General features: G+C 67.0%; 54 protein-coding genes and 1 pseudogene (1 of these 55 cut by a window edge). 33 read left to right on the top strand and 22 right to left on the bottom strand.

Annotated features, from left to right (window positions below):
- A protein-coding gene (locus NBRGI_RS39340) for an FAD/NAD(P)-binding protein (RefSeq protein ID WP_200882286.1) crosses the window boundary here: on the top strand, positions 1-1,411 show its 3' portion. 416 nt of this gene lie to the left of the window's left edge; 1,411 of the gene's 1,827 nt are visible here — the last part of the coding sequence; the start codon falls outside the window, past its left edge; its stop codon occupies positions 1,409-1,411.
- A gap of 76 nt (positions 1,412-1,487) precedes the next feature.
- On the opposite strand, the gene NBRGI_RS39335 is transcribed toward NBRGI_RS39340, so the two are convergent.
- Complete coding sequence (locus NBRGI_RS39335; RefSeq protein ID WP_051728385.1) at positions 1,488-3,833, bottom strand: transketolase-like TK C-terminal-containing protein; 2,346 nt, start codon at positions 3,831-3,833, stop codon at positions 1,488-1,490.
- 248 nt (positions 3,834-4,081) lie between these two features.
- Positions 4,082-4,924 carry an SDR family NAD(P)-dependent oxidoreductase gene (locus NBRGI_RS39325; RefSeq protein WP_029902837.1) on the bottom strand — a complete coding sequence of 281 codons (843 nt, stop codon included), beginning with the start codon at positions 4,922-4,924 and terminating at the stop codon, positions 4,082-4,084.
- A gap of 120 nt (positions 4,925-5,044) precedes the next feature.
- Here NBRGI_RS39325 and NBRGI_RS39320 point away from each other — a divergent pair, with 120 nt between their 5' ends.
- From NBRGI_RS39320 to NBRGI_RS39310, 3 genes are all read left to right on the top strand, one after another.
- Positions 5,045-5,689: a TetR/AcrR family transcriptional regulator gene (locus NBRGI_RS39320; protein ID WP_051728380.1), complete on the top strand. Its 645-nt coding sequence runs from the start codon at positions 5,045-5,047 to the stop codon at positions 5,687-5,689.
- A gap of 115 nt (positions 5,690-5,804) precedes the next feature.
- Positions 5,805-6,212 carry a winged helix-turn-helix transcriptional regulator gene (locus NBRGI_RS39315; RefSeq protein WP_235211265.1) on the top strand — a complete coding sequence of 136 codons (408 nt, stop codon included), beginning with the start codon at positions 5,805-5,807 and terminating at the stop codon, positions 6,210-6,212.
- Positions 6,209-6,964, top strand: coding sequence for an NADPH-dependent F420 reductase (locus NBRGI_RS39310; protein ID WP_063726371.1), 756 nt, complete (start codon positions 6,209-6,211; stop codon positions 6,962-6,964). The genes NBRGI_RS39315 and NBRGI_RS39310 overlap by 4 nt, the downstream gene beginning before the upstream one ends.
- Positions 6,965-7,181: 217 nt before the next feature.
- Here NBRGI_RS39310 and NBRGI_RS39305 read toward each other — a convergent pair whose 3' ends face one another.
- Positions 7,182-7,934: a hypothetical protein gene (locus NBRGI_RS39305; protein WP_029902830.1), complete on the bottom strand. Its 753-nt coding sequence runs from the start codon at positions 7,932-7,934 to the stop codon at positions 7,182-7,184.
- A 251-nt stretch (positions 7,935-8,185) separates the two neighbouring features.
- Here NBRGI_RS39305 and NBRGI_RS39300 point away from each other — a divergent pair, with 251 nt between their 5' ends.
- A complete protein-coding gene (locus NBRGI_RS39300; protein ID WP_158440007.1) occupies positions 8,186-9,457 on the top strand; it encodes a lipase family protein in 1,272 nt (423 codons plus the stop codon).
- Positions 9,458-9,517: 60 nt separating this feature from the next.
- Positions 9,518-10,699 (top strand): MAB_1171c family putative transporter, encoded by a 1,182-nt coding sequence (locus NBRGI_RS39295; RefSeq protein WP_148311135.1) that lies wholly within the window; start codon positions 9,518-9,520, stop codon positions 10,697-10,699.
- A gap of 8 nt (positions 10,700-10,707) precedes the next feature.
- Here NBRGI_RS39295 and NBRGI_RS39290 read toward each other — a convergent pair whose 3' ends face one another.
- Positions 10,708-11,973 carry a serine hydrolase domain-containing protein gene (locus NBRGI_RS39290; RefSeq protein WP_235211264.1) on the bottom strand — a complete coding sequence of 422 codons (1,266 nt, stop codon included), beginning with the start codon at positions 11,971-11,973 and terminating at the stop codon, positions 10,708-10,710.
- A gap of 199 nt (positions 11,974-12,172) precedes the next feature.
- Between NBRGI_RS39290 and NBRGI_RS39285 the strand changes: the two genes are divergently transcribed.
- Together NBRGI_RS39285 and NBRGI_RS39280 are read left to right on the top strand one after the other, a co-directional pair.
- On the top strand, positions 12,173-13,057 hold the full coding sequence (locus NBRGI_RS39285; RefSeq protein ID WP_029902822.1) for a class I SAM-dependent methyltransferase: 885 nt from the start codon (positions 12,173-12,175) through the stop codon (positions 13,055-13,057).
- Between the two features lie 159 nt (positions 13,058-13,216).
- The gene (locus tag NBRGI_RS39280) at positions 13,217-13,624 is read left to right on the top strand and encodes a PPOX class F420-dependent oxidoreductase (RefSeq protein WP_029902820.1); all 408 of its coding nucleotides are present in this window, start codon (positions 13,217-13,219) and stop codon (positions 13,622-13,624) included.
- Between the two features lie 31 nt (positions 13,625-13,655).
- Here the strand turns inward: NBRGI_RS39280 and NBRGI_RS39275 are convergent, their stop codons facing one another.
- Positions 13,656-14,297 carry a hypothetical protein gene (locus NBRGI_RS39275; protein ID WP_148311134.1) on the bottom strand — a complete coding sequence of 214 codons (642 nt, stop codon included), beginning with the start codon at positions 14,295-14,297 and terminating at the stop codon, positions 13,656-13,658.
- A 106-nt stretch (positions 14,298-14,403) separates the two neighbouring features.
- Between NBRGI_RS39275 and NBRGI_RS39270 the strand changes: the two genes are divergently transcribed.
- Genes NBRGI_RS39270 through NBRGI_RS48845 form a run of 3 tightly spaced genes read left to right on the top strand, consistent with a single transcriptional unit; the run spans position 14,404 to position 15,466 of the window.
- Positions 14,404-14,748, top strand: coding sequence for an ArsR/SmtB family transcription factor (locus NBRGI_RS39270; protein WP_029902816.1), 345 nt, complete (start codon positions 14,404-14,406; stop codon positions 14,746-14,748).
- Positions 14,748-15,248, top strand: a complete 501-nt coding sequence (locus NBRGI_RS39265; protein WP_029902814.1) for an SRPBCC family protein — start codon at positions 14,748-14,750, stop codon at positions 15,246-15,248. Before NBRGI_RS39270 ends, NBRGI_RS39265 begins: the two co-directional genes overlap by 1 nt.
- Complete coding sequence (locus NBRGI_RS48845) at positions 15,248-15,466, top strand: hypothetical protein (protein WP_081878430.1); 219 nt, start codon at positions 15,248-15,250, stop codon at positions 15,464-15,466. The genes NBRGI_RS39265 and NBRGI_RS48845 overlap by 1 nt, the downstream gene beginning before the upstream one ends.
- Positions 15,467-15,481: 15 nt before the next feature.
- On the opposite strand, the gene NBRGI_RS39260 is transcribed toward NBRGI_RS48845, so the two are convergent.
- A complete protein-coding gene (locus tag NBRGI_RS39260) occupies positions 15,482-16,894 on the bottom strand; it encodes a cytochrome P450 (RefSeq protein WP_235211263.1) in 1,413 nt (470 codons plus the stop codon).
- A 174-nt stretch (positions 16,895-17,068) separates the two neighbouring features.
- Between NBRGI_RS39260 and NBRGI_RS39255 the strand changes: the two genes are divergently transcribed.
- The 6 genes from NBRGI_RS39255 (at position 17,069) to NBRGI_RS39230 (ending at position 22,913) form a co-directional block, all read left to right on the top strand.
- Positions 17,069-17,632, top strand: a complete 564-nt coding sequence (locus tag NBRGI_RS39255) for a DUF6790 family protein (RefSeq protein WP_029902810.1) — start codon at positions 17,069-17,071, stop codon at positions 17,630-17,632.
- A gap of 176 nt (positions 17,633-17,808) precedes the next feature.
- Positions 17,809-18,414, top strand: coding sequence for a PadR family transcriptional regulator (locus NBRGI_RS45760; protein WP_051728378.1), 606 nt, complete (start codon positions 17,809-17,811; stop codon positions 18,412-18,414).
- On the top strand, positions 18,414-20,186 hold the full coding sequence (locus tag NBRGI_RS39245; RefSeq protein ID WP_029902807.1) for a sulfatase-like hydrolase/transferase: 1,773 nt from the start codon (positions 18,414-18,416) through the stop codon (positions 20,184-20,186). Before NBRGI_RS45760 ends, NBRGI_RS39245 begins: the two co-directional genes overlap by 1 nt.
- A 31-nt stretch (positions 20,187-20,217) precedes the next feature.
- The gene (locus NBRGI_RS47005; RefSeq protein WP_051728377.1) at positions 20,218-21,537 is read left to right on the top strand and encodes an MFS transporter; all 1,320 of its coding nucleotides are present in this window, start codon (positions 20,218-20,220) and stop codon (positions 21,535-21,537) included.
- Positions 21,534-22,442: a formylglycine-generating enzyme family protein gene (locus NBRGI_RS39235; protein WP_036562518.1), complete on the top strand. Its 909-nt coding sequence runs from the start codon at positions 21,534-21,536 to the stop codon at positions 22,440-22,442. The genes NBRGI_RS47005 and NBRGI_RS39235 overlap by 4 nt, the downstream gene beginning before the upstream one ends.
- Positions 22,443-22,490: 48 nt before the next feature.
- Complete coding sequence (locus NBRGI_RS39230; protein WP_029902801.1) at positions 22,491-22,913, top strand: MarR family winged helix-turn-helix transcriptional regulator; 423 nt, start codon at positions 22,491-22,493, stop codon at positions 22,911-22,913.
- Between the two features lie 27 nt (positions 22,914-22,940).
- On the opposite strand, the gene NBRGI_RS50120 is transcribed toward NBRGI_RS39230, so the two are convergent.
- Positions 22,941-24,293 (bottom strand): lipase family protein, encoded by a 1,353-nt coding sequence (locus tag NBRGI_RS50120; RefSeq protein WP_441921187.1) that lies wholly within the window; start codon positions 24,291-24,293, stop codon positions 22,941-22,943.
- Positions 24,294-24,662: 369 nt separating this feature from the next.
- Positions 24,663-25,841 (bottom strand): annotated as a pseudogene (locus NBRGI_RS50115) (MFS transporter); the annotation flags it as partial.
- Positions 25,842-26,717: 876 nt separating this feature from the next.
- On the opposite strand from NBRGI_RS50115, the gene NBRGI_RS39215 reads away from it, so the two are divergent.
- Positions 26,718-27,329 carry a TetR/AcrR family transcriptional regulator gene (locus tag NBRGI_RS39215; RefSeq protein ID WP_200882285.1) on the top strand — a complete coding sequence of 204 codons (612 nt, stop codon included), beginning with the start codon at positions 26,718-26,720 and terminating at the stop codon, positions 27,327-27,329.
- Between the two features lie 58 nt (positions 27,330-27,387).
- Here NBRGI_RS39215 and NBRGI_RS39210 read toward each other — a convergent pair whose 3' ends face one another.
- The gene (locus NBRGI_RS39210) at positions 27,388-27,627 is read right to left on the bottom strand and encodes a serine hydrolase (protein ID WP_029902793.1); all 240 of its coding nucleotides are present in this window, start codon (positions 27,625-27,627) and stop codon (positions 27,388-27,390) included.
- 91 nt (positions 27,628-27,718) lie between these two features.
- On the opposite strand from NBRGI_RS39210, the gene NBRGI_RS46995 reads away from it, so the two are divergent.
- From NBRGI_RS46995 to NBRGI_RS39185, 4 genes are all read left to right on the top strand, one after another.
- Entirely contained in the window at positions 27,719-28,366 is a 648-nt protein-coding gene (locus tag NBRGI_RS46995) for a TMEM175 family protein (protein WP_051728376.1), read from the top strand.
- Positions 28,367-28,368: 2 nt separating this feature from the next.
- The gene (locus NBRGI_RS39195; RefSeq protein WP_029902790.1) at positions 28,369-28,785 is read left to right on the top strand and encodes a MarR family winged helix-turn-helix transcriptional regulator; all 417 of its coding nucleotides are present in this window, start codon (positions 28,369-28,371) and stop codon (positions 28,783-28,785) included.
- 92 nt (positions 28,786-28,877) lie between these two features.
- A complete protein-coding gene (locus NBRGI_RS39190) occupies positions 28,878-29,153 on the top strand; it encodes a GlsB/YeaQ/YmgE family stress response membrane protein (RefSeq protein WP_029902788.1) in 276 nt (91 codons plus the stop codon).
- 110 nt (positions 29,154-29,263) lie between these two features.
- Positions 29,264-29,962 (top strand): DUF899 domain-containing protein, encoded by a 699-nt coding sequence (locus NBRGI_RS39185; RefSeq protein WP_029902786.1) that lies wholly within the window; start codon positions 29,264-29,266, stop codon positions 29,960-29,962.
- A 27-nt stretch (positions 29,963-29,989) separates the two neighbouring features.
- Here NBRGI_RS39185 and aztD read toward each other — a convergent pair whose 3' ends face one another.
- From aztD to aztB, 3 genes are read right to left on the bottom strand one after another with little or no spacing between them, the layout of a single operon-like run.
- Complete coding sequence (gene aztD, locus NBRGI_RS39180) at positions 29,990-31,156, bottom strand: zinc metallochaperone AztD (RefSeq protein ID WP_029902784.1); 1,167 nt, start codon at positions 31,154-31,156, stop codon at positions 29,990-29,992.
- A gap of 27 nt (positions 31,157-31,183) precedes the next feature.
- On the bottom strand, positions 31,184-32,071 hold the full coding sequence (gene aztC / locus NBRGI_RS39175) for a zinc ABC transporter substrate-binding protein AztC (protein WP_148311132.1): 888 nt from the start codon (positions 32,069-32,071) through the stop codon (positions 31,184-31,186).
- A gap of 32 nt (positions 32,072-32,103) precedes the next feature.
- On the bottom strand, positions 32,104-34,089 hold the full coding sequence (aztB, locus tag NBRGI_RS39170; protein ID WP_029902780.1) for a zinc ABC transporter permease AztB: 1,986 nt from the start codon (positions 34,087-34,089) through the stop codon (positions 32,104-32,106).
- A gap of 47 nt (positions 34,090-34,136) precedes the next feature.
- On the opposite strand from aztB, the gene aztA reads away from it, so the two are divergent.
- From aztA to NBRGI_RS39145, 5 genes are all read left to right on the top strand, one after another.
- Positions 34,137-34,811, top strand: coding sequence for a zinc ABC transporter ATP-binding protein AztA (aztA, locus tag NBRGI_RS39165; protein ID WP_036562517.1), 675 nt, complete (start codon positions 34,137-34,139; stop codon positions 34,809-34,811).
- 62 nt (positions 34,812-34,873) lie between these two features.
- Positions 34,874-35,776 (top strand): alpha/beta hydrolase family esterase, encoded by a 903-nt coding sequence (locus NBRGI_RS39160; protein WP_235211262.1) that lies wholly within the window; start codon positions 34,874-34,876, stop codon positions 35,774-35,776.
- 173 nt (positions 35,777-35,949) lie between these two features.
- Positions 35,950-36,462, top strand: a complete 513-nt coding sequence (locus NBRGI_RS39155; RefSeq protein WP_029902774.1) for a CAP domain-containing protein — start codon at positions 35,950-35,952, stop codon at positions 36,460-36,462.
- Between the two features lie 163 nt (positions 36,463-36,625).
- The gene (locus tag NBRGI_RS39150) at positions 36,626-36,919 is read left to right on the top strand and encodes a hypothetical protein (RefSeq protein ID WP_029902772.1); all 294 of its coding nucleotides are present in this window, start codon (positions 36,626-36,628) and stop codon (positions 36,917-36,919) included.
- Positions 36,916-38,088: a JmjC domain-containing protein gene (locus tag NBRGI_RS39145; protein WP_029902770.1), complete on the top strand. Its 1,173-nt coding sequence runs from the start codon at positions 36,916-36,918 to the stop codon at positions 38,086-38,088. Before NBRGI_RS39150 ends, NBRGI_RS39145 begins: the two co-directional genes overlap by 4 nt.
- 57 nt (positions 38,089-38,145) lie before the next feature.
- Here the strand turns inward: NBRGI_RS39145 and NBRGI_RS39140 are convergent, their stop codons facing one another.
- The 4 genes from NBRGI_RS39140 to NBRGI_RS39125 are packed head-to-tail and all read right to left on the bottom strand — an operon-like array spanning position 38,146 to position 43,156.
- Positions 38,146-39,477 carry a UDP-glucose dehydrogenase family protein gene (locus tag NBRGI_RS39140; protein WP_029902767.1) on the bottom strand — a complete coding sequence of 444 codons (1,332 nt, stop codon included), beginning with the start codon at positions 39,475-39,477 and terminating at the stop codon, positions 38,146-38,148.
- Positions 39,478-39,503: 26 nt separating this feature from the next.
- On the bottom strand, positions 39,504-40,685 hold the full coding sequence (locus NBRGI_RS39135; protein WP_029902765.1) for a hypothetical protein: 1,182 nt from the start codon (positions 40,683-40,685) through the stop codon (positions 39,504-39,506).
- Between the two features lie 31 nt (positions 40,686-40,716).
- Positions 40,717-41,736, bottom strand: coding sequence for a Gfo/Idh/MocA family oxidoreductase (locus tag NBRGI_RS39130; protein WP_036562514.1), 1,020 nt, complete (start codon positions 41,734-41,736; stop codon positions 40,717-40,719).
- A gap of 1 nt (position 41,737) precedes the next feature.
- Complete coding sequence (locus NBRGI_RS39125) at positions 41,738-43,156, bottom strand: FAD-dependent oxidoreductase (protein ID WP_235211261.1); 1,419 nt, start codon at positions 43,154-43,156, stop codon at positions 41,738-41,740.
- A gap of 554 nt (positions 43,157-43,710) precedes the next feature.
- On the opposite strand from NBRGI_RS39125, the gene NBRGI_RS39120 reads away from it, so the two are divergent.
- Positions 43,711-44,727, top strand: coding sequence for an RICIN domain-containing protein (locus NBRGI_RS39120; protein WP_235211260.1), 1,017 nt, complete (start codon positions 43,711-43,713; stop codon positions 44,725-44,727).
- Positions 44,728-44,736: 9 nt separating this feature from the next.
- Here NBRGI_RS39120 and NBRGI_RS39115 read toward each other — a convergent pair whose 3' ends face one another.
- A complete protein-coding gene (locus NBRGI_RS39115; RefSeq protein WP_029902757.1) occupies positions 44,737-45,471 on the bottom strand; it encodes an HD domain-containing protein in 735 nt (244 codons plus the stop codon).
- A gap of 81 nt (positions 45,472-45,552) precedes the next feature.
- The gene (locus NBRGI_RS39110) at positions 45,553-46,494 is read right to left on the bottom strand and encodes a GlxA family transcriptional regulator (protein ID WP_029902755.1); all 942 of its coding nucleotides are present in this window, start codon (positions 46,492-46,494) and stop codon (positions 45,553-45,555) included.
- Positions 46,495-46,597: 103 nt separating this feature from the next.
- Between NBRGI_RS39110 and NBRGI_RS39105 the strand changes: the two genes are divergently transcribed.
- The gene (locus NBRGI_RS39105) at positions 46,598-47,737 is read left to right on the top strand and encodes a threonine synthase (protein WP_029902753.1); all 1,140 of its coding nucleotides are present in this window, start codon (positions 46,598-46,600) and stop codon (positions 47,735-47,737) included.
- A gap of 83 nt (positions 47,738-47,820) precedes the next feature.
- Complete coding sequence (locus NBRGI_RS39100) at positions 47,821-49,302, top strand: phospholipase D-like domain-containing protein (protein WP_029902751.1); 1,482 nt, start codon at positions 47,821-47,823, stop codon at positions 49,300-49,302.
- Positions 49,303-49,345: 43 nt separating this feature from the next.
- Here NBRGI_RS39100 and NBRGI_RS39095 read toward each other — a convergent pair whose 3' ends face one another.
- From NBRGI_RS39095 to NBRGI_RS39080, 4 genes are all read right to left on the bottom strand, one after another.
- A complete protein-coding gene (locus tag NBRGI_RS39095; RefSeq protein WP_268808466.1) occupies positions 49,346-50,098 on the bottom strand; it encodes a squalene/phytoene synthase family protein in 753 nt (250 codons plus the stop codon).
- An 81-nt stretch (positions 50,099-50,179) separates the two neighbouring features.
- Positions 50,180-51,148, bottom strand: coding sequence for a terpene synthase family protein (locus NBRGI_RS39090; RefSeq protein ID WP_148311130.1), 969 nt, complete (start codon positions 51,146-51,148; stop codon positions 50,180-50,182).
- A 92-nt stretch (positions 51,149-51,240) separates the two neighbouring features.
- The gene (locus NBRGI_RS39085; protein ID WP_029902745.1) at positions 51,241-52,338 is read right to left on the bottom strand and encodes a sensor histidine kinase; all 1,098 of its coding nucleotides are present in this window, start codon (positions 52,336-52,338) and stop codon (positions 51,241-51,243) included.
- Positions 52,331-53,014 carry a response regulator transcription factor gene (locus NBRGI_RS39080; protein ID WP_029902744.1) on the bottom strand — a complete coding sequence of 228 codons (684 nt, stop codon included), beginning with the start codon at positions 53,012-53,014 and terminating at the stop codon, positions 52,331-52,333. The genes NBRGI_RS39085 and NBRGI_RS39080 overlap by 8 nt, the downstream gene beginning before the upstream one ends.
- Before the next feature lie 89 nt (positions 53,015-53,103).
- Here NBRGI_RS39080 and NBRGI_RS39075 point away from each other — a divergent pair, with 89 nt between their 5' ends.
- The 3 genes from NBRGI_RS39075 to NBRGI_RS39065 all read left to right on the top strand — a co-directional run bounded on the left by NBRGI_RS39075 (position 53,104) and on the right by NBRGI_RS39065 (position 55,639).
- Positions 53,104-53,703, top strand: coding sequence for a M15 family metallopeptidase (locus NBRGI_RS39075; protein ID WP_029902742.1), 600 nt, complete (start codon positions 53,104-53,106; stop codon positions 53,701-53,703).
- 98 nt (positions 53,704-53,801) lie between these two features.
- A complete protein-coding gene (locus tag NBRGI_RS39070; protein WP_029902740.1) occupies positions 53,802-55,388 on the top strand; it encodes a patatin-like phospholipase family protein in 1,587 nt (528 codons plus the stop codon).
- A complete protein-coding gene (locus NBRGI_RS39065) occupies positions 55,385-55,639 on the top strand; it encodes a hypothetical protein (RefSeq protein ID WP_029902738.1) in 255 nt (84 codons plus the stop codon). The genes NBRGI_RS39070 and NBRGI_RS39065 overlap by 4 nt, the downstream gene beginning before the upstream one ends.
- Positions 55,640-55,780 lie beyond the last annotated feature (141 nt).

The following is a 55,780-nucleotide window of genomic DNA, read 5'->3' as shown; positions in this document are numbered from 1 at the left end:
CATTTGCGCCGTGATCGAAAATCTGTCCTGGTCGGGAGGTCCCGGTCTCGAATCGACGACCGTCGACGCGGACCACATAATCCTCGCAACAGGACCCGAACTGCGTCATCCGCGCTACGCACAGGCTGTGCTCGACCATCCGTCCTACATTCGGCGGCCCTACACCGGCGAGGCCGTGGAGCGAATCAGGACATTACCGCCGCGTGCCGCCGTCGCGATCATCGGAACACTGCTCAGCGCTTACGATTTCGCTGCGCTGCTGCTACGGCAAGGGCACACCGGCGCGATATACATGATTTCGCCGTCGAGCTCGACGCCGGGAACCTACCCGGCCGACCACCGGCATGATGTACTGGCCGTCCCGCCACCCATCATCGACGTCGAGCAGGGACGTGCGACTCTCGCCCGTCAACTCGAAGCCGAGTGGGCCAGGGCATGCCGATTTGTCGCCGAGCAGCATCCCGAAGTGCACGCAGCCGTGATTTCGGAGCGAGTCGCGAAAGCCTGGGAAGCGTATCTGCCCGGCATATTCCAGAACATCTCCGCTGCCGACTTGCAGTTCCTCTTGGATAAGTACGGCAGCCGTCTCGCCACGCTGCGGGTCAGCGCGATGGCGTACACCACCGCCGTCGTGGATGCCGCGCACCGCGTGAGCGGGCAGGTCCAGGTGGTCACCGGTCGCGTCACGGACCTGCGGCCGCTCGAGCAAGACCGACTGCTGCTGACACTTTCCGGCGACGGGCCGCACCGGACCTTGGCAGCAGACCTGGTCATCTCCAATTTCGGCCGGGAATTCGACTATGCCGCGGTGGCCTCTCCATTGTGGCAACGCCTCCTCGACAGCGGGCTGGCCGTACCGCACCGGAAGACTCGAAGAGGCGTGGAGGTGGACAGATTCGGCGCCTTGCTCACGGCTGACGGCCGTAAGTCCGGAGCGATCTCCACTGTGGGGGCTCCTCGCGAAGGCGACGAAATTGTTCGGCATGGACGGCTCGGGGCTTTCAGTTTCAATCTGGCCACCATCAAGAACCATTCCGTTTCGGTGGCCGCGGAGGTGCTGCGCACACTCGAGTCGAGGTATGCGAGCCTGCCCGACTCCGCATCGAGTCCACCACTGGAAAGCGCATGGGCTGAACTTGTTTCGTTGGAGGTCCAACGCCTGGCTGCGCGCCAGTGGCGAACCCGCGTCGAGTATCAGGCTCAGTTGGAAACGAAACTTCGCGAGGCCTCGGGACAGTCCGATATCGGCACCTGGCTGGCGGCGATAAATCGAGCCGCCGTCGACTGCCTGACCGACCTTTCCGTGACGCCGAGACAACTGCGCGCCCAGCTGATGCTCGACCTCCGATCGGCCACCCCGGATTCGAGCACCCTTCGCGCGCCGGACGACGGTTCGAACCGGCGGGTATGACGGGGGCGTGTCAGCGAGCCGCATGACTCGAGCGCCGTCATGCCGGTCACCACGCCTGTTGTCCCCGACCCGCTGCTCAACCGGCCGCGCCGAGAACGTCGAGGGCGGCCGCGACAATGCTGTCGGCGTCCAACCCGTGGTACCGGTACACCTCCTCGAGCGATCCGACCTGCCCGTAACGCGTGACGCCGAGATCGATGTGATGCACCCGGTTGATCCCGGACAGGAAAGACATGGTGTGCGGATGACCGTCCAGGACGGTCACCATCGGTGTGGCCCGGCTGGGCGGGAACAACTGATCCAGAATCCAGCTGTCACCGTGGCCGATGCCTTGCCTTGCCTGCAATGCCTCGAAGAGCAGCCCGGGGCTGGTGACGCACACGACGTCGGCGCGGACGCCGGCCGATTCGAGCCGGTCGGCCGCGGCCACCGCCTCGGTCACCACCGCACCCATCGCGACGATCGTGACGACCGCACCCTCGCGCCGACGCAGCGGATATCCGCCTGCGACAACCTGTTTGCGACGGCGCTCGCGCGCCGCTGGGTCGGCGGGCACCTCGGCGAGGCGTTGTTCGACGGGGCGGGTCGACAGCCGCAGGTATGCCGAGGTCCCGTCCGGTCGCCCGAGACGGGCGATGCTGGCCAGCAGCGTCCATTCCACATCGATGGCGAACGCGGGTTCGTAACAGATCAGCCCCGGGGTCTCGATACCGATCGAGGGCGTCGTAATCGATTGGTGGGCACCGCCTTCGGCGGCGAGCGTGACACCCGACGGCGTCCCGATCAGGATCGACTGCCCGCCCGCGTAGATGCCGTAGGTCCAGGGTTCGAGCGCGCGTTCGACGAACGGGTCGTAGAGCACACCGATCGGGAACAGGGGTTGGCCCCACCGGCTCCAGGTCGCGCCGAGTTCGCCGATGAGTCCGACCAGATTCGTTTCGGCGATACCGAGTTCCATGTGCCGGCCGGTGGGTTGTTCACGCCAGCGCACGAGCGTCTCGGCGTCGTCGGCGAACCAGTCGTGCCGTTCGGCGCTCGACCACACACCCACCTTGTTGATCCAGCCCGCCAGATTGGTGGTCGAGCTGACGTCGGGACTCACGGTGATCACCCGCCGCGCCATCTCCGGCGCTGCCCGGCTCAGGTCCAGCAGGGTACGCCCCAGCGCCGCCTGCGTGGTGGCGACACTTTTCGGTGTGTGGCCGAAATCCTTTGGCACCTCGGGCACTTCGACCGTACGTACCGGTTCACGGCGCAATCGCAGCGCGGTATCCGCGCACAACCGCCCGGCGGCGCCGTGGTCATCGAGCCGCGCCCACGGGTGCTGTGGATCGCGGCCCAGCTCGGTGGCGAGCGACTCGTACTCGGCCACCGACAGCAACGACGAATGATTCTGTGGATGCCCTTGTGTCGGCAAGCCATAACCTTTGATGGTGTAGGCGATGATCACCGTCGGACGGGTGTCATCGATCTGCGCATAAGCCTCGATCAAGGCCTGCATATCGTGCCCGCCCAGGTTGCGGATCGCCGCCAGCAGTGTCGAATCATCCAAACCTGCAATCAATTCCGCCAATTGCCCGTGGTCCGCCCCGCTGCCCGGCAGCCTGCGCCGAAGTTCGTCGGCGTCGCAGCGCAGCAGTCGCTGGTACTCCGGGTTGGGCATGTCGAGGATCCGGGTGCGCAGCGCAGCACCGCCCGCCCGGGCGAACAACGATTCCAGGAGACGCCCGAACTTCACCGTGAGCACCTGCCAACCCGCGGCGGCGAACATCGCCTCCAGCCGACCGGCCGCGATATTGGGCACCACCCGATCCAGGGACTGACGGTTCAGGTCGACGATCCACACGACCTCCCCGAGGTCGGCGTTGCCGGGATCGACCACCGCCTCCCACACCGCCCCCTCGTCCAGCTCCGCGTCACCGACCAGCGAATACTGCCGACCGGTACCGGTTTCGGCACCCAGCGCGTCGTTGAGATAGCGCCGGGCGATCGCACCCCAGATCGGCGCCGTCGCCCCGATCCCGACCGATCCGGTCGAATAGTCGACCGGGTCGGGGTCCTTGGATCGGCTGGGATAGGACTGCAGACCACCGAATTGACGCAGCGTGGTCAGGTACGACTCGTCCAACTCCCCCAGCAGATAGTTGACGGCGTGCAGCACCGGCGAGGCGTGCGGTTTGACCGAAACCCGGTCACCGGACCGCAACGCGGTGAACCACAGCGAGGTCATGATCGTGGTCATCGACGCGCACGACGCCTGATGACCGCCCACCTTCAGCCCCGACGGATTCGACCGAACCCGGTTGGCATGATGAATCATCGAAACCGCCAGCCACAACGTGCGACGCTCGATCTCGGCCAAGGCATCCAGATCGACGGTGCCGTGCTGGTATTTCGGCTCGGTGACCTCGGTCATCGGCATCTCCTCGAATGGCATCCGGGTGTTCGGGTGGGTCCGCGCCTAATTCGGTGCATAGCGCACGTGGTTCGCGATGACCGCGTCGTCGGTCGCGCCGTACATCTCGTCGATCAGGGTCGCGCAAGTCCACGACCGCATTGCGTCCGATCTTGCCACTCGCGGTCCGCTCGCCGCGCTCCACCGACAACGAACGGGTCAGCACCCGGACGTCTTTCACCTGCTCCGCCGGTGGCGGATTCGACTCTCGCCGTCTATGTGCCACTGGTATTCGCCGCGTGCAACAGGGTCGCGGTCAGGTGCGCCAGGCGGTCGGCGGCTTCGAAATCAAAGGGTTCGCCGTGCACATCGACGGCATGGTCTTGCATAAACGCGCTGAGCGGCGCGGCCGGCGGATGATCGAGGTGACCGAGGATTCGGATGAGGGCGGCTTCCACCGGCTGGCCGCGCTCGCGCATGCCTGCGACGAGCTCCGCACTGGCGGCGTCGTATTGCCCGGTGAACCCCGTCGCCGTCAGTCCCGGATGCAACAGGACGTATCGAATCCGGCTGTCGGGATGGCGGCGAGTGAAGCCGACCGCGAGTAGATCGCTCAACTTTCCGCACTGCCGCATGACGGCATCAGGGTCATAGGAGCGGGCGAACTGCAAGTCGTCCCAACGCATTTCGGCAAGGTCGCCACCAGGGCCGGCCAAATCGAGGATCACCGGCGAATCGGCCCGCTCCAGCTGCTTTTGCAGACCGTGCCCGAACAGGTACCTGCTCAGATAGAACAGTCCGAAACTGGCTTCGAAGCCTTCGGACGTGACGAATCGGGTGGCGCGGTAATACCGAGCACCGAGAACGAGTGCGTCGACGACCGGGTAGCTTGCCGCGATCTGCTCGATCACCCGCCGGTTCTCCGCCACCAGGCTCAGATCCGCCCGGATGAACGCTATGCGCGCACCGGCACCGAACTCGCCCGCGGCGTCCAGAATCGCCCGCCCCTTGGCTGAGCTGGTGCCGATGACCACTACCCGGTCGCCGCGGTGCAGATACGCCAGGGCGAGCGCCTTTCCCATGCCGTCGGTCCCACCGGTGATCACAACCGTCTTCATGAGCTTCCCTTCGCATTCAACTAGTGAGACTAGATAACTAGACTCACGAGTCTAATTCAATCGGTAGCGTTAAGTAGACTGATCAGTCCAGATATCTATCCATACGACTACGATGAGCCGATGAGCACGCCGCAGCCCTCTCCGTCCGCACTGGCGCCACAGCGTGGACGTATCGACAAACGTCAGGCCATCATGGCCGCGGCGTTCACGGTGTTCGCGCGCGTGGGATACGCACAAGCCCGGGTGGATGACATCGCGGCAGCGGCCAAGGTCGCCAAGGCCACCGTCTATCACCACTTCGGCGACAAGGAGTCCTTGTTTCGCCAAGCGGTACAGTCACTTTCGGAGACCGCACTGGCTGCCAACTTGGCCGCGATCGAGCAGCTGGCGCGTCCCGGCGACGATCCGGCCACCCGCCTCACCCAGGTCGGCCTGCAGTTGGCGCGCTGCTACCGCACCGACGAATCCCGTGCGTTGCGACGCTTGGTCTGCGCGGAAGCCGCGCAGTTTCCGGACCTGGTCGACCTCGTGACCGAAGTTTCCCGCCGGGCCACCGCGGCCCTCGCCGACCGGTTCGCGCGGCTCTCCCTGGCCGGCGTCCTCGACATCGACGATCCCGATATCGCCGCAGCCCAGTTCGCCGCGCTGCTCGCCGGGCCTGCCGACGGGATGCTTCGGCTCGGCACGCGACCGGTCCCCGAGCCGGAACTCCGCGCTCTCACCGAAGCCGCGGTCACGACTTTCCTCAAAGCATTCGGTCGATGAATGCCTCGCAGGCAGCGGGTCCGCGGGCGATGACGACCCGTAGGTAGCCGCGGCTTAACGGACACTGCCCCGATATGCACCGATCGGTAGGAAACTACGGTGCACCATGGGCGACATGAACGGAAATGGTGGTCCCGATCAGTTGCTGGCGGATTGTCAGCTGCGCGCGGTGGTCGATCTGTTCACCCACCGCTGGGACCTGGTGGTACTCGCCGCCCTGCACGACGGGCCGTATCGGCGCGGCGCGCTGCACGAGCGAGTCGGCGGGCTCAGTGACAAATCGCTGACCGAGACGCTGCGGCGGCTGCTGCAAGCGGGCCTGATAGAGCGGCAGCGGTACGGGCAGCGGCCACCGCGTGTCGACTACGCGTTGACAACGCTCGGCGCGAGTCTCGTCGACGGGCCGGTGCGGGAGCTGGGGCGGTGGATTCATGAGAACGGGGACGCGTTGCTGGCGGCCCAAGAGCGCAATGACAGCGCAGCAAGCGATTTCGAGCACGAGGACAGCGGGAGCGAAATATGAAGACCATCGGAGTAATCGGTATCGGCATGATCGGCGGCACGCTGGCACGGCTGCTCGCGGCGAACGGATATGAGGTCGTTGTCGCCAATTCCGGCGATCCGGCGGCTTTGGCCGAGGAGTTCGCCGACCTGCCGGGCATCGAGCCGGTCTGGGCGCGGGCGGCGGCCACCGACACCGACCTGACTATCGTGAGTGTCCCCTATGTGGCGATCCCACGGCTGGCCCGCACCGTCTTCGCCGGCACGACCGGCCCTGCGGTGCTCGACACGGGAAACTACTTTGCGCAGCGCGACGTCGCCCTACCCGGCTTCGACACCGATACCGTCGACAGCGTCTGGGTAGCACAGCAGCTCGGCCGTCCGGTCTATAAGGCGTTCAACACCATTCACGCATTCCTGCTCGAACGGGCGGGCCGCCCCGCCGGAGCACCCGACCGCATCGCGCTGCCCGTCGCCGGCCCCGCGGGTATCGAGAAGCAACAGGTGCTCGACCTGGTGGACGCGGTGGGATTCGACCCCGTCGACGCCGGCGAGCTCGAAACCTCATGGCGACAACACATGGGCACACCCGTCTTTCTCGCCGAGCTCGACCCCGCGGGCGTTCGCACCGCTCTCGACCGAGCCGAGCCGCAACGCCCCGATTTCATCCTCGACCCCGACCGCATCGCCGCCCAACACGACCTCGCCCGCCGCTGGCACCCCTCCGAACGACTGCGAGCCGCAATGAATCACACCTACGGCATCGACGTGTGAACCTTCCGCCAACCGCTCCGAACGCCGCCGGGGTCGGCGCCGCCAACCACTACAATCACGAAAGGCATTGGTGCACAACAGTTAACAATCAACACCACAGGAGACATAGCGGAGGCACCTGGTCCATCTCGACTGCTGACACCGTTACTCGAGGCGACCCGGCAAGAATCACCAGACGTGCGACCGAAAGTTGTTGCGGTGTCGGCGGTCGCCGACGTCACTCCGCGAAAGGTGCGTTCGTCACGCCCATTTCGAAACCGAGTTGACGCATCAAGGCCGTGCGTCCGTCCGGAACGGCTTCGGATTCCAGGCGCACTGCTTCGATCACCCTCCGTTTGAAATCGAGACGAGGGTGTTGCGCCACCACCATATCCACCCATTGGCGGTTCATTTCCTCCACGCGGGTCCCGGCGAGGTCGGTCTCGCAGCCGGCCGAAACGACACCGGCCAGATCCGACAGATCCTTCTCGACGCCGAAGGTGATGTGCCCGGAGATCCCGTTGCGCACGAGGACCACCTTGTCCCGAGAGACGCCGAGGCCGGTGAGAAAGCGTTCGGCGTCTTCGGCGCCGCGAACCGCGAAACACCTTCCGGGAACGGGATGTTCGAACTCGATGTCATGGAGAATGGCCGTGGTGAAGTGTAACTCTTCATCGAGCGGCACCCCGTCGAGCTTCGCCAAGGCCTTACCGAAGTAATAGACCCGATAGGAGTGCTCCAGCACCCACGGGGTCAGTCGCCGCCGGGCCTCCCATTCAGCCTCTTTGGCCAGGGCGGTATCCGGAATGCGCATCCCGATCTCGTCCAGCGCGGCCGAACCTTGTACGCCGAGAAATGCCAGCGCATGGCTGCCGAATGCCCCCGGAACCAAGGTGGCGGCGGCGAGCAAGAGCTTGCCCATCTGCCGCCGGTCGAGCTTGCCGCCGGTGCCACTGGCCCAGCTCCAATCGAACCCGTCCTGTGCACCCATGATCGAACCTCGATTCCTTGCGGGTTGATACACATAATGCCCGATGTCTCATCGGAGACACTACGCCCGATGTGTCTCATCGGCAATGTGACCAACGAGGCGCGATCCAACCGACCCATCACTTGCCTTTGAGACACCCGACATATAGTGTCTTATTGAGACACAGGGCATGATATGTATCAGTACGTGCATTTCGGGTGGTTCCGGCTCCGCGACCGCGAGGCCGGTGAATTCGAACAATGGAGGTCGACATGTCCAGTGAGGCGCAACGACGCGTCCGCAGGTTCGGCGTGGCCGCAGTGGCCGTGATGATGACTCTGGCCGGACCGATGATTGTCTCATCGAATCCGGCGGATGCGGCGCCACCCGCGCCGCAGGTGGATGAGTTCTACCAGCCGCCGGACGGTTTCGCGGCGGCGGCGCCGGGCACGATTCTGCGATCCCGGCCGATTCAGTTGGTGGTGCCGTTGCCGGCGCAAGCTTGGCAACTGCTCTATCGCACCACCGACGTGTTCGAACAGCCGGATGTCACCGTCACCACGGTTTTCCTGCCCGACAACGTCCGGCCGGACCGGCCGTTGGTATCGCAGCAAATGTTCGAGGACGCCTCCGGTCCACTGTGCGTACCGTCCTATGGATTACAGACCGGTGCCCAGACTTCGATGGAAACCATGGGGCAATTGACCGATCTGCAGACCCTGTTGCAGAACGGCTGGGTGGTATCGGTACCCGACTTCGGCGGGCGATCCGGCCATTTCCCGGTTGCCGAGGAGCCCGGTTACATGGTGCTGGACGGCATTCGCGCGGCCGAACAGTTCGCACCACTGGGTCTCGACTCCGAAACCCGCGTGGGCCTGTACGGATATTCGGGCGGCGGGTTCGCGACGGGCTGGACAGCCGAGCTGCAACCCAGTTACGCACCCGAGCTCAATCTGACCGGCGCCGCATACGGCGGCCCCGGAGCGGATATCGACGCGGCGTTGTTCACCACGAACGGCGGGCCGTTCTCGGCCATAGTCGGTAGCGGCCTGTCCTCCTATTACGCCACCTATCCCGAGGTCAAAGCGGCCATGCAACCGCACCTCACACCCGAGGGCGCAGCCGTGATGGAACAGATCCAGACGCAGTGTCTGTCTGTCACTCTGGTTCAGCAGTTCCTGTCCGACTGGAAACGGTATTTCGACATCCCGCTCGACCAGGTTCTGGCATTGCCGCCGCTCGCGGAAGCTATCAACGCGGCCAGGCTCGGAACCCACGCGGCCACTGCGCCGCTCTATGTCTTCCAAGCGGTGCGGGACGAAGTGATCCCGGTAGGGTCGACCGATCGCATGGTCGAAGATCTCTGTGCTCGTGGGGCCCGGGTCACCTACGTCCGTGAGGAATTCGCCGAGCACATGAGCACGATTTTATCGGCCGCCCCTGCCGCGTTCGCCTGGCTGCGGGAGCGCCTCGAGACCGATGCTCCGGTGCCGGCCGGATGCAGCACAACTACGGTGCCGTCCCAACTCATCGCCCCGAAGTAACCGGTAGGGCGGTGGGTAGGATTCACCGCGCAAGGAGTGGTCGGGCATCAGGGAGCATCGTTGGTATCACCGGTTTCCGATGTCGTCGCATGGACGGTGATCGGCTACACCGCCTTGATCGGGGTCGGCAGGCTACTTTTCACGAGCAGGACGATGTTCGATCAGTTGGCCAATCGGATGCTGCTGTGGTTTCTGATCGGGTTGGTGCTGTATCGGTGCACTCCGGCCCCGAGCGTCGGCAGTGTGCCGAACCAACTCGCGCTGGGCTGCATTGCGATGATCGTCATGTACCTCTACGGTCTCGTCCGGCTGTGGGAAGCGGGTGCGGAATCGGAGGCGGCCTGGCGACGCCAGCGAATCTATTGTGCGGTCGCGGTGCTTTCAACGGCGCTGACAATGCTCGCCGGCCCGTTCGCGGAAAGGGCGGGGCGGCTGGTCGAGCACAACCTGAATTGGGGCGGCCTCGTTTTCTGGACCGCGAACAGCGTGCCCCTCGTGGCGTCCATGCTGGCGTTCACCCATTTGGTCGTCGACGAACTACGCACCGCGAACCGCCGACCGCTGGTGCGGGGGCTGTGCGTACTGATGCTGCTGTCCATCGTGCCGTTCTATGCGGATGTCGTGGTCGTCATGGGCGAATTGTGTTGGGGCTGGCAGCCGCCCTACCCGCATATCGTTCGCGTGGAACTCGCCTTCACCAGCATCGGCTTCTTCGCCACCACGCTCGTAGCGGGTCCGGTCGTCGGGCACTTGATGGAACACGCCGGGCTGGATCGGGACGGACGAGTCTGCCGCCGATTGCGACCTCTGTGGCGCGACGTCACCGCGGCCGTGCCGGAGATCGTGATGTCCCCCGTCGACGGGCCGGCCCGGCGCGACACCACCGCCCGTCTGCTACGAATGACCGTCGAAATCCGGGACGCACTCCTGCATCTGGGCCCCTATCTGGCTGCCGCACCGGCCGCAACCGAGTCGTCCACGAACCAGCACGACGAATCCGAGGCGAAACTGCGTGATTACGCGTGCCGTCTGGCGGACGCAGCGCGGTCCAGACGATCGGGAACCCTGCCGCCCAGAACTGGCGTTGTGCCGCAACCGTTCCCGACCGCACAAGACTTCGACACCGAACTCCGGCAGCTACTGGACCTGGCCCGGGTATGGCCCGCGGAGCATCCGGTAACCCCGCGGAGTCCGCTCTACGCTGCCGACGACTTGGTGAGCACGCCTCGAACGTTCCCGTAGGTCCTCGTTCATCCGAGGCAGGTTCGGACGGCTTGGGCCAGATTGGTGGCGCGGGGGTCGTCGGGCCGGAAGTTCCACAGGTTCGGGACGTAGGCGAAGCCGACGCCGGCGTCGGGGTCGGCGAAGCCGATCGAGCCGCCGGAACCGGGGTGGCCGAAGGAGGACGGTCCGAGCATCGGTAGCGGCGGACAGGCGCGCCAGAAACCCAGGGACATGTAGAAGCTGCGATCCGCTGGGACGTCCAATCCCGTTGGCAGCCCGTGCATCCGGGTCTTCTCGGTCTGTACTTCGATCGCGTTCGCGACCGTGGGCGAGTCGAGCAGGCGGATGCCGTCGACCTCGCCGACCGTGGCGGCGTACATCCGCGCGACCGAGCGCGCGTCCGCGATCATGTTGGCGGCCGGGAACTCTGCTGCGCGCCACGCCCGCGTGGTGTAGTACGCGGTCGCGGGGTCGGCCATGTTGTCCAGCGCACCGCCGAGCGACCCGGCGCGGAGCGAGACGGCGTCGGGCCCGAACCCGGCGTTCATCCAGGCGGTAACCGTATCCGCGTCCAGCCCAGTGCTTTTGATCATCCCCGCGGTCAGTTCTTCCACGCTGAAGGGATCGGCGTAGTCGATCCGTGCGACACGGTGCTCGTGCTCCTCGGGCAGCCCGATCCAGGCACTCAGCCCCAGCGGGGCCGCGACCTCGTCGGCGAAGAACGTACCGAGCGACTTGCCGGAGATCCGCCGCACCACTTCCCCGACCAGGTGGCCGTAGGTGACCGCGTGATAGAGATGCTCGGTGCCCGGCTCCCACAGCGGCGGCTGCGCCTCGAGCGCGCGGATGACCGGATCCCAGGCGCACGCCTGCTCGAAGGTGAGCGGCCCGTCGACGACCGGCAGGCCGGCCTGATGAGACAGCAACCAGCGCACCGGAATCCGGTCTTTGCCGTGCGCGCCGAACTCCGGCCAGTACTGGACCACCGGAGCGTCCAGATCGAGCTGACCACGCTGAGCCAGCAGGTGGGCGCAGATCGCGGTGGCGCCTTTTGTCGTGGAAGCGACCCGCACGACAGTGTCTTCGCGCCAAGGCTGCTCGGCCGCCTCGTCATCGGAACCACCCACCTCACGACCGGCGACCCCGTCCCACAGGTCGACGACGCGGCGGCCGTCCACGTACACACAGCACGCCGCGCCGCGCTCACCGAAGTTGGCGAAGTTCGCGCGGAACGCGTCGGCGACCTTGCCCCATCCGTCCTCGACACCGTTCTGGTTCATTGCACTTGTCATTGCTGAAATCCCTTTCTGAGTGCGGACTTCATGAACTTTCAGCGCCTGGCCTGACATCGCCCTGACACCGGGCTGACACGGATTGCGTCCGATCATGTCGGGCAAAGCCCCCAGGTGGTTCATCCCCTGCCGACTCAGCAAACACCCGGTGTGGCCGAGTTCATGGTGCTCGCGCCGATTTCATGAGTAGGTTCCGAATATGGAGAATGAGGGACCGAGCCGGACCGCGCTCGCCACTGCTTACGCGCGTGCCTATCACCAAATCGCTGATCAGCCCAGGATTCTCACGGACCCCTTGGCTGTGCGCCTGCTGGGTGTCGGGGTGGACGAGCTGACGGAAGCGGGGCAGTCGTCAGCGGCTCGTCCCGAGAGTGATGACGGCCTGGGAATACTGCGGCTCGGCGTCAGCGATCGGCCGCGGCGGCTGTTCTTCGCCGCTCGTTCCCGATTCGCCGAGGATCGGGTGGCCGAAGCCGTCGCGGAGGGCGTGCGGCAGGTCGTGATCCTCGGCGCAGGTCTGGACACCTTCGCCTACCGCAACCCGCATCCCGGACTGCGGGTGTTCGAGGTCGATCATCCCGCTACCCAGAAATGGAAACGTCAACTTCTGGCCGCGGCCGGTATCGACCTGCCTGAGCTGTCGGCTTTCGTACCGGTCGACTTCGAAACAGACCTATTGGCAACACAATTGGCGGAGGCCGGATTCAGCCGGTCCGAGCCCGCCGTGTTCGTGTGGCTCGGCGTCGTCTTCTATCTGACTCCCGAGGCCGCCAGTGCCACCCTCGAATACCTTGCCGGTCAAGCAGCGCCGGTCCAGGTGATCTTCGACTACTTGGCGGACACCGGTGCGAATCGCGCGGAGTTGCTGGCACGCGCAGAGCGGGCGGCGGCGGTCGGCGAACCTTGGTTCAGCTACTTCACGCCGGACGACATCGCAGATCAATTGCGCGCGCTCGGCCTCACGGACGTCGAAGACCACGCGGCCGCGGACCTCATCGCCGGTTACCTCGGCGGGTCCGCGGAGTTCGAGGACGATCCGCAGGCACTGCGACCGGTCCGCATACTGCGGGCGCGCCGCTCATGAAGCGCGGGGTACGCGAACACTATAGGGCCGCAAGCGAATAACGGTCTTACCTTTGCGCCGTTCGGTCGGGTTCAGCGCGGCGAGCGCGTCATCGAGTGACGCAACGCCGAAGCCGAGCGAACCCCGACTTGATTCGATGTTGCGCGACATAATCCGCCAATGACCTTCAACGACGCAGAAGTCGAGTATCTCCGGTCGCAGCCGGTCGCGCGCCTGGCCACCCGCGCCACGAACGGGCAGCCCGACGTCGTCCCCGTCGCCTTCGAATTCGATGGCGCCTACTTCTGGGTCGGCGGCGGCGCGACCTTCCCCGGGACGCGCAAGGCACGCAATGTCTGCGCGGGCAACGCCGAAATCGCGCTCGTCATCGATGATCTCGTCTCCCTCGATCCCTTTGTCGCCCGTGGCATTCGCGTGTACGGTCGTACAGAACCACCGGTCCAGCGCGTGGGTATGGTAGGGCCCGGCCACTACCTGCGAATCACACCCGTCGAGTCGTGGAGCTGGAACTTGGCGGGCGAACCGGTCGGCGACCAGTGGTACGAAACCAGGCATGCCCGGCACTGACGAAACGTAGGCGCGGCACCGTGCCGGGTGCTCAACTCCGGGCGAGCACCGCGGCGTCCACGAATCGTGGATCGCGCGCGATCGCGGCGAAGCTCGACTCCCCTTCGCCGCCGACAGCTTCCTGCACCTCGGCCAACCGGGTGAGCAGATCGAAATAGCTCGCCTCGGCCGGCCGCAGCTGCGCGATCGTCGCGGTGAGATCGATATCGGCAGTGAACCGCGCGCCGTCGATTCCCACCGACAGGGTGGCCAGCCATCCGTTCGAATCGGCCGCGAACATCGACCCGCTGGTCTCTGCCCAGAACAAGACCGTGCTCGGTGCTGCCGTGGAGCTCAATCGCCCTGCCGCGGCGAGCATCACCAGCGCGGTATAGATGTTCGATGCACAGAACCCGAAGTGCATCAGATACGCCTCGAGCGCCCCCGCTCGGTATCTGAGCACATACGTCAGTCCACCGGTGTCCTCGCCGAAACAGTCGGCGAAGTACTCCCGGGGCGTTACCCCGCTCTCTGCCTGCCGCCAATCCGGTGTTTTCCCGTCCCAGAACCAGCGGTCGTACATCGCGCCGGGATTCTCGATGACCTCCGTCCCCGGCGCCGGTGTGGTCAGCCATTGCTCGAATGCCTCCCGCCCCATGGGAATTCGCGCAGCTACGACAAACGTGTCCGACACAATCGGCTCCTCATCAATCTATGCGGGCCCACCGTTGCGGGCTCACGGGCAATCCTAGATTTCACCGGCGCTTGACGTATACCCATATCGGAATATGATTGCGCTCATGGCACGAGCAGCTACCACATCGGACGTCTTCAACGCCATCGCCGAGCCGCAGCGCCGCGACATCCTGATGCTGTTGCGGGCGGGCGAGCGACCGGTGAGTGAGCTGGCGCAGGAGCTGGGGATGACCCAGCCGGGGGCGTCCAAGCACCTGCGGGTGCTCCGAGAAGTCGGGCTGGTGCGGGATCGCAAGGCAGGCAAGCAACGCCTGTACGGGTTGCACGCCCGCGGGCTACGACCGGTGCACGAATGGACCGGCGGGTTCGAGCGGTTCTGGAACGAGAGCTTCGACCGGCTGGACGAGTACGTGCAGGACCTGAAGCAGGAGAGGCAAAAGGAGAACTGATGAGCGAACCGGGCGGAACAACGCAGTCGGCGACCGCCGAACGCGAGGTCGTGATCAGCCGGATCATCGACGCCCCAAGGGAGTTGGTGTTCGAGGCGTTCACCGCGGTCCGGCATCTGTCGCGGTGGTGGGGACCGGAGGGGTTCTCCACCACCACGCGGGCATTCGAGTTCCGCGTAGGCGGCGCCTGGGATTTCGTGATGCACGGGCCGGACGGGACGGACTACCAGGAGTGGATCGCCTGGACCGAGATCACCCCGCCGGCGCGGATCGCGATGCTGCACGGCGAGTCCAGCGACGATCCGAACGCCTTCGAGTCGGTCCTGACGTTCACCCCGGACGGTGCGGCGACCCGGATCGAGATGCGAACAGTGTTTCCCACCAAGCAATTACGCGACGAAGCGGTCGAGAAGTACCACGCTGTCGAGGGCGGCCGCCAGACCCTCGACGCACTCGCGGCCTACGTCACCGCACTCGTCGCGGCAGGTGTGCAGAACTGATGGCCGGAAAGGTCTTCTTCAGCGTATCCATGTCACTGGACGGGTTCATCGCGCCCGAATCCCCCGCGGAATTGATGGGCCAGCAGTGGAAAGAACTGCACCAGCGGTCCGAGCGCGGTAACCGGCTCGCCCCAGCGCTCGGCGCTGGGCGAACTGTCGAACTGCGGTCAGCGGGCTCGCCGACGGGCGGCTCCCCTGGTTGGCGCCGTTCCGCCTGACGGCGGTGGCAGGTCTCAGGCGGTACTGCTGGTTCGGGTGGTCTGGGACGCGCGGGCGGTGACTTTCATTCGCAATTGCCGAGGTTGGGGCACGACGGCCAGGGTGGGGCTGGTGTCGGTGCCGGGGACGGTGTGCAATTGCCATCGAGCGGCGATGGTCGCCAACGCGAGGGTGGCTTCGGCCAGGGCGAAGGTGTCGCCGATGCATTTGCGGGCGCCGGCGGCGAACGGCAGCATCGTGTCGCGCGCGGGTGGCGTGCCGCGGTCGGCGGCGAAGCGGTCCGGATCGAAACGTTCCGGGTCGGGGTACAGGTCGGCCCGATGCTGGATCAGGTACGAGCTGTAGATGACGGTGGTCCCGGCGACCAGCGAGTGCCCGCCGAGTTCGGTGTCCTCGGTCACCGTCCGAGTCTGCAGCCAGCCCGGCGGGTGCAGGCGCAGGACTTCGTCGATCACCTGGCCGGTGAACTGAAGACTCGGCAGGTCCGCACTGACCGCGGAGCGCCCGGCCAGCACCGAGTCGACCTCGGCGTGCACCCGGGCGGCGAACTCGGGGTGCTGGTCGAGCAGGATCAGCGCCCAGGCCAATGTCGCGGCACTGGTGTCGGTGCCCGCGAAGAAGAACGTGAGCACTTGATCGACGATCTCGCCTTCGGTCAGTTGCCCGCCGCCCTGACTGTCTCGGGCGAATACCAAGGCCGAGAACAGATCACCGCGATCGTCGCCCGCGGCGCGGCGCGCGGCCACCAGTTCCCCGAGGATGGCACGCGCCTCGGCCGCCGCGTCGATACAGGCCCGGTTGCCCACGATCGGCCACCGACGCATCCATTCCGGCACGATCGCGTGCCGCATCGCACCGGCGAAAACGGCTTCGACGTCGTGGAGCAGCCGTTCCTGGGTCGCCTCCGAGATCGCTTGATCGAACAGGGTCGCCGCGATCACGCGGGCGGCGAAGGTGTGCAGTTCGGCTTTCACATCGACGACCTGTCCGTCCGGCCAGGAGTCGACCAGTTCGGCGATCTTCTGGGCCATCACGGGCGTGTACCCGGTGAGGCGCTTGGCATGGAACGCTGGTTGCAGTAGCCGGCGCTGCCGTCGATGTTTCGCGTGCGGGCACGTCGCCAGGCCCTCCCCGACCAGCTCGCGCCCGCTGTCGAACAGCGGCCCGCCCTTGTCGAAGATGCGGTCCTGACGCAGGACCTGCCTGGTCAGTTCGAGATCGCAGATCACCACCGCCGTCATCGGTCCGAGTCCGATCCCGACCAGATCACCGTGCGCGGGCAGAGAAGTCATGAACCCCAACGGATCTCGCAGCAGCGGCACCAGATGCCCCAGCACCGGCAGTCGGCCCGGCGCCACCGCGATCGGCGCGGCCGCGCTCTGGCTCGTAGAGCTTTCGACCGCGGCGGCAGGCACTCGGCCCGTCATCCGGCGAATCGTCTTTACCATCCACCGATTCGGTGACCGCTCGTCCATGACCGACTCCCTACCGCGAGACCACCCACCATTGTCGGCAATCCCGAACGGCACCACTACCACCCGACGGGGTGGATTCTCATCAAGTCTTGCGTGGTTAATATTAACTATGCAAGACTCTAGGGCATGAGCACATCGACTTACCTCACGCAGACCGCCTTCCCCCTGATCTGGCCGCTCATCGCGGTCGTCGGCGCTGTCGTCCGGACTCGGCACAGCACCTCCCGTCAGGCCACGCTGGAGACCTGGCAGCGGTGGTGGGCCGTCGCGGCGCTGGGTTGCGGCAGCCTGTGGATGACGGTCGCGTTCCTGACCATCCCCGAACAGATGGCGACGTCCATCGGCTTCACCGCCACGCCGTTCCAGTTCGAAATCGCCTTCGCCAACCTCGGACTCGCCGTGATGGGCTTTCGCGCCGCGTCACCCTCGGCCACTGCCCGCGAACGCATCACCGTCGGCCTCGGTGCCGGAATGTTCCTGTGGGGCGCGCTGATCGGACACGTCTACCAGTGGTTCGCGCACGGCGACCACGCGCCGGGCAACACCGGCGGCGTCCTGGTCTGCGACCTGCTCTTCCCGGCGGTGCTGATCGCCCTCGCCCGGTACTCGCAGCGCCTGGCCGGGCCCGAAACCACAACCCGCGCAGTCGTGTTGGGCAACTCGAACGAGGTCGGCAGCCTGCGGGCATGAGCAGGACAGTCGCGATCCGCGGCGGAATCGGTGCCACCGGCATCGGGCCGCCGCCGACGCGTAGCGGCCGAGAGACGAAATCACCTTCGCAGCAAAGTCTTCCGGTAGCGCGCTCACCGACCGAGCTATATGCTTTTGCACCTAGGTGCATTCGCACCTAAGTCAGAGAGGGCGCGATGAAGCTCGAATTCCCGCTCCTGGGGCTGGTGGCAGCCCGGGCCATGAGCGGCTACGACATCAAGCGGTGGTGCGAGGTGGAAGGCAAGTTCGTCGGCCTGGACCGCCATGGCAGCCAGATCTACCGCGAACTGAACCGGATGCAGGTCGAAGGCTCGGTCGAATGGCGGACAGATCCCCGCGACGGTGGACCGGACGCGAAGATCTACACCGTCACCGACGCCGGGATGCAACGGCTGCGGCGCTGGGTGCGGTCCGCGTATGTGCCGCCGCGCCGATTCCAGGATCCGGAGTTCGCGTTCCGGCTCCGCGTGGGCATGATGCTGCGCGAACCCGGCATGCTCGACCTGGTGCGCGAAGAACTGACCGCGCGCCGGGAACAGGTGCGGCTCAACCGAAACCGCCCGTACGACACCGAGACCGACGACGACCGCGCCGAAATCGATGCCGAGGCATTGGATTTCATCGCCCACCAGATCCGGCGCCAAGGTGAGCGGCAGATCGACGAATGGATCGCGTGGCTCGAGCAGTTACAGGAGGTGATGCAGGCCCGCGCCGACGCCGCGGCGACCGAGCGCTCCGGCCGGTCGAAAGCGAGCAGCTGATGCGCGCGGTCCTGATGTTGTTCGACAGTCTCAACCGCCGGCTCCTGCCACCCTACGGCGCGGACCGGGTGCACGCCCCGCACTTCACCCGGCTAGCCGCGCGCACCGTGCGGTTCGACCACTGCTACGGCGGCTCGATGCCGTGCATGCCCGCCCGCCGGGAGATGCACACCGGCCGCCACAACTTCCTGCACCGGTCCTGGGGCCCGCTGGAGCCCTTCGATGATTCGGTGCCCGAAATGCTTTCCGCCGCTGGGATATATCCGCACCTCGTCACCGATCATCCGCACTACTGGGAAGACGGCGGAGCGACCTACCACACCCGGTTCCGCACCTTCGAGTTCTTCCGCGGGCAAGAAGGCGACGCGTGGAAGGGCCAGGTCGCCGATCCGCCGCAACCGCAGAGCCCGCGCCGCGTCCGCCACCAGCTGTGGCGACAGGATCTGGTGAACCGGCAGTACCTGACCGAACCGGACGATCACCCACAGATCAAGACCGTGCACGCCGGGCTCGAGTTCATCCGCGCCAATCACACCGAGGACGCGTGGTTCTTGCAGATCGAGTGCTTCGACCCGCACGAGCCGTACTTCTCCCACCGCGAACATAAGCGCCACTACCCTGCCCTGGGAACCCCGGGTGAGGCCCCGGCCTGGCCCGATTACAAACGGGTGGCCGAAGATTCGGAAACCGTGCAGCGCACGCGAGCCGAGTACGCCGCGCTGCTGACCATGTGCGACGTGTCGCTGGGCCGGGTTCTCGACCTCTTCGACGAGCTGAGCCTGTGGGACGACACGCTGCTCATCGTGTGCACCGACCACGGCTTCCTGCTCGGTGAACACGGCTGGTGGGGCAAGAACGTGCAGCCCTGGTACGACGAGAACATCCATACGCCGCTGTTCGTCTGGGATCCGGTGGCACGTACGCAGGCGGGCACCTGCCCGGAACTGGTGCAGACGATCGACTTCGGTCCCACGCTGCTGGACTTCTTCGGCCTGGAGCCGACCCCCGACATGCGCGGGCGGTCCCTGCTGCCGCTGCTGCGCGAACCGGTGCCGGGCGCCCACCGCACCGGCGCGCTGTTCGGCATCTTCGGCGGACACGTCAACGTCACCGACGGGCGGTATGTGTACCTGCGCGCCCCGGCCGCACCGGGCAACACGCCGCTTTTCGAGCACACCCTGATGCCCACGCACATGGCTTCCCGTTTCACCCCAGCGGAATTGGCGAACGCACAACTCGTCGACCCGCTCCCGTTCACCAAGAATGTTCCGGTGCTGCGGGTGCCCGGCTTCGCCGTCGGCGACCCGTTCACCTTCGGTACGGCCTTGTTCGATCTGGAAAGCGACCCGCACCAAGAGAATCCGCTCATAGACGACGAGCTCGAGTTGCGCATGGTCACGCTCCTGCTGGAGCTCATGCGGGCGAACGATGCGCCGGAATCCCAATTCACCCGGCTCGGCCTGCCGCTCGACGGGCCCGCTGATTCGCGGCATCTACTGGCGCGCGCCCAGATCCAGGCCTATCTGGAAGCCGTTGCCCCGCTACCGGTCCCGACGGACTTCCCTACTGGACGCCCGGGCGTGAACACACCGATCACCGATCTGCTCGCGGCCGCGAAGACCCGCGCGATCGTCGAGTCCGCGCTCGGACCGGCGGTCGCCGACATCGCCGCGCAGACCGGCTCGGCCACCCTGCTCGATTTGGCCGACTTCAGCCCGATGCTGACCAGGCGAATCCTCTTTCAGCTCGATCGGGCACTGGCCGCAAGCTGACCGGCCTTCTCCACTCCACAAGAGGCACACCATGACAGACACCGTTGTACCGGCGATCCCGGCACCCACCGCTTCGCACGTCCCGCACCGCTGGCGCAAACTCGCCCTCGTCGTCGCACCGCTCTGGGCCGACAACAACGAGTCCAGCGTGCTCAGCACCCTCGCCCCGGTCATCGTCACCGCGGTCGCCGCCCCCGCGGCGGCGGTCGGCTATCTGACCTCGATCGGGAAGTTCATCAGCGTCGTCTGCGGACCGCTGTGGGCGTGGGTGGCCCGCCGGACGAACCGCAAAGTCGCCTTTGCGATCGCCTCCGGGCTCGCCGGAATCGCAACTGCCGCAACCGGACTCGCACAGAACTACGCGCAGCTCATCGTGCTGTACGGGCTGTCGGCCGTGTTCATCGCCGCCGCACTGCCGATCGCCAGCGAGATCACCGCCGACCTGTTCGACGACGAATCCCGCGGTCGCGCCAATGGTTACACCTGGGGCGTGATCTCGCTGCTCGGCTCGCTGCTCGGGCCGCTGATCGGGCAGTTGTCACGGGTGCCCGACGGCTGGCGCTACGGGTTCTTCGCCTGGGGCGCCATCACCGTGCTGACCGCCGTGCTGCTGGCCGTGTTCTTCACCGACCCCGCCGTCGGCGCCAGCGAAACCACCGCGCCGCCCACCGACGACAATCAGATCACCTGGGCCAAAGTACGTTTGATGCTGCGGATTCCGACATTCGTGCTCATGCTGATCCAACGGCTGATCTCGGGTCACCTGCTGATCGCGAGCTTCGGCATCGTCTTCCTCGTGCACACCTACGGCTTCACCACCGCGGTCGCCGCGATCGTCACCCTGCCCTTCGGCATCGGCTACCTGTTCGGCACTTTCGGCGGCAGTCTGGCCACCGACTTCCTGCAGAACCGGCTGCCCAGGACCGGACGCGTCATCGTCCTGCAGTTCGCCCAGCTCGGTTTCGGGGCCGTCGCTCTGATCGGCACCCAGCACGACTGGGGCGGCATCGAGATCTTCGCCGGCTTCTGGGCGGTCCTGGGCTTCCTGCAGGGTCTGAACCCGGGGGTGAACCGGCCCATCGTGGCCGCGGTCGTGCCGCCCGAAATGCGCGGCGCCGCTTTCGCATTGCTGCTGTCGGTGTTCGAGGGCCTCGCCTACGCGCTGTTCAACCTCGCCGCCGGACTGCTCACCGACGTGATCGGCCTGCGCGGGGTGATGCTGTGGATCCCAGGCATTCTCATGCTCGTCAACGCCGCGTTCTGCACCCTGCTCTATCGCACCTATCCGCGTGACGTCGAACGGCAACGCGCTCTGCTGGCCGAACGGGCCCGAACCACGGCGGCCGAATGAGCCCCGCACGGCACCTGATCGAACAGGCGCACCTGCCCGGCGGCATCTTCGAGATGGGCGATCCGCACCACGACGGATTTCACGCCGACGGCGAGACGCCCGTGCACACCGTGGCACTCTCGCCGTTCACGATCGACACGACCACCGTCACCAACGCCGCGTTCAAAGCGTTCACCGGGGAGACCGGATATGTAAGTGACGCAGAAAGATTCGGCTGCTCCCCCGTGTTCCACCTCGCCTTGGCCGCCGAGCCGGGGGATCTGCTCGGCAGTGACCCGCGGGCACCGTGGTGGATCGATGTGCGGGGCGCCGATTGGCGACATCCGGAAGGACGGCATTCGAGCATCGCCGACCGTGCCGAGCACCCGGTCGTGCACGTGTCCTGGTTCGACGCCGTCGCCTACTGCGAGTGGGCCGGACGGCGCCTCCCGACCGAGGCGGAGTGGGAGTTCGCCGCCCGCGGCGGTCTGCTCGGGGCGCGCTATCCGTGGGGCGACGAGGCCCCGGGCGCCGGCGGCGAGTGGCGCGCGAATATCTGGCAGGGCACGTTCCCGACCGACAACACGCAGGAGGACGGGTACCTGACCACCGCGCCGGTGCGCTCGTACCGGCCCAACGGGTACGGGCTGTGGCAGATGGCGGGCAACGTCTGGGAGTGGTGCTCGGATCGGTTCTCCCCCAACACCTATGGCCACGACGCCCGAGCAGAGCACGTGCGCGATCCGCAAGGCGCGTCCGCCGGACAGTCACGGGTACTGCGCGGCGGCTCGTACCTCTGCCACGACAGCTACTGTTCCAGATACCGCAATGCCGCCCGCTCCTCGAACGCCCCCGATGCCACCATGGGCAACGCGGGCTTCCGCACCGCAGGCGGGGTGAGCGCACACGGCGAATGGACAGGCTAGAATTGTGACGTTAATATTAACCAGTAAAGATACTGGTAAACTCGCCCCATGGATGATGGACTCGGTGATCTACTGCATCGCGTGGTGTTCTTGCTCGGCGAAGCCACGCGGCGGCGGGTGGACAGTTCCGGCGGGTTGAGCTACAGCCAGATGCGGCTGCTCGGCACCCTCGAAGAGAACGAACCGATGACCCAGCACCAACTGGCGCAAGCGCTTTCGGTGTCCGACCCGGCGATCAGCCGGGCCCTGCGCCCGCTGGAGGCAGCCGGGCTGATCCGGATCACCCCCGACCCGGAACACGGGCGACGACGACTGGTCAGCACCACCGAAGCAGGCCGCAACGCCTTCCACACGAGCGGTAAGCCGCTCTACGACGAACTGCGCAACGGCCTGCTCGCGGCGGGCTTTCCCTACGAGCGCTACCTGCGCGACACGATCCGGCTGGCCGAGATCCTCGAGCGCGCCCGCTAGGTCCGCCCGATGGCCTGCGCGTTCTGCCTATTCTCCGATTGCCGCACCGGACAGGCCGGCTATTGCGGTGCCGACCATCGACGTCCATTGCTGCATCGTGACGGGATCCAAGGCCATCGAGCCGACATCGTGGGTTGTGCAGCCGCGATCCGCGGGGATCCGGGCGAACCTGTCGCGCAACCACAGCAGGGCTCGGGGCGTCCCGATCAATTCCATGCTTGCGTGCTCGCTGAAATGGTCACGTGTATACAGCACCCGCGCCGCAGGATCCTGGCAGTAGGTGTCGACGAGGGTATTCACCTGACCGACGGGGACCACGTAGTCCGGGTTGGACTGAAAGATGTACAGGGGTAGATCCGGCACCGTCTTGCCCATTGTGTTCTGCTCGAATACCGAGGCAGGGATCGGATCGGTCAGCAGGTCGGCCCCGCCGAGTAGACCGGATATGTCGACGAACGGCGCGACGACGACACCGTAAGTGCCGCAGAGGTTCTGCTTCGCGTTCACCAGGGTTCGGCCGAGCGGGTCGAGATGTTCGTTCAGCCAGCCGGACAATTCCGGATACTCCCGGCCTGTACCGATGATCGCGGCCAGTGCAAGACCGGAAAAGACTCTCCCACTGGCCAACTCGATTACCGGACGAAGGTCCGCGACGGTGCCCCCTTCTGCTGCGCCGAGAATGTCGAGTTCAGGGGCGTAAGTCGCATGCAGCTCCGCAGCGTGCCCGGTGGGAATCGTTCCGCCGGAGTAGCCGAACATGCCGACCCGGGTTGCCGCTCCCGATAACTCCATCGGCGCGAAGTGCTCTGCCGCGCGGATGCCGTCGAGCGTGATCCGGCCTGCCAACGGACCTGCCGCGAAGGCTGAGTCCGGTCCTTGATGGTCGGGAATGACGACGGCCCATCCCATCGCCAACGCGGCATGAGCGACCCACAGGAACTCCACCGCAGTCGCATTCTGGCCGGTGATCACGCTCGACTCCGAGCCGGACTGCACAGTGTAGGAACCCGCACACCAGCTGCCGAGAGAATCTTCTGCCATTTGAAATGACAGCAAAGGGCGATCCGCGGCCGCTCCCTGCGGCTTCAAGACCGTGGCCACCGCGGGTATCGGCTCGTTGCGGCTGTTCGTCGAGCGGAAGGACAGCTGCCACGCATCGACATTCAAGGCAACCGCCGAGAAGTTCGCCGGGTGGATCTGGCGGGCCATGATGATTTCGCCGGGGGCGAGCGCGGCGTATCGCTGCACGGCTGGTCGATAGAAGGCAGGGTCTTGCTCCGGCAACAGTGGGCGATCAGGCGCCGGCGCGACGGGCACCGGGTCCGGAGCCGCACGCACTTCCGATACCGCGAGCACCTGCGCACCGGCCAACGCGACCACCGCCAGCAAGACGGCACCGCGAAGCTGTTTTGCACGGGGACCGAATCCCCTACCGGCGCACCGAGAGACGATGGCCAACAGGAACAGCACGACGATTCCGCATGCGGCGAGCAGGGCCGAGGTGGCCAGAATTGCCCCCATGCCGTCGGCGCTGGCCTGACGACCAGCGATGACCAGCGGATCGACCAGCGTGCGTGGCATACGAGACACGGCGGCTGCTGAGTCGACCGATCCGCCCGCTGCCAGCACATCGACGGCTCCGCGAGCGAGTTGGTCCGGAATCTGCGGGTACGCGCGCAGGGATTCCTCGGCGCTGGATCTGACCGTCGAACCGAAGACCGCGCCGAGGGTCGCGACACCGAGAGCGGTACCGATCTGCCGCGCGGTCGAGGCCACGCCGCTGGTCATGCCGGGCCGCACATTGGCAGCGACGCGAAGCGCGGCTTCCGACGTGGTCGGCACGATGATGCCGAGCGCGATACCGGCGCAGATGAGCGCCGGCACGAAATGGGTCCAAGTGTCATCGGCGGTAACATGAATGGCCGATGCGGTACCGCCCGCGATCGCGGCCAGTCCGAGTGCGTACCAGAGCATGTTGGGCAAGAACCGTTGCAACGCAGACACGATCGGCGCCGTGATCAACGCGCCCGCCGACATCGGCACCAGCGCCAAACCGGTGTGGATGGCCGACATATGTAGCGTGTTCACGAAATACAGCGCGAGATAGTTTCCAGCCGCGGTGACGGTGGCGAAGGCGATCAACCCGGGTACGCAGATCGCGGCGAACTCCGGTCGTGCGATCAGCCGCAGGTCGACCATCGGGTCCGGCGTGCGCAACTCGACGAAGACGAACAACAGCGACGCCGCCGCGACGACAGCGAACAGCGTAATCGTCTTGGTGTCGGACCATCCCCATCCGTTGCCGTTCACCAGCGCCAGGACGGCGGCCAGCAACGCCACGGTCGCGAGCACGGTACCCGTGATGTCGAGGGAAAATGCCTGTGTGTCTTTGCTGTTCGGGATCCGCCGAGCCAGTACGAGAGCAATCGCCCCGATGGGAAGATTGATCAGGAAGATCCATCGCCAGTCCAGGTATTCGACCAGGACGCCGCCGACGACCGGGCCCGACGCCGTTGCCAGGCCCATGACAGCGCCGTAGATACCGATCGCCTTGGCACGTCCGGCGGCCGCGGGAAAGGCCGCCGAGATCAACGGCAGCGCGAGCCCCATCATCGCGGCGGCGCCGCAGCCCTGCACCGCACGTAACACGTTGAGCATCAGGATATTCGGCGCCAACGCACAAGCGCCCGAGGCCACGGTGAAGACAGCGAGGCCGGCCAGAAAGAAGGTCTTGCGGCCATATCGGTCTCCGGCGACCGCGATCGTCAGCAGCAGGACCGCGATGGGCACCGTGTAGGCGTCGACAATCCATTGCAGCGCAGATAGATCCGCGTCGTAGTCCCGCTGGATGTCCGGCAGCGCGACCGCGACGATCGAGACATCGAGCAGCAGCATGAACAGGGCAATACAGACCGTCGTCAGTGTCACCGCAGGCGCGCGCCCACGCTCGACCGGCGTCCGAGTTTCGAGTGGATGGATTCCGTGCACGGATAACTCCTTCTGGCAGACGCCACCCGCCGCACCGACGGAAGGTCGGCACCGAGCGATATGGCTACTCACCCGCGACAGGTGCCGATGGGATGCCGATATGTGGACGACGCCCACATTAGCGACCACGACCAGCCCTGGCAAGACTTAGATGTAGACACAGCCCACATAGCGTTGCCCACTTAAACGGCAGCTCAGATGCCATAAATCGAGCTTTAAGGGCTGATATGACCGCCTTGAATGTAGGCATTGACCACAGCGGTGGTCAATGCCTACATTGATGCCATGTTTCGCGAAATCAGTCTTGCCCGCTACCCCGACACAGCAGCAACGGGCGCGCCGACATGAGCGCCACAACGTCCGCCGCTCACCTCGACATCGGGGCGGGTCGCCAGTCGATCGCAGCACGGCACAGTCGAGCGAGGACGGGACGAAAGACTCTCGATCTACATGTCATCGCCCGCTTGGCGGCCGACTGCGCGGTCGCCGACCTCTACAGTGACGAAATATTCTACTGCACAACCGATCACGCGTCCGACACCCCCGCGATGTGCGGATGGTCGGACACCGTGTGCACGCACCCCGGGAGCCCGATCTCGCTCATCGCTCTCGACCACGCACTCGGCGCAAGGGGCTACATACGTACCAGCCTTTGGCGCCCGCATATCACATCCGCGAACGTACTGCGATACTTCGCGACCGCTACGGTCGCGACCAGCGGCCCCGCCTGAGCCACCCGCGAGTCCCGGGAAGCCGCAGTGGCCGACGCGAAAGTCGAGCATGTGGCTAATGACCACATTATGCTACTGTTTCGCCGTGTGCGCCGACCGCCCTTACCATCACGGTGACCTGCGGAATCGCCTGCTCGAACGCGCCGAGCAGGCGCTGCGCGAGCATGATGTCGAACAACTGTCCCTCCGCGGGCTTGCTCGCGACGTAGGGGTGACGCATAACGCACCCAGCCGCCATTTCGCGGACAAGCAGGCCCTCCTCGATGCCTTGGCGGTGAAAGGGTTCCAGCGAATCGGCGACACGTTCGACGGTCTCGCCGCCGCAGCGGCCCCGTTGCCGTTCGAGGGCCGCTTCCGCCTGATGGCACGTACTTATCTCGATTTCGCTTTAGCGAACCCCGCGCTGCTCACCTTGATGTTCGCACGCAAGCACAGCCTCGAGTCCAGTGTCGAAATCGGCACGGCCGTGGCGAGCGCGTTCGCGGTGCCGATGGCCCTCACGATGGACGCGCAGAAGCGAGGCGAGATCATCGATGGCGAGCCCTTGCGGATCGGCTTGACCGTTGCGATAGCCCTCCAGGGCCTGGCGAGCTTCGTCGTCGCGGGAATTGTTGCCACCGACGCGATCGATGACCTTCTGGAGGAAACGGTGACCAACCTGACCCGCGGCCTGCGCCCGCGATCAGGTACCGAATGACAGTGCACGAAACCCGTTCGGCCTCAACGCGTATCAACACAGCAGCGCCGGCGCGTGGTCAGGATTGAGATTTGGTGGGGACGCCGGCACAGAGGGCCGTTTCGAGGGCGGTACGGATGGGAACGGTGGTGTCATCGAGGCCGAGCGGCGCAATGATGCGCTGTTCGACCGCTGCTCGGGGAGCCTGGCCGGTGACCTGCTCGATGATCATCCCCGCCAGTACGTAGTTCGTGTTCGAGTACGACCAGTCCGATCTCGGCGGGAACAGGGGCGGATGAGCCAAGCCGATACGCACCATTTCCAGCGGACCTCCGTCTTGCCCTGTTAATATTAACTATGCAAGACTAAGGCGCGGGCACGTATACAACTGGGAACCGAAGGGCAGGACTATGGAGGAGCAGAGGGACGCGGGCGTCCTCGAGGCTGGGTGGCCGCCGCATCGGATCGGCGCCTTCGTCGACGCCGTACTCGCCATCGCGATCACCCTGTTGGCGATCGAGTTGGAGCGGCCGAAGCACGATGACGTGACCGACGCCGCCGCGCTGGCCGACTTCCTCTGGCACGAGCGGTCCTCGTTCGTGGCGCTGCTGCTGGCGTTCTGCCTGCTGTGGTCGGTGTGGCGGCGTCACCATGTGCTCATCTACCAGGCGGAACGGGTCGATCGGTACACCCTGGCCGCGCACGCGCCGATGCTGCTGTTCGCGACGCTGCTGCCGTTCGTCACCGCGGTGTTCGGCGGCGCTCCCGGCAACCAGCTCGCCGTCTGCATGTTCGCGGGCGTGGCCGCGGCACTGTTCGCCAGTGAGGCGGTGGTGAAGGAGATCGCGGCCCGCAAGGCCGTGCTGGCCGAGCAGATCACCGCCGCCGACCTCCGCGTGAACGCGGACGGATCATACGCCGTGGCAACGACTTTCGCCGTCACCGCCGCTCTGGCGTGGCTCACCTCCGACGTGTGGGTGGTGTGGCTTTTCGCGCCGCTCGCCGCCGCCTTCGGTGGCCGCGTCATCAGCCGGTTCCGCGGCCTGACCCGGTCGTGAACATGGACGACGGACTCGCGGACCTGCTGCACCGCGTCGCAGGTTTGGTCGACAAAGCGACACGACGACGCATGGACGACTGTGGGTTGAGTCACCGCCAACTGCGGCTGCTCACGACGTTGCAGGACATCGAGCCGGCGACCCAGCATCGGCTCGCGCAAGCGCTGGCGGTGTCCGATCCGGCGATCAGCCGAGCGCTGCGCCCACTGGAAAAGGCCGGCCTCGTGCGGGTCGACATCGACCCCGCGCACAAACGACGACGCCTGGTCAGCACTACCGAAACGGGCCGCGAGACCGTCCACGCCACCCGCAACCCCTATGCCGCCGAACTGGACGCCGACTTTCCCTACGAGAGCTACCTGCACGACACCGCCGCGCTGGCCGAATTCCTCGAACCGGCCCGTCGGCAGACCGACTGAAGATCGGTGGTTGACGGCGAACATGCGGGGTATGTCCAGCGACGAACGCGGCCCGCGCACCGAGGCCGCTGGACACGAAAGGGACGTTCGCAATGCTCGGACTCGGCATCATCGGTTGGATCATCATCGGCGGACTGGCGGGCTGGATCGCCAGCAAATTCATGAAGACCGACGCACAGCAGGGCATCCTGCTGAACATCGTGGTCGGCGTCGTCGGTGGCCTGCTCGGCGGCTTCCTGCTCAAGCTGCTCGGGGTCGACGTCGAAGGCGGCGGCCTGTGGTTCAGCTTCTTCACCTGCCTCGGCGGCGCGGTGATCCTGCTGTTCCTGGTCGGGCTCGTCACCGGCCGCCGCAGCGCTATGCGCTGACCACACCACAACTCACACCGAGGGCAGCCACATCAGGTGCGCTGCCCTCGGTGCGTCCACACCCCCGCCCCGAAGCGATGAATTTCACAGCCGTATCCGGTCTACACATCATGACTGAAAAGACCACCGCCTTGCCTCCCATCGTCGACCGGCAGACCTGGCAGGCCGCGCTCGATGACCTGCGGGCGCGGGAGAAGGCCGCCACTCGTGAACTCGACGCCATCGCCGCGCAGCGCCGCCGCCTGCCGATGGTCGCACTCCCGGACTACACGCTGATCGGCCCGGACGGCCCGATCCGGCTGGTCGACGTATTCGACGGGCGCTCCCAGCTCATCGTCTACAACCACATGTGGTCCGACGGCGCACAATGGCAGTGCGGCGGCTGCACCGGGCTCACCTCGCAGTACGTCCGCCTGGATCTGCTGGACAACTACGACGCGCGCTTCGTCGTCGTCACCAACGGACCCATCGAAGAAGCGCTGGCCTACAAGACCAAGGTCGGCAACCAGATGGACTGGTACTCCTGCTCGGAGAGCTCGTTCGGCGCCGACGTGGACGCACCGCCCGGCGGGGGCTTCGGGGTGAACGTCTTCCTGCGCGACGGCGACAAGGTTTTCCGCACCTGGCACACCAACGGCCGCGGCACCGAACAGCTCAGCTACACCTTCGCGCTGGTCGACATCCTGCCGTGGGGCCGCCAGGAGGAATGGCAGGATTCCCCGGACGGCTGGCCCCAGTCGCCCACCTACTCCAAGTGGCTCGACTCCCCCGATGTCGCGCGGCTCTACGGACCGAACCGAGACGTTTAGCGCGGCAACGCGCAAGTCTGCGCCGGGTCAGTGGCCGACGACTCCGCTCAGTTCGTTCGGGGCGGCGGGCAGCGTCACGGTGGCCGCCACCGCACCGGTGGCGAGATCGACTCGATGGACCTGTTTGGTCGCCGGGTCCGAGACGTAGGCCATGCCGTCGCGGGCAAACAGGGCGGGCCGCGCCTCCTGCCACTTCAGTGGTTCCTGCCAGGGCGAAAGCACCGGGATCGACCGGGTGACGGTGCCCGCGACGGGATCGATGACGTGCAGCCGGCCGTCGGTGCCGAGGACCAGCGCCTCGCCGAGCGGTCCGCGAGCCAGGGACCGGAAGGTGTAGCTGGTGCCGAGGTCGACCAGCCGCAATGTGCCCGACACCGTATCGATGAGCGAAACCTGTTGCGGCCGCTCGAGTTCGGCGTCCTTGTCCTGCTTGTAGTCGGCGAGCACGATCGGCGAGAGATCGCTGCCCGCGGCGTTGCCGATCCGGCCGTACGGGGTGGGACTGGCAACCTTGGTGAAAGCGCCGTTGCGGAACACGAGAGCGCCCGTCTGGCAACCGATCACGACCGCCTCGTCCTTGGCGGCCGCCTCACCGTGCACACCGGGGCAGTCCTCGTTGCGCGCGATTTCCTTGCGCTGCTTGTCCAATGCCACGGCGCCGACCCGCTTCTCCTCGGTACCGAGGGTGACGACCAGGTCCTTGTTCGCCAGTTCCACCGCCACCCCGTGATGCGGTGCGGCGGCGCGATACCCCTCAGTGGCCGGCTTGCCGCCGCCGAGCGCGGCGGGGTCGAAGGTGGTGACCTCGCCGCTGCCGTCGGCGAACAGCACGGTGCGGCCCGCGTGCCGCACGACGTGTCCCGGCTTGGCGGCGGGGAATTCGGTCCCGGTGAACTCGGCGGTCACCGCGTCGAACACCCGGAATCCGTCTTTGACCGACACCAGCAGATGCCGGTTGTTCCCGGCCGGGTTGAGCCGGTTGAATCCCTCCAGGCGCGTCTCACCGGTCTTCGCCAGCGTTGTCGCGTCCAGGACGTAGATGCCGCCGTCGAATGTGACCGCGATCGGCTCGGCGCCCGGCGCAGGCGCCGCGGCGTTCTTCGAATCAGCTGTGCCGCAACCGCTCACCGCGACGAGCGCGGCGACGATGCCGGACAGGGCGACCGGCTTGGCGGCGCGTGACCATATATGCATTGCTACTCCGTGTTTCTCGTGAAAAGGTCAGGCTGTCGGCGCGGCGAGGCCGCGTACGATGGCCGCGGTGTTGGCGCGGGTCATCTCGAGGAAAGTGCCGGCGCCGCCGCCGGGTTCGGTCAACGACTCGGTGTGCAGCGCGATCACCTGCACGTGCACACCGGCGTGCTCGGCCAGTACCCGGGCCAGCTTGTCCGGCTGCGACGAGTCGGCGAAGATCGCGCCGACGCCCGCCGTGCGGACGGCATTGGCCAGTGCGCTGAGATCCGAGGAACTCGGCGAGGCGAGGGTGGTGCCGGAGGGGATCACCGCGCCGACCACCTGGAAGCCGAAACGCTGTGCGAGATAACCGAAGACGTGATGGTTGGTGACCAACTTGCGACGTTCGGCGGGGAGGCCGGCGAACTGTTCGGTGACCCACTGATCGAGCCGGTCGAGCTCGGCGAGATAGCGATCGGTGTTCGCGCGGATCGCCGCCGCGTCCACTCGGTCGACGTGCGCGAGGACCGCCGCGGAGATCGCCGACACCGCCGCGCGCACCCGCTTGGGGTCGGTCCAGAAGTGTGGGTCGGGTCGGCCCGCGGATTCGTCCGAGGTGTAGCTGATCGGGTCGACGTGCTCGCCGACGGCCAGGGCCGGGACGCCTGCGCTCTGCGCCGCAGCCACATGCCGCGCGACCCCTTCCTCGAGGCCGAGGCCGTTGTGCACCACCAATGCGGCCCGATCGAGTTTCGCGGCCTGCTGTGCAGAGACCGCGAACGAGTGCGGGTCGGCGTTCGGCGGCATCAGCACGGTCACCTCGGCGGCGTCGCCGGCGACGGCTCGGGTGAGATCCCCCAGGATGTTGGTGGTGACCACTATCCCGGTACGGTCACCGCCACCCCCGGTGCACGCGGCGACCAGGGGCAGGGTCATCGACAACGTAATGAGAAGTCGTATAAGAGTTTTCATTCGCCCGCCGCCACCATATGAGCCGGGGCCAGGCCGACACCGAGGGTGCGGGCCAGGCGCAGATTGTCGTTGTAGGCGATCTCGAAGACCTGACGCCGGGGCGCGTCGTTGAGGTAGGCCCGGTTGGTGTCGACCAGAATCACCGGGGCGGGGGCGTCCGGCGCGAGCGGCTCGAGCAAGGCGACCCGGTTTGTCTCCCTGCCGGTTTCGGCATCGATACCGTGCAGCACACCGTCGGGAGTCAGTGCCAGGATCGCCGCGCCCTCCCCTGCCGTGTTCACGGCGACGACCGGGCCGATCGGGGCCAGTGTCCATCGCCGCTTCCGCACGTCGAGCAGCCAGAGGCCCTGCTGCCCGGCGGGTGCGGTGAGCGTCGCGCTACCCGGACGATGGGTGAACGCCGTGGCCCGCGCACCGGCGTCCTGCGGGTAGCGGATCTTCTCACCGACGAACTCGCCGCCTTGCCGCGTCACGACGAGAGCACCGTCGGCACAACCGAATACGACACCGCGGCGGGTCACCGATTGCCCGCGCGGGTCCGGGCACGGTTCGGCGATCGCGCCGACCGCGGCGTTGTCGCGGGTGCGGACCTGCACCCCGGAACCCGTGGCCACCAGCAGATGCTCGGCATAGGGCAGCGCGGCGCCGTCGGCGATCCGGACCCGCTCGACGATCGAGCCTTGATCGAGCGCGGCGCGATCGAGCACCAGCGTCGCGCCACCGTCGAGCTGCAACGCGGCCACCGCGGGATCGCTGTGTGCGGCGCTCACCTGTCCGTCGATCGTACCGACGTCGCGGATCGGAGCGCGGTAGTAATGCACGTGATCACCGTGGTCGACCAGCCAACTGCCGCTGTCCACGATGCGCGTCGAATTCGCCGCGCTCACATAGCCGTAGCGCCCGTCACCGGCGATAGCGCGCACGCCCGCCGACTCAGCCACATCCACCACCTTCTCGGTGGTGAGATCCAGGACCTGGATCGCACCCGTGCTCCGGTCGGCGAGAACCAGCCGCGACTGCGGCTCGGCCGTCTCCTCGGCGCCGGCCACGTAACCGTGCGGCGTTTCGACCGCGGCCGGTGACTCCGTGGCTGTCGCGCACCCGGCCAGCGGAAGCACGGCCAACGCGCTCGCGGTCGCCGCAGCCGTGCGAACACCTTTGCCGCGCAATCGGTCACGGAGCGAAGCCGCCAGCGCGGACAGAAAGAACAGTCCCACCGCCACGGCGGCGATAGTGGCCCCGCCCGCCGTGCCCGCGTGCCAGGAGATCAGCAGCCCCGTCACCGTGGCGATCCCGCCGAGCACCGCGGCCAGTGCCATCACCGTCGGAATCCGGTCGGCCCAGTAGGTCGCGGCCGCCGGGGGCGCGATGAGCAGCCCGAAAACCAGCAAGGTGCCGACGATGTGGAACGACGCCACGATGGCCAGCGTCACCAAGCCCACCAACGTCACGTGCGCGAGCCGCGGCCGCAATCCGAGGGTGTGCGCGGTGCGCGCATCGAACGTCGACGCGACGAACGCGCGATGACCGAGCACGGCGAGCAGACCCGCGAGTGCCAATGCCACCACGAGATACACCAGATCCGTTGTGCGCACGGCGAATACGTCACCGAACAGGAACCCTGTCAGATCCGCCGCGAACGACCGCGACCGCGACACGATGACCACGCCCGCCGCGAGCATGCCGACGAACAGCAATCCGATGCCGGTATCCGCCGACAGCCGCCGATTACGGCCCAACGCCGAGACACCCAAAGCCATTGCGAGACAACTGATCGCCGCACCGATCAGCAGATTCCCGCCGACCAGCGACGCCACCGCGACGCCGGGCAGCATGCCGTGCGCCATCGCATCCCCCAGAAAGGCCATGCCGCGCACGACGACCCACGTGCCTGCCAGGGCGCAGATACCCGAGACGAGCAGGCCGCTCCAGAGCGCCCGTTGCACAAAAGCCACCTCGAACGGGGCGAACAGCCAATCCATGGGACATACAGTAGAATGAAAATGATTGTCATTACAAGTGAGGTGTGATGTCCCCTACCCCCGATCCCGTCGCGATCCGGCTGTCCGGTCTGTTCGCGGGCTATCGCGGCCGTGCCGTCCTGCACGACGTGACCGCCGAGATTCCCCTGGGCAAGGTCACCGCCCTGGTCGGGCCGAACGGTTCCGGGAAGTCGACCCTGCTCGCGGTCCTCGCCGGAGTGCTCGCCCCGACCGCGGGGACGGTCTCGCACACCTACCGGCACCGGCCCGCGTTCGTGGTGCAGCACACCAGCGTGCCGCCGACGCTGCCGATCACCGTGCGCCAGACGGTGGCCATGGGACGGTGGGCGCATCGGGGTCCGTGGCGGCGGTTGACCCGCGCCGATCGTGACCTCGTCGACACCTGCCTCGACCGGCTCGACCTCGCCGAACTGGCAGCCCGCAGACTGGACGACCTTTCCGGCGGCCAACGTCAGCGCGTGCTGCTGGCCCGCGCGCTCGCCCAGGAAGCCGAGATGCTCCTACTCGACGAACCGGCCGCCGGATTGGATTCGGCTACCCAGCAGGAGATCTCACGCATCCTGCGCGAGATCAGCGCCGCCGGCGTAACCGTGCTGCAGGCCACCCACGACGCCGCGGAAGCCGCCCGCGCGGACCACCACCTGCACCTGCGCGCCGGCGTCGTGGTGACCGAGGAGGCGCGACACCGCGCGACGGGCTGACCATCAGCGCGAGGTAGGCACAACCGACCACGCGGAAAACCATTTCGTGACATAGTGATTCGATGAGTCGGCTTCAGTTGTTGGCCGTCGTGGGCATGCTCGTATGCGCGGTCGGCAGCGCGGCATGCACGAGCTCGCAGACACCGCGCACCGAGCCGACCACGCCCGCTACTTCCGTCGCGCCGCCGTCCGAACCGGTGGCGGCGGGCCAGGATCACACCGTACAACTCGAATTCGGCGGCAAGTCGCGCAGTTACGTGGTGCACACCCCACCGGGTCACGACGGGCTCGCCGCGCTACCGCTCGTCGTCGTCATGCATTCCTTCCCCGGCGAGCCCGCGCAGATCGCGCGGGTCAGTCAGTGGAACGCCAAGGCGGACAAGGAGAAAGCGCTCGTCGTCTACCCGGCCGGCTACTCCTCGGCATACAACGCCCTGGTCTGCTGCGGCAGCGAAGACGACGTCGGCTTTCTCCGGACCGTTGTCGCCGAGCTGATCGGCACGTGGAAAGCCGACCCGAAACGGGTCTACGCTACCGGCTTGTCCAACGGTGGTGACATGTCCTACAAACTCGCGGTCGAACTGCCGGACACTTTCGCCGCCATCGCGCCGGTGAGCGGCGGCTTCATCGGGCCCAAGGCCGCCGACCCGAGCTACACCCCGAGCACACCGGTGTCGACGATCACTTTCCTCGGCGGCAAGGATCGATACTTCGAACAGTTCCAGGCCGGAATCACCCGATGGCAGGAGAACCGCGCTTGTACGCCGGGTGCACCGGAAACCCTGACCGAAGCCATCACGCGCACGAAAGCCACCTGCCGCGACGGCAGCGATGTGCACGTCTACCGGCTCCCCGGGATGGGACACGAGTGGCCCGGCGGCGGAGAGGGCGCCATGTCCGATCCGACGGCCGGACTCAGCGCAACCGACCTTGCCTGGGAATTCTTCGCCGCCCACACCCGGTGAACGGTCCGCTCGCCGCTACGCGTCCGTGGGTTCGAGCTGAGCGAGGTCCGCTCTGGCAGTACCCGCCACGTCCGGGCAACCGCTCGCACGTAGCCGGGATGGAACCGCCGATCGTGGAATCGAGTAGTGCTCTACTCGCGTGACCTGCGATTATCCGGCGGACGATCGGGGGTATGAAGTATCGAATCATTACCGCGCTGGGGTTGGCGGCCGCCTCCAGCGTTGTGCTCACCGCTTGCCCGGGCACCTCCAGTGTGCCGGGCACGAACCTGCTCGATCTGATCAATCAGAAGCGGGCGGCGCACAGCTGCAACCCGGTGTCGGGTGACGACCAGCTGCGCGTCGCGGCCGAACGTCACGCCGTCGATATCCGCGAGCATCCGGACCATTACGGCCCGCCCGGCACCGATCCGCCGCGCAACGATATCCACACCGGCACCGACAATTCCGACGGCGGCGCACGCATCGCCGCGGCCGGCTACGCACCGTTGATCCGCTGGGGTGAAATCATCTATTGGGCCGGCGGACCGCCCGGAAACACCCCGCAGGCCACCATCGACTGGTGGATGCAAAGCGACGACCATCGAGAGCAGATCGAAACCTGCGAATACACCCACGCGGGCATCGGACTGCTGTACCCCGGCGGCACCAAGTGGATCGCGGTGGTGAACTTCGCCTCCCACTAGCGCCCACCGAGCGAACCACACCGGCGCTGCCGCGAAACGCCGCAGTGTAGCCCGGCACCGTTCCCGATCGCCCGGGAAACTTTCCCGAATCTTCCCGAATTACCTTGGCACGCTCAGGAAGTCGCGGCCGATAGCCTGCCCATAGCCGAGGAAAGGGAAGCTCATGGCCGTGATGGACAATCCGGAAGTTCCACCCGCGATCCACGTGCGCGTGGAACAGGATGCCGAGCAGAACTACTCGGCCCGCCCGATCGGCGAGGTGTCGGTGACGATCTCCGCCGGGCTCGCCGACGATTTCCTCAACCGTCCCGCGGGACTCGTCAGCAGCGGTCCCGGCGCGGATGACGACTCGCCGGACGTTGTCGCGGACGAGGACTCGATCGCCTCCGCGGGACTGGTGGACGAATTCGTCAACCGCCCGGCAGAACTCGTCATCCAGGCGCGGGACGACGCATGACCGCCGCCTCGGCCGGGTTCGGCTTCGCCGACTGGTTCGCGCCGCTCACGCTGCCGGAGTTCAACCGCGACGTGCTCGGCCGCCGGACGCTGGTGACCCCGCCGCGTCCCGAACTGGCAGAGCGGCTCAGCCAGGCGCTCGATATCCGAACCGCGCAGGACCTTTTCGACAAACGAGTCCGGCAGGTCTCGGCATGGTTCCCGCGCCTCGACGGCGCGATCAGCTCGGCGATCATCCAGCCCGACACCGCCAAACGCTTCTACGACGCCGGAACGACCCTGTTCTATCAGGAGGTCGCCGAGTTCGACCCGTTCGCCCGCGAAGCGGCGGCCGCGTTCGGCGTCTCCGCCAAATCGGCGAAATGCCAACTGTTCTGCAACCGTCCCGGCGCGGTGACCGCCGTGCATTTCGATCCGATCGACGTGGTCACCGTGCAGCTGAGCGGCCGTAAAACGTGGCGCGTCGCGCCGAATTCGTTCGCACCGGCGCCGTTGGAAGGGTGGTCGACGAAGGAGTCGGTACCGCCGGTGCTGCGCCTCTACGCCGACGGACCGCGCCCCAACGCCATTCCCGACGACGCGACCGAGTTCGTCCTCGAACCCGGTGCGGTACTGCATGTTCCGCGCGGCTACTGGCACGAGACCGCCTCCGATCAGGATTCGATCTCCCTGCACATCCTCCTGATCCCACCGCTGCGTCTGGATTTCCTGCTCGCCGCGCTGCGCAACGAGTTGCTGCGTGACCGGTACTGGCGTGAATCGGCGTACGACTGCGGCGGATCCGACTGGCTGGGCCCCGCGCGAGACGCCTTCGCGACCGCGGTCGACCGGATCGATATCGCGGATCTCACCCGGGCGCCGCTCCCCGACCACCCCGTACAGCTCGGCACGAGCTTTGTGCGGGCCGGTCAATCGTGCCTGAGTATCGAGTCGGCAGACGCGGCTGGCGCGCGAATAGCGTTGACCGCCTTCGGTTTCAGCGAGACGACCACCTCGACGACCAGCGTCGACCGACGACTGCTGCCGCCCTGCCGCTGGCTGAACACTCTCGAAACCGGCACCAGGGTCGACGTCGCCGACCTCGTCGCCGCCTTCCCCGAACTGCCCAAACCCGACGCCTGCGACCTGCTCGCGCTCTTCGAACGAACAAGACTCCTCCGGAGATGCTGAGCAGCAACCTATCTGCCGCCGAGCACGGCCCGGAACCTGGGTTCCGGGCCGTTCGGGTCAGCCGGCCAGCCCCAGATCGGTCAGCTTCGGGCCGGCTCGGCCGACTCGCTCACAGGACAGGCCTGCCAGGTGCAGGGCGATGGGGTCCAGGTGATTTCGGGCGTCGATCACCGCACGACCGCTGAGCAGGCCCGCCATCCGCTTCCAGTCCAGGTCGCGGAACTCGGGCCATTCGGTGAGCAGCATGATCGCCGCCGAACCGTGTGCCACGTGGTAGGCGGTGTCCATGACCCGCAGGCGATCCGGCGTACCGGACACCCCGGCGCGGACGCTGGGATCGTAGGCGCGCACGTCCGCACCCTCGGCGAGCAGCCGGTCCGCGATCGCCAGCGCCGGCGAGTCCCGCAGGTCGTCGGTGCCGGCCTTGAAGGTCAAGCCCAGCAACCCGATTCGTTCCCCGGCCAAGTCGCCGCCGACCGCTTGACGCACCTTGTCCACCACCAGGTCGCGCTGTCTGGCGTTGGTGTCGATGGCCGCCCGCAGCAGCGGGAAATCGCAGCCGACCGTTTCCGCCGAACGCAACAGCGCGTGGGTGTCCTTGGGCAGACAGGACCCGCCCCACCCTGGACCGGGACGGAGGAACTCCTTGCCGATCCGCTGGTCGTATCCCATGCCCGCGGTCACGTCGCTGATATCCGCGCCGAGACATTCGCACAGCTCCGCGATGGCGTTCACGTAGGACAGCCGCGTGGCCAGATAGCAGTTGGCCGCATACTTGATCAGTTCCGCGCTCGCCGCACCGGTCAGCAGCACGGGTGCGTCGAGCGGGCCGTACAGCGCGGCGACCCGTTCGGCCGCTGTGGGATCGTTCGAGCCGACCACGATCCGGTCGGGCCTCAGGAAGTCCCGGATCGCAGACCCTTCCCGCAGGAACTCCGGGTTGGAGACGACCGCGATGTCGTCTCGGCCGATCACCCCGCCGAGGCGCACCGCGGTGCCGACGGGCACGGTCGATTTGTTCACGACGACGCAGCCGGGCCGCAGCTGGTCGCGCACCTCCGCGATGACGGCCTCCAACGTCCGCAGGTCCGCCGCGCCGTCGGCGCCCATCGGGGTGGGGACGCACAGGATGACGAACTCGGCCGCGGCCACGGCCGCGCCGGCGCCGAGCACGAAACTCAGTCGCCCCGAGGCCAACCCGTCCACGACGAGTTCGCACATCCCCGGCTCCGCGATGGTCGACGCACCGCCGGACAGGGTTTCGATCTTCGCCGGGTCGACATCGGCGCACACCACGCGATGGCCCAGCGAGGCCAAGCACACCGCCGTCGTCAGTCCGACGTAGCCGGCGCCGACGACAGCGATATCAGTTGTGAACACAGCATTCATCTCCTTGATCGTGCGAACGGGCGATATCAGAGCGGGATCGCCCGAATGCCCTTGAACGGAGCGTCTTTTCCGAGATAGTCGACGGTCTCGAACAAGCCGACCGCGTCCATCGGGAAGCGGGCGCCCGCCTCGGCCGCGAATATGCAGGGCTGGATCGTCTTCCGTTCCGAGGCCCCGGAGCCGCCGCTCTTGCGAATGTGCTTGTGCGTGTGGATCAGAATGGGCATGAACCCGCCGCCGAGGAACGATCCGCTCTGCAGGATCGCGCCGCCGACGCAGTCGATCACCAAACCCTTGCCGAGGATGGCATCACGGCCCTGGTAGTAGTAGGACGGCGTGGCGAGGGTGCCGTGCTCGACGTGGAAGACGCCGGCGGAGAGCCCGATGATCGAGCGGCCGCTGATCCGCAGCACGGACTTGTAGAAGTCGACCAGGATCGGTCGCACCTGCGCGTCCGGCAACTTGAATTCGGGGCACAGCAACACGATTCGCATGAGTTCCGCGAGCGTGATCCCGGCGCCGTCCGGGCCGGGGAACTCCTGATCCCATGGCACCAGGTAGTCCGACGGCGCGATCATGCTCGTTCCGGCGTCCTCGACGATCAGCCGTTCGGCGTCGGTGGTCGGGGGCGCGACCGGCGTGCCGTGGGCGAGGATGCGCCCGGCGAGCAGGTACCTGCTCTCCAGCGTTTTCGCGGTGCTGGCGGTGATCAGCAGGTCGATTCGCTCCGCTGCGGTTTCCGGGATATCGAAGAGGTGATCGATCCCGTCGGTCGGCACGTTGATCTTCGCTTCGAGACTGCGCGCGGGCAGCGGCTGATAGGAAGCCACCACCTCCTCGAGCGCACCGGTGTACTCCCCCGGGCCGAGCCGCCGCAGTTCCTCCGCCGCCAATGCGCGATAGTCGTAGGGAATCGCGGTCGAGGTGGACAGCACGACCCCGGCCACCAGGGCGCGGTGCCGGTCGTCGTCCAGTGATTCCGCGGCCAGTTCCAGCGAGAGGTACGCGGATCGTTCGCCCGGCTGGTGGACCCAGCTCACGACGAATGGGTTCTCGAAGCGGCAGACCTGCGAAAACAGTTGGTATGCGGCGTCTTCGGACTTGATCCAGGTGGCGACCCGGGTCCGGGCCGATTCCGCGTCGGTGACTTCGGCCAGCATGTCGGGGGCCACCCGCAGGAGCTTCGAAACTTCCTCGATGGTGTGCATTTCGGTGCCTCTTTCGATCGTGCGATATTTCTCAGATATTGATGAAACGGCTGGCCAGACCCGCCATGAACCGATGCTCCGGAAGTCGCATCGGCGGCACGGGTTCGGTGGTGCCGCAGAGTAGGTCCAGCTGAATGAGCAACGCCTCCTTGAAATGGTTTCCGGAGATCGTGAATTGCTGCCGCACCGCGGCATCACGGACATAGACGGCGTGCTGGTTCTTGTAATCGAGCGCCACGCCGTAATGCGGCTCGAACACCAGCGTCACGTGCCTGCCGGAGGTGAGTTCCACATCGGCGAAGCGATAGCGCATTTCGACGCCGTAGGGGATCACCGAATGCCGCAGGCAATCCCGCGCGAGATCCCCGGGGAAGGCGAACCCCGCGAGATCGGCGAACCCGATATCGCCGCTGGAAGAGGCGTAGAGTTCGACCTCCGGCAGATCCATCGCCGTAGTGCGCACCCGCATTTCGGGCGTGATCGACAGCGGAGTGGTGCGCAGATAGGTCCGATACTGCTCGCGCGGCAGGATCGACCGCAGAATGCTCAGCATGTGGAAGAACTCGTAACCGGCCTCGCCGTAACGGGTATCGACGAACCTGCCGTTCGCGACGTCGAGTTCCCGATTCTTGGTGAACTCGATCGTTATCTTCCTGAGCTGATCCGTTCGGCCGCATTGCCGGACCGATTCGGCGAATTGCCGCACCGCCGCGCTGTAGGCGTAGACATCGTTGACGATGACCCGTGCCTGCGGATATTGCCGAAGCAGCCGGGCCAGTTCGGATAGCTCGGCGGGATAGCACGCCGGTTTCTCGAGCAGGATGCGCGCGTCCGGACGATCCCGCAGCAACTCGGCGACCACGGGCAGATGCGTGTCCGTCGGCGTCGCGACGACCCAGGCCGCCACCTGCGCCGGGTCGGGTACCAGCGCCGTGCGCGTGAAATCCGCGCCCGGTCGCCGATCGACGGTGGCCACCTCGTGGCCGGCCTGTTCGAAGTACGTGGCGTGCCGCGCGCCGATCATGCCGCGGCCGATGACAACGATGCGCATGTCAGACCGCCCCGGTACGCCGGGCGTATGCGGCCGCGTGCGTGCCCGCCGCTCGGCCGAGCACCGCGCCTGCCATCAATCCGGTGCCCGCCGGATAGCCCTGATCGTAGAGTCCGCCGACGATCACGCCCGCGGCATAGAGTCCGTCGATCGGCTCGCCGCCGCCGCGTACCTCGGCGTGCTCGGTCACCGAGAGTCCGCCGTAGGTGAACGTCAGCCCGGAAACCACCGGAGCGAAAAGATAAGGCGGCGTGTCGATGTGGGTTACCGCGTGCTTGTCGCCGTTCAGCCGCGCTACCTCGTCACGCAGCTGGCCGACATCGATGCCCAGCTGCCGAGCACCGTCCTCGAGCGAGGGAGCGATGATCGACGCCGGGTCGCTGAAATAGCTGTCGGGCAGGCCCCCGGCATTGATCACCTTGCTGTCGAAGATCTGGAACGCGATCTTGCCGGGCTGTTCCATGATCTTCTGCCCGAGCGTGACGTAGGCGAGATTGCTGTACTCGGCGCATTCGTCGAAGAATCGGCGGCCGGACCGATTGACGACGATGCCGCGCGGGAAGGCGTACCGGGTCAGCTCGTGCGATCGGGACATCTGGCCGGGCAACATGTAGCTGGGCAAGCCGGTCCCCTGCGGGGTGGTGTGGCACTTTCGCCAGTTGCCCGCCGTATCCGCGCCCAGTGCGATGGCCGCCGCCAACGGCAGCCCGTCGTTGAACGGCACGCCGCGTAATTTCACCTCGCGCCAGGGACTGCCCAGGTGGTGCCCGCGCATCTGCGCGTTGCCTTCGAATCCACCGGACGCGAGGACCAGTGCGTCGCAAACGAGCGGGAAGGCCGATCCCGACCCGAGCACCCGGTACTTTCCGCCGGCCGCCGGCTCTATGCCGGTTACCGGGTTCTCGTAATAGACGACCCCGCCGAGGCGTTCGTACTGATCGAAGTTGCGGTCCTGCAGGCCTTGCCCGCCGCCGTCGAACACCACCGGCACGTCGCCGGGCAGCGGATTCTTTCGCGGCACCCACCGCTGGCCGAGGGCGTGCATCCAGGTGATCGCGCTGTTCGAGCGATGGATGATCGACTCGATGAGTGCGGCGTCGACCTGGCTGCCGGAGACCCGAAGCCAATCGTCGAGGTAGTCGTCCTCGGTGTACTCCCGCCGCCCCGCGAGCAACGGGTCGACGCGGCGGTCGTCCGGTTCATCGAGCAGCGCGGCAATGAAAGACCGGTCGTGCCAAGGAAACCGCACGCTCTTCGTCAAGGCGCTGTTGCCACCGCGCAGGTCCTTCGGCGCGGCTTCGAGGACGACCACGGACTCCGCGCCGGCTTGCCGCGCCGCGATTCCCGCACACAGGCCCGCATGGCCGGCGCCGACGACCACGACCTGCCATTCGTGATGAATACTTGCTCGGGCATTCATGCAGAACCCTCCTATGTCGAATCCCCCTGGGCAGCGGGCTGCCGACGATGAATACGAATCCCCCGTGTGGGTAAACCCCGTACGACGGCACGGTGCGTGTCCGGTCCGTGATCGCAAACTGGTCGTCCTAGTCTTGCTTCGACTGTGCAGTCCGCCAATGGTTTTCGCTGTTCAGGCCGTGTTCGGGACACCCAGGACACGTTCGCGAACACACTCGAACGCGCACCGATCGCCCCGGTCGCGGCGGCTGCCAGCGGTGACGCGCCGGACCGGCACAGCGAACCGCGGCCTGTGCGAAGCAGTGCGCGAACGAGCGTTCAACCGGCGCTGCGCCTTCCCCATACGTCAGGTGCACAAGGCGCGTGCCACCCGGTGCCGCGTCGGCCGGAGCGGGGAAGCAACCCTGAAGAACAAGCCGTGCAGCGCATTTGAGACAGCGACCGGGGCGACCACATGGGAGTACGCCGCAATCCGTTGCGCTACAACCGGTTCGACCCCTTAGGGGGTGTTCATCTGGGGGATACCGTTTCGCAACTTCTGCCATGCTGGAAGCTATGGAGCGAGCGGAGGAGGGTGGGGCCGCCCCATCGCCTGGTGACCTACCTGAGCCGGGCGGGGCCGGTTCTCCTGTCGAATTCATCGCCGTGCTGCGGCTGCTGAAAACGTGGTCCGGGCTGGCTTACCGGCAGTTGGAAGGGAAGGCCGCGGCCTCCGGTGACGTGTTGCCGTCCAGCACGATCGCGACCACACTCGGGCGCGACACCCTGCCCAGGGAACGATTCGTCATCGCGTTCACCCGCGCCTGCGGTCTCGACGACACCCAGGTGCAGAAGTGGCTCGAGGTGCGCCGGTCCCTCGCCATGCGCGACCAGGCGCCGGTCCGGACCGTCGTCGAGAGTGTGCCCGCCGACGAGCCGGAACCAGTCGCCGCGACATCGGAACCGGCACGGCGAAAACGCCTTTCGCGCTGGCTGTATCCCGTCGGCTGCGCCGTCGCCACGGCGGTCGGCATCGTGGGGACGCTGGCCGTGCAGGGCTGGGTGCTGCACACCCACGACGAAACGCTGCCGACGCCGAGCCAACCGCTGCCGGGGTTGGCGCTCGCGGATGTCGGCAGCTGGGTGCGCATCCAACCGGCCCGCACGCCGGAATTGTGCCTGTCCGAAGGTCGCGACCGCACCCAGCGCTACCCCACCGCCATCGCGGCCCAGCGCGTCTGCACGCCGGCGTCGCCGCGGGTCTACCTCGATCCGATCGACGAGGGCACGGTCCAGATCCAATGGCACCACTCGAAATACGGCATCGGCTGCCTCACCGTCCTGGCCGGCGGACCGGGCGACAACTTGCTGGAACCCAGGGACGACTGTGCCGACGACAATCCCGCCCAGCAGTTCCGCATCGAACCGACGGGCCCGGCCTCGGCCGCCCGCTTCCGCATCCGCACCACAGCCACGAATCACTGCCTGGCCCTGCGCGATCAAGACACCACCGACGGCGCCGAAATAGTCCAGGGCCGCTGCTCCGGCGCCCGCGACCAAGAATTCCTGATCCACCTCATCCCACCCGCATGAACCGGACGATCAGTCACCCCACGCGCTCATCGACATGAAATCGTCCCAGGTCGGCCGCGCAATGTCCGGGCGGCGCAGCCGCAGGATCTCTCCGGCCAGGCTGCCCGGCGGCGCCTTCTGCGGATTCGCGACACCCTGGGCGCAGATCGCGTCGGTGAGCACGCGGGTGCCGCCGAGTCGCGGGTACGCCGCATGCACCAGGTCGGCATAACCGGGCGGCAGCGCGGCGGGCGAACCGCCGACATCCACTCCGATGCCGTCCACCGCGATCCAGGTCTCCGCCGGCCTGCGCCTGCGGTAGACGGGCGAGGCGGTGAACCCGGCGGTATGCGCGGCGATGGCATCCCAGATGGTGTCCGCTCGGGCGTCGCTCATACCGTTCTGTTCCAGGAACCGCACCGCGTCGTCCGCGCCGTCGATCTCGAATCGCTGTTCGCCGCCGGCGTTTTCGGCGAGCCCCAGATCGTGCAGCGCGCAGATCAGATACATCGCCTCCTCGTCGTAGTCCGCCCCGGGCCGCAACCCCTCAGCGTGCGCCATGGCTCGGCCGAACAGGAACCCACGCACACTGTGGTTGCGCAGCGCCGGGTCGAGGACTCGATCGATCAACGCGCTCGCCGCAACCGCCAGTGGCGTCGACGGCAGAGTCAGCGAATACGGCTGCGCGGCAGCGGTAGGGGCCAGTGCGAGCGCGGCGGTGCCCGCGACACCGGCGGTGAGCGCGGTACGGCGTGATATGGACATGACGGAACTCCTCGGGGGTGCGGGGCACATCTGTGCGCCGATAACGTGGCGCACAGCGACATTCGGTGTGAACGCAGCCGTTCAGGATGTGGCGCGAAAGCGCCCTCGGTACTCACTCGGCGCGGTGCCGAGTTCCTCGGCGAAGGTGCGGCGCATGGTTTCCTCCGACCCGAATCCGCTACGCCTGGCGATGGTGGCGATCGGCTCATCGGTCGATTCGAGCAACGAGCGGGCGGTGTCGAGCCGCACCTGCTTGACGTATTGCGCCGGGGTGACGCCTATTTCCTGCCGGAAGAGCCTGCCCAGGTGCCGTTCGCTCAGCGCGGCACGGCGCGCCAACGTGGCGAGTCCGTGTTCGGCGGAAGGGTTTTCGGCAACGGCATGCATGACCTCACGCAGGGCGGCGGTGCGCGGGTGACCCAGGCCGGAGCGCATGCTGAACTGCGCCTGACCGCCCGGGCGACGGAGATAGACCACCAGGTGTTTGGCGAGCGCGCGAGCCCGCTCGACACCGTGGTCCTCTTCCACCAGCGCCAGGGCGAGGTCGATACCGGCCGTGACCCCCGCCGAGGTGAGGACCCGCCCGTCGCGGACGTAGATGGCGTCGGGATCGACCTGTACCCGCGGAAACCGTTGCGCCAGTTGCGCACAAGCCAGCCAGTGGGTCGTCGCCCGGCGTCCGTCGAGCAATCCCGCGGCGGCGAGTACCAAGGCTCCGGTGCACACCGAGGCGACTCGGCGAGCCCCGCGCGCGGCGACACGCACCGCGTCGGCGAGCACGGTCCCGGTGCCGTCCTCCGGCGCGTAACCGGGTACCAGCAGCGTATCTATCCGGTCGGCGAACTCGCCGAGGGCACCCGAAACCGAGAGCGGCACACCGACATCGCTGCACACGTCGCGACCGTCGGGTGAGGCGAACCGGACGTCGTGCCCGGCCCAGTGCAGCACCTGAACGGGGCCGGCGACATCCAGCAGCAGCACGCCGTCCGTCACCGCCACCACCACATCGGCTTTCGAGGTCATGGTTTCAGTCTCGAACAGTCGCACGATGTCCACAAGGACACATACCCCACAGATCCGGACACCTACCGGGCCGGCCAGGTCTGGCGAGCGCTAGAAAGGACAGGTGAATTCTTCTGCGGAACCGTTCCTCTACGACCGTTCGGGTCGCCGCTACGAGATCTCGAGCCCGCGCTGGCGCGGTGACGACGGCACTCCCCTGACCGTCAGCCCCATGCCGGGTATCGCCCCCGAACAGATCGTGACGTCTGAGCGATCGCTGTGGCGGTATCAGGCGGTGATCCCGGTTCCGGCGCGGCATCGGATCAGCCTCGGCGAGGGTGCGACGCCGATGGTGCCGCTCGACTGGGATGGCCGGCGAGTGCACTTCAAACTCGAATGGTTCAACCCCACTTCGAGTTTCAAGGACCGCGGGGTCGCGGTGATGATGTCGCATCTGGCCGGTCAGGGCGTCACGAAGGTCCTCGAGGACAGTTCCGGCAACGGCGGTTCCGCGGTCGCCGCCTACTGCGCGGCCGCCGGACTCGCCGCCAAGATCCTCGTGCCCGAGCTGACCTCCGCCGCGAAGATAGCGCAGGCCAAGGCTTATGGCGCCGAGATCGAACTCGTGGCGGGCACCCGCGACGAGGTGGCGGATGCGGCGATCCGCCAGTCCGCGCAACTCGCCTACGCCAGCCACAACTGGCATCCGTTCTTCCTGCAGGGCACCAAGACCGTCGGCTACGAGATGTGGGAGGACCTCGGGTTCCGCGCACCGGACAATGTCGTGCTCGTCGCCGGCGCCGGCAGCAACGTGCTCGGCTGCGATATCGCGTTCGGCGAATTGCTCGCGGCGGGCCGGATCGCCCGCCTGCCGCGGCTGCTGGTCGGCCAGCCCGAACACTGGGCGACCATCGCCGACACCTGCAACGGGCTCGACCCGGCCGACCGTGCGCCACGCGAAGCCACGATCGCCGAAGGCGCCGCCATCGCCGATCCGGTCCGGTTGTCCGAGGCAGTCGCGGCGATCCGCCGGTCCGGCGGCGCGGCCGTCGCCGTTCCCGATTCGGCCATCCGGGCCGCGGTGCGCAAGCTCGCGGCGCGTGGGCTCTACGCCGAACCCACCAGCTGCGTCGCCGTCGCCGCACTGGATCACTTTCTCGCCGAAGGCCTCATCGCCGCCGACGAGACCACCGTCGTCGTGCTCACCGGCTCCGGGCTCAAATCATCGGAACAGATGGCCCGCGTCTTCGAACGCTCCCGGTGAACGGCGGCGCGAGCTTCCGCTGAGCCGTCGCGCAGTAATCTGAAACGTCCATCTTGCACGGCCGGACGGAGAACCGACTACCCATGGGCGACGAGCGTCAAATCCTCACCCCCGGCGAAACCTGCTGGCAGATCGCACGCGCCGACCGGCTGGCGTGCATCGTCGACGCGGCCGACTACTTCCGGCACGCCAAGTCCGCGATGTTGCAGGCCCGCAAGCGCATCGTGCTGATCGGCTGGGACTTCGACACCCGGATCAAGTTCGAGCCGCGGGAGCAGACGCTCGCGGGACCGAACCGGCTGGGCAAGTTCCTGTCCTGGCTGCCGAAACAGCGACCGGATCTCGATATCTACCTGCTGAAATGGAATGTCGGTGCGTTCGCGGCGATCGGGCGCGGCATGACGCCGATCTTCGTCGTCAACTGGCTGACCGATCGCCGGTTGCATCTGGAGATGGACGGCGCGCACCCGATCGGCTCGGCGCACCATCAGAAGATCGTGGTGATCGATGACGCGCTGGCGTTCTGCGGCGGCATCGATATGACCGTGGACCGCTGGGACACCAGCGACCATGCGGACGACAACCACTATCGCACCGAGCCGAACGGCCACCGCTACGGACCGTGGCACGACGCGACCACCGCCGTCGACGGCGCGGCGGCCAAGGTGATCGGCGAACTGGCCCGGGCCCGCTGGAAGGCGGCGACGGGCGAGCAGCTGGCTCCGGTCGAGGGGATCGCCGGGGGGACACCGTGGCCGGACGGACTCGAACCGACCATGCGTTCGGTGGAGGTGGGTGTCGCGCGGACGCTGCCCGAACTCGCCGACCGTGCCGAGGTCCGCGAGATCGAGGCGCTGTATCTGGCGGCGATCGCGGGCGCCACCCGCTCGCTGTACATCGAAAGCCAGTACCTGGCCTCGCGCACCCTGGCCGAGGCGATCGCCGCGCGGCTGCGCGAACCGGGCGGTCCGGAGATCGTGCTGGTGCTGCCGCGGCACGCGGACGGCTGGCTCGAACAGCAGACCATGGACGGGGCACGCCGTCGCCTGCTGCACCTGCTGTGGCAGGCCGACACCGAACACCGGTTGGGCGTCTACTACCCGGTGACCGCGGCGGGTGCGCCGATCTACGTGCACGCCAAGGTGCTCGTGATGGACGATCGGCTGCTGCGCGTGGGCTCGTCGAACCTCAACAACCGGTCGATGGGCTTCGACACCGAATGCGATCTGGCGGTAGAGGTCACCCCCGACACCGCGGACGGCCCGGCGCTGCGGGAAACCATCCTCGGGATCCGGCGCCAGCTGATCTGCGAACATCTCGACGCCGAGCCCGCGACGTTCGATGCGGCCCTCGCCGAGACCTCCTCGCTCCTGCACACCGTCGAGACTTTGCGCGGCTCCGGCCGCACGCTGGTGCGGTTCGAACCGGAAACCGTTGCGAACGAAGACAGTCCGCTCGCCGAGAACGAACTGATGGATCCCGAGCGCACCCCACCGAGCCTGTGGGACACCCCGGTGCTCAGCCGCAGCCTCCGCAGATTGAAGGCAGGCGCGGTGCGCTGGTAGGACGTGCACCGCCCGCGATAACCGGACACCGCCCGCCGATCCGTCAGTGATCTGCGAGGTATCCCGCGACAGCGAACTCGTAGCGGTCCAGCGCGGGACGGCAGAAGCGGTACGCGGGTCCGTCCGGCGGGAGGGCGGTCACGTATTGCCGGGCGGCGGTCAGTTCGGTCCGGATGTAGCCGAGCATGTCCGCGGCACGCCAGCCGGTGGGCCAGAAGTCGACCCCGCGGCCGAGGTCGGTACCGCGATCGAGCAAGATGTTCGCCGATTGCAGAGCGCGGCCGTAGCCGATGCCGTGCTCGCGATCGCTGCGCGTGCCGTCGAACCAGGACCACAGGTCCGAAAGCAGCAGCACCAGGGTGCCCGAGACCGCGTAGGTGTAGCGGTCCAGGTCATGGATGTCCGCAATGGTGAAACCGGTACGGGCCCAGTCGGCCATGCGTTCGGCCATCGCCGCGAAGGTCTCACGTACCCGCGGTGCGATATCAGGCGGGGCGAGGGCCGCCCATTCACCGATGCGCAGACTGACCTCCGGCAGCCCGGCGTGACCGGCGAGAGCGACATCGAAATCTTCTCGGGTGAACGGGGTTTGCAGAATACGGCTCATCGATTCGAGCAGCTCGGCCTTCGTGGTAGCGCTCAGCTCGGGATGGTCTTCGATCTCATCGATGGCCCGCATCATCAGGTACGCCGACGTCGTCGCCTCGTTCAATCCCGGGGGCATCGAGAGCACCGGCTCGTACCAGGTCGTACTGTATGCCCGGATCAGCTCGTGTGCTTGCGACAGACAACCCACGGATTCATCTCACAATCTCCGCCACTCGCAGTCTATCCGCGCGTGCTCTACGGACGTGCCGAATTCCGTTGGGCCGGTTGGTCACAGGCCGATGTCGTAGCGGCCGGTTTCGGCGAGCCAGGCGAGGTGACCGGCGATCTGGTACTCGATGCCGCGCACGTAGCGGTTCACGACGTCGAGCTCGCGTCCGCGCAAGCTCGCTGCCAGGATGGTGAATTCTGTTGTATCCGCTCGTACCTCGGCCGCCGTTCGGTCGATGCCCTCCTGCACGGTGATGCCGTCGTGGTGCGCGAGCACCATCGGAAGATTGGCGATGTGGCGCCGGTGCAGGTCGCGCGGGCACCCCAGGATGTCGTTGGTCAGCCCGATGATGCGGATACCGAGGTCGGTCAGCTGTCGCACTTGCGGGTCGAGCAGCAGCGCGGCAGGCATGTCGAAGCCCTGCGCTATCTCCGTGAGCACGAAATGGTGATGCAGATGGGCGATGAGGTGCCGGATGCGCCGGTATTCCGCGACCGGTGCAACGATCTGTCGCGTGGCGTAGGCGGCGTCGGCCGCGGCGCCGACACTGTAGTGCAGCATGCCCTTTCGGATGCGCAGCACCTGATTCGGTGTGCCCCATCGCTCGACCCGCAGGAACAGGTCACGGTAGGCGTGTTCGATCGGAGGCTGTCGCGCCGGCAACGGCGCGTGCGGATTCTCGGCGATCGCCTCGCAGGCCAGCAGATGCCGGGCCAGTTCGGTCGGCCGCTGCTGCAGTCCGAGCGTTTCGGTGTAGCGGTCGTCCTGCACGGTGGCCCAGATACAGAATTGCGTCGCCAGTAGAACTCGCTCGGTGCTGCCCTCCGGAATCATCCACGCGTAGGTGCGCCCGAGGGTGGAGTGCCGCAGGTACCGTTCGTCATCGTCGTCTCGAATCACCCCGAAACGCCGCAGCCATGCCAGGGTTTCGTCCTCCAGCTCATCGACGTCAGGATGCAACTTCGCGGGCACCGGGAAGGTGAGGCGCGGCAGGACGAGTTCGTGAGCATCGCCGAGTCGGTCGGGCACGAGCAACTCCTCGATCGTTTCGCATCGATCCTAGCCGACCCGCTCGATCCCAACCGTCCGGAATCTTCCACTGGCACAACACAACCGCAGTGTCACGAGGGCCTTCCCGCGACGTCGTCTCCCGGCAAGCGCACCATCACGATCAGCCCGCCGTCCAGACGTGGTGTGAGGGTGAGGGTTCCGTGGTGGGCCTGTGTGATGCTGTTGACGATCGCCAGGCCGAGACCGACCCCGGAGTGGTGCGTGCGCACGCGTTGGGTGCCGCGCTGAAACGGCTCGGTCAGCGTGGAAACCATGTGCGGGCCGAGCTTTTCACCCGTGTTCTCGACGGCGAGCACCACCGCGCCGGGTTGGGTGTACGTAGTGATCCACGCGACGCCGTGTTCGGGCAGGTTGTGCACGATGGCGTTGTGCACGAGGTTCGTCGTCAACTGCAGCAGCAGGGCGTGCGATCCGACGACGGGGGTCACCTCGCCCGAGGTCTCGAGGGTGACGCCGTGCTGTTCGGCAAGGGCGAGCAGCGTTTCGGTGGCTTCCTCGGCGAGCAGGGACAAGTCGACGTGTTCGCGCGTGAACGACCGTTGGTCGGCGCGGCTCAGCAGTAGCAGCGCTTCGGTGAGGTCGATGGCTCGGGCGTTCACGGTGTGCAGGCGATCGACCAGTTCGCCGGTGTCGCTGCCACGATCGGTGCGGGCCACGTCGAGCAGCGTCTGCGTGATCGCGAGCGGGGTGCGCAGTTCGTGCGAGGCGTTCGCGGCGAACCGCTGCTGTTCGGCGACGTGCGCTTGCAGCCGGGCCAGCATCGTGTCGAAAGCGTCGGCGAGTTCCCGGAATTCGTCCTGGCGACCCGGCAGCCGGATCCGGTGCGACAGCGACGCGTCGGCGGCCAGCCGCACGGCGTCGGTGATGCGGGTCAAGGGGGCGAGCATCCGTCCGGCGAGCAGCCACCCTCCCGCGAGACCGAACACCAACAGGAAGCCGAGCACGGCGATCACGAACGGCGCGAAAGCACGGACGAGGACCGACCGGTTGATCCAGAAGCTACCGTCGGTGTCGATCCAGCCGGCGGGCATGAAATACAAGTAGAAGATCAGCAGAGCCGTGAGCAGCAGAACGCCGGTGAGCATGAGGAAACCGGCGTAGCTGAGGGTGAGTTTGAGCCGAACGCTCAGACCCGGCGCCCTATCCACGCTCCCCGCCCTCCGCGCCCGGGCCGATGCGATAGCCGACGCCGGGCACCGTCGCGATGAGCCACGGTTCGCCGAGGCGTTTACGCAGCGCCGAGACGGTGATGCGGACGGCGTTGGTGAACGGGTCGGCGTTCTCGTCCCAGGCCCGTTCCAGCAGTTCCTCGGCGCTGACGACCCCGCCTTCGGCGGCGACCAGCACCTCGAGCACCGCGAACTGTTTCCTGGTCAGCGCGACGTAGCGGCCGTCACGGTAGACCTCGCGCCGGAACGGATCCAGCCGCAGCCCCGCGATCTCCCGCACGGGCGGCCTGCTGTGCGCGCGACGCCGGTCCAATGCGCGCAGCCGCAGCACGAGTTCCTGGAGCGCGAACGGCTTGGTCAGATAGTCGTCGGCGCCGAGGCCGAATCCGCTCGCCTTGTCGTCGAGCCGGTCCGCGGCGGTGAGCATCAGGATGGGCATACCGCTGCCCGACGCGACGATGCGTTTCGCGATCTCGTCCCCCGAGGGCCCCGGGATGTCGCGGTCGAGCACCGCGATGTCGTAGGCGTTGATGCTCAGCAATTCCAGCGCGGTGTCACCGTCGCCGGCGATATCGGCGGCGATCGCCGCCAAGCGCAGGCCGTCGCGGATGGCTTCGGCCAAATAGGGTTCGTCCTCGACGATCAATACACGCATAGACCCTCGATTCTGCCAACCGGAACTTATCGCGGGCATATCGAAAACCACATACGCGCCGGCAACACCGCGCTGCCTTCACTGAAGGCATGAAACACCATCGATCAACCCGGCGGACCCGATCGCGGGTTCTCGTCGCGCTCCTGCTCGTCGGCGCGCCCATCGCGGGCGTCGCCGTGTACCACTCGCTGGCACCGCTGACGTTCTCGGCCGCCCGGTCGCTCGGCGACCACTACGGCCCGCACCGGTCGGCGCCCTCGCCCGGCGCGACGGTCTTCGACGACCGAGCGCCATCGGTCGCCAACCTCGACCCCGACCTGCTCGATGCGCTGCGCCGAGCCGCCGGCGACGCCGCGGCGGACGGCATCGAGTTCGTCGTCAACAGCGGCTGGCGCTCGGCGCAGGACCAGCAGCAGTTGCTCCGCGAAGCGGTCTCGAAATACGGCTCCGCGCAGGAAGCCGCCCGATGGGTGGCCACCCCCGAGACGTCCGCGCACGTCTCAGGCGACGCGGTGGACATCGGGCCCACCGACAGCGCGGCCTGGCTGGCCCGGCACGGCGCCGCCTACGGGCTGTGCCAGATCTACGACAACGAACCCTGGCACTATGAGCTGCGCCCGGAAGCCGTCGAATACGGTTGTCCGGCAACATATGCCGACCCCACCGAGGACCCGCGGATGCAGCGCTGATCGGCACGGCCGCCGCGGCAGCACAACGAATCGGCCACATCCGTGGCGCCCGGGCCCGCGGTCCGGCATGCTCGGTGCACTCGAACACGAGTCGAAGGATGCCGGATGTACAGGTCCGCGGTGCTGATCGGCCCGGCGCGGCGATGACCGGCGCACAGCGCATCGGAGTCGCCCTGAGCGGCGGCGGTTATCGAGCGGCCGCGTTCGCCGCGGGCGTGCTGCTCTACCTGCTCGACAGCGGGCACGGCGACCGGGTGGTGGCCGTCTCGTCGGTCTCCGGCGGATCGATCACGAATGCCTATTTCGCGCACCGGGTGTTGCGGCACGACGCCGATCCCGCCGAGTCCGGCTGGTCCCGCGCTGCTGGTCTGCTCGCCTTTCTGGCCAGGCGCGACATCATCAGTCCGGCCCGCATGGTGATCTTCGCGTCAGCGGTGGCGGCGCCGCTGGGGGTGGGCGTCGCGCTCGGGGTGCGCCGCGACCACGCGGACGCCACCGCCGTGCTGATGGGCACGGGTACCGCGATCGTGACGTGGACGGTCGTCTTCGTCGCGCTGTTCCTGCAATTGCGCCGCAGCCTGGAACTCGCGGTGCAGGGACTGCTCACACCGCCGCGCGAAGACCTGGATCGGCACGCGCCGGCCGCCGCGATCCGGACCGTATCGCGCTACTGGGCAATGCTTCTCACGTTCCGCCTGCGCCGCGCCCTGCGCACCGTCACGCCGCGGATGACCCGGCTGGCCGACGTCGCGGCCGCTTACCAGCCGGTGTTCTGCTGCACCGACCTGGCCACCGGCAGCCATTTCTACCTCAGCACCTCGTTCGTGGCCGGTGTCGCGCCCGCGCCGCAGCGGGCACTCGCCTCGATTGATCTCGGCGGCACCGCGCCTACACTGCCGATCGCCACGGCGGTCGCCGCGTCGGCGGCCTTCCCCGCGGTGTTCCGGCCCACCCTGGTCAAAACCGAATCCCTCGGCCTGCCACTGAGTTCCGGCGTCGTCGACGATCATATCCTGCTCGCCGACGGCGGTCTGTTCGACAATTTCGGGGCCTCGATCCTGGACGCCTGGGTCAACGGCGGGATCGGCCGTTCGATCCTCGGCGACCTGGGCCCGGCGCCGGACACGATCATCGTCGTCGAGTCCGGCCAGCCCACCTATCGACGCGTGCATCGCTGGTCGGTGCTGAGCGCGGTCTTCCGCTCGCTCGACATCGTCCATCAGGCGAACGGACTCGCCCGCCGGGCGGACATCCAGCGGCTGCTGCACACCGAAACACTCGGCGGCGCACTGGTTTCCATCGCCGATGACCCTTACGAAGTGGCCGAGGAATGCCGGGACGAAGCACGGCGCACGACGGTGCTCGACTGGCTCGCCGCGAGCAGCGACCGCCACCGGTTGAACCGGGCGGGCTGGCGCGCGCTGGCGCAGCAGCGCAGCCGGGCCGTTCCGACGAACCTGCGCAAGCTCGGGTCCGCGACGACAGCGCAACTCGTCCTGCACGGTTATGTCGCGGCGATGGCGCGAACCACGGTTGAACTCGGCTGGCAGCCGCCGCCGTATGACCTGCTACCGGCGGACATCGCCGCGCTGTGCGAGCGACCCTTCGTCGCGTCGTTCGCCCATCGCCTCGCATGGGTGCTGTCCGGCGGTATCGGGTACGGAGAGAAGGAGAGTGCCCCATGATCGACACCCGTGCGTGGGTCGACCGAACCACCGACGTCTGCGTCGGTCTGACGCTGGTGCTGATCATCGGCGCCGTGCTGCTCGGCATCGTGGCCGCCCCGACCATGGTGATCTACTGGTGGCTCGACCTGTCCGGCACCTGGCCGCTGATCATCGATGTCGTGCTCATCCCTCGTGCTGGTCTCGCTGCCGGTGGCGGCGGCGTTCGCCGGCGATTGAACCGGTGGACGAGCCGTGGCTGCGGTCGCTGATCGGCACCGCGGCGGTCGAGCACCGGCGGCTGGCGTCGCCCGGCGCGTTCGTGCGCGGCTGGCGGATCGACACCGCGCCCGTACTCACCGACCCTCGAGCCTGCGCCGTCGCCGCACGGCTGATCCGGGATCTCGTCGCGC

This window comes from Nocardia brasiliensis IFM 10847, from assembly GCF_000710915.1.
Taxonomy (GTDB): Bacteria; Actinomycetota; Actinomycetes; order Mycobacteriales; family Mycobacteriaceae; genus Nocardia; species Nocardia brasiliensis_A.
Note: the sequence above shows the minus strand (reverse complement) of the source record. Positions and strands in the feature narration are given on the sequence as shown.

What these genes read in the sequence shown, in the direction of transcription:
- NBRGI_RS39150 (WP_029902772.1), top strand. Translation starts at nt 36,626, where the DNA reads ATGGCCGTGATGGACAATCCGGAAGTTCCACCCGCGATCCACGTGCGC.
- NBRGI_RS39125 (WP_235211261.1), bottom strand. Translation starts at nt 43,156, where the DNA reads ATGAATGCCCGAGCAAGTATTCATCACGAATGGCAGGTCGTGGTCGTC.
- NBRGI_RS39130 (WP_036562514.1), bottom strand. Translation starts at nt 41,736, where the DNA reads ATGCGCATCGTTGTCATCGGCCGCGGCATGATCGGCGCGCGGCACGCC.
- NBRGI_RS39280 (WP_029902820.1), top strand. Translation starts at nt 13,217, where the DNA reads ATGACCTTCAACGACGCAGAAGTCGAGTATCTCCGGTCGCAGCCGGTC.
- NBRGI_RS39230 (WP_029902801.1), top strand. Translation starts at nt 22,491, where the DNA reads ATGGATGATGGACTCGGTGATCTACTGCATCGCGTGGTGTTCTTGCTC.
- aztB (WP_029902780.1), bottom strand. Translation starts at nt 34,089, where the DNA reads ATGGATTGGCTGTTCGCCCCGTTCGAGGTGGCTTTTGTGCAACGGGCG.
- NBRGI_RS39245 (WP_029902807.1), top strand. Translation starts at nt 18,414, where the DNA reads ATGCGCGCGGTCCTGATGTTGTTCGACAGTCTCAACCGCCGGCTCCTG.
- NBRGI_RS39110 (WP_029902755.1), bottom strand. Translation starts at nt 46,494, where the DNA reads ATGACCTCGAAAGCCGATGTGGTGGTGGCGGTGACGGACGGCGTGCTG.
- NBRGI_RS39320 (WP_051728380.1), top strand. Translation starts at nt 5,045, where the DNA reads ATGAGCACGCCGCAGCCCTCTCCGTCCGCACTGGCGCCACAGCGTGGA.
- NBRGI_RS39315 (WP_235211265.1), top strand. Translation starts at nt 5,805, where the DNA reads ATGAACGGAAATGGTGGTCCCGATCAGTTGCTGGCGGATTGTCAGCTG.
- aztC (WP_148311132.1), bottom strand. Translation starts at nt 32,071, where the DNA reads ATGACCCTGCCCCTGGTCGCCGCGTGCACCGGGGGTGGCGGTGACCGT.
- aztA (WP_036562517.1), top strand. Translation starts at nt 34,137, where the DNA reads ATGTCCCCTACCCCCGATCCCGTCGCGATCCGGCTGTCCGGTCTGTTC.
- NBRGI_RS39270 (WP_029902816.1), top strand. Translation starts at nt 14,404, where the DNA reads ATGGCACGAGCAGCTACCACATCGGACGTCTTCAACGCCATCGCCGAG.
- NBRGI_RS39070 (WP_029902740.1), top strand. Translation starts at nt 53,802, where the DNA reads ATGCCGGATGTACAGGTCCGCGGTGCTGATCGGCCCGGCGCGGCGATG.
- NBRGI_RS39290 (WP_235211264.1), bottom strand. Translation starts at nt 11,973, where the DNA reads ATGACAAGTGCAATGAACCAGAACGGTGTCGAGGACGGATGGGGCAAG.
- NBRGI_RS39335 (WP_051728385.1), bottom strand. Translation starts at nt 3,833, where the DNA reads ATGCCGATGACCGAGGTCACCGAGCCGAAATACCAGCACGGCACCGTC.
- NBRGI_RS39195 (WP_029902790.1), top strand. Translation starts at nt 28,369, where the DNA reads ATGGACGACGGACTCGCGGACCTGCTGCACCGCGTCGCAGGTTTGGTC.
- NBRGI_RS39190 (WP_029902788.1), top strand. Translation starts at nt 28,878, where the DNA reads ATGCTCGGACTCGGCATCATCGGTTGGATCATCATCGGCGGACTGGCG.
- NBRGI_RS39135 (WP_029902765.1), bottom strand. Translation starts at nt 40,685, where the DNA reads ATGCACACCATCGAGGAAGTTTCGAAGCTCCTGCGGGTGGCCCCCGAC.
- NBRGI_RS39285 (WP_029902822.1), top strand. Translation starts at nt 12,173, where the DNA reads ATGGAGAATGAGGGACCGAGCCGGACCGCGCTCGCCACTGCTTACGCG.
- aztD (WP_029902784.1), bottom strand. Translation starts at nt 31,156, where the DNA reads ATGCATATATGGTCACGCGCCGCCAAGCCGGTCGCCCTGTCCGGCATC.
- NBRGI_RS39210 (WP_029902793.1), bottom strand. Translation starts at nt 27,627, where the DNA reads ATGGTGCGTATCGGCTTGGCTCATCCGCCCCTGTTCCCGCCGAGATCG.
- NBRGI_RS39310 (WP_063726371.1), top strand. Translation starts at nt 6,209, where the DNA reads ATGAAGACCATCGGAGTAATCGGTATCGGCATGATCGGCGGCACGCTG.
- NBRGI_RS39325 (WP_029902837.1), bottom strand. Translation starts at nt 4,924, where the DNA reads ATGAAGACGGTTGTGATCACCGGTGGGACCGACGGCATGGGAAAGGCG.
- NBRGI_RS39300 (WP_158440007.1), top strand. Translation starts at nt 8,186, where the DNA reads ATGTCCAGTGAGGCGCAACGACGCGTCCGCAGGTTCGGCGTGGCCGCA.
- NBRGI_RS48845 (WP_081878430.1), top strand. Translation starts at nt 15,248, where the DNA reads ATGGCCGGAAAGGTCTTCTTCAGCGTATCCATGTCACTGGACGGGTTC.
- NBRGI_RS39305 (WP_029902830.1), bottom strand. Translation starts at nt 7,934, where the DNA reads ATGGGTGCACAGGACGGGTTCGATTGGAGCTGGGCCAGTGGCACCGGC.
- NBRGI_RS39075 (WP_029902742.1), top strand. Translation starts at nt 53,104, where the DNA reads ATGAAACACCATCGATCAACCCGGCGGACCCGATCGCGGGTTCTCGTC.
- NBRGI_RS39265 (WP_029902814.1), top strand. Translation starts at nt 14,748, where the DNA reads ATGAGCGAACCGGGCGGAACAACGCAGTCGGCGACCGCCGAACGCGAG.
- NBRGI_RS39255 (WP_029902810.1), top strand. Translation starts at nt 17,069, where the DNA reads ATGAGCACATCGACTTACCTCACGCAGACCGCCTTCCCCCTGATCTGG.
- NBRGI_RS39115 (WP_029902757.1), bottom strand. Translation starts at nt 45,471, where the DNA reads ATGTCCATATCACGCCGTACCGCGCTCACCGCCGGTGTCGCGGGCACC.
- NBRGI_RS39080 (WP_029902744.1), bottom strand. Translation starts at nt 53,014, where the DNA reads ATGCGTGTATTGATCGTCGAGGACGAACCCTATTTGGCCGAAGCCATC.
- NBRGI_RS39160 (WP_235211262.1), top strand. Translation starts at nt 34,874, where the DNA reads ATGAGTCGGCTTCAGTTGTTGGCCGTCGTGGGCATGCTCGTATGCGCG.
- NBRGI_RS39065 (WP_029902738.1), top strand. Translation starts at nt 55,385, where the DNA reads ATGATCGACACCCGTGCGTGGGTCGACCGAACCACCGACGTCTGCGTC.
- NBRGI_RS39260 (WP_235211263.1), bottom strand. Translation starts at nt 16,894, where the DNA reads ATGACGGGCCGAGTGCCTGCCGCCGCGGTCGAAAGCTCTACGAGCCAG.
- NBRGI_RS46995 (WP_051728376.1), top strand. Translation starts at nt 27,719, where the DNA reads ATGGAGGAGCAGAGGGACGCGGGCGTCCTCGAGGCTGGGTGGCCGCCG.
- NBRGI_RS39120 (WP_235211260.1), top strand. Translation starts at nt 43,711, where the DNA reads ATGGAGCGAGCGGAGGAGGGTGGGGCCGCCCCATCGCCTGGTGACCTA.
- NBRGI_RS45760 (WP_051728378.1), top strand. Translation starts at nt 17,809, where the DNA reads ATGAAGCTCGAATTCCCGCTCCTGGGGCTGGTGGCAGCCCGGGCCATG.
- NBRGI_RS39155 (WP_029902774.1), top strand. Translation starts at nt 35,950, where the DNA reads ATGAAGTATCGAATCATTACCGCGCTGGGGTTGGCGGCCGCCTCCAGC.
- NBRGI_RS39185 (WP_029902786.1), top strand. Translation starts at nt 29,264, where the DNA reads ATGACTGAAAAGACCACCGCCTTGCCTCCCATCGTCGACCGGCAGACC.
- NBRGI_RS39235 (WP_036562518.1), top strand. Translation starts at nt 21,534, where the DNA reads ATGAGCCCCGCACGGCACCTGATCGAACAGGCGCACCTGCCCGGCGGC.
- NBRGI_RS47005 (WP_051728377.1), top strand. Translation starts at nt 20,218, where the DNA reads ATGACAGACACCGTTGTACCGGCGATCCCGGCACCCACCGCTTCGCAC.
- NBRGI_RS39100 (WP_029902751.1), top strand. Translation starts at nt 47,821, where the DNA reads ATGGGCGACGAGCGTCAAATCCTCACCCCCGGCGAAACCTGCTGGCAG.
- NBRGI_RS39145 (WP_029902770.1), top strand. Translation starts at nt 36,916, where the DNA reads ATGACCGCCGCCTCGGCCGGGTTCGGCTTCGCCGACTGGTTCGCGCCG.
- NBRGI_RS39140 (WP_029902767.1), bottom strand. Translation starts at nt 39,477, where the DNA reads ATGAATGCTGTGTTCACAACTGATATCGCTGTCGTCGGCGCCGGCTAC.